A 57,671-nucleotide genomic window follows, 5' to 3' on the forward strand; every position below is an offset into this window, starting at 1 on the left:
TTAGAGAAAAGTCGAAGCAACGTTACAAGATAGAAGCGAAAAATAGTGAATTAAAACATAGGCACGGGTTGGATGTAGCGGCATCCTCGGGTCTAATCGGCATGGAGATACAAGCAGCCATTGCAATATTTGCAGTAAATTTGAAGCGAATATTGAAATTGAATGATTAAAATCCAACAAATAAAGATGTAAGAGATAAGAAAAAGACGGCTCAAGCCCATTGAAAAATGGAAATGAGTCGTCTTTTTGTGTAGAGAATTTAGGGATCCTGAAAAACAGTGAGTTCTTCAGTGGCCTCGGTTGAACCCCTCAATAACCTCGTAGATAGACTGATAAATCTAAACATTGAAGTGAGATTTACCCCAAACTTATATCCACTGAGAAATGCTATTTTAAGCTCATCTGTAAAAGATTTCGGCATACACAGATTTGCTAATGCCAAGTGCATTTAAAAGATTATATCTGTATCATCCTATGACTCGTCTAGTTCGATTTACGAATAGTACTTCTCACTTGCTTAATAACTTTTTCCACCATGAGCCAGAGTGGATGTCCACAGGTGCAACCACACTTCATCAAAGTATTGTCAAACTCTAAGAAACGTGAGTATTTAAGAGGAAAGTGATTATCTTGAGTAAGTTATGCTCAATAATTTAATGTGATGGCAGGTAAAAGACATATAAATATTTAAATTATACAGACATTACAGCGAAATGAGCAAAAGCTAGAGTAACATCCAGCCCAATACGAGAGAGGTGAGTTGACTTATGTACCGACATCATATATTCGAATTATTGCTGCACGACGACGACGAACTAGCAGAAGTCCTTGGCAGCTCTGTGTTGGAGCGAGCCACGATTCACGAGTGGCCCCTATCGTGCGTCCAACGCGTTCGAACCGCCAATGGTAGCAGCTACATCTACAAGGTGCAGGCCCCGCCGACACTTGAGGTTAACTTTTACGCTCGGGCTCGATCGGAGCTCTTGGTGCCTGTGCGCGTACTCGAGGAAAAAGGCAGGACTACTGCGATGATAATGGAGGATGTCGACGCGCCGCGGTTGAACGACATTCGCCTGGAGGAAACAGAGATCCTTGCTATTGCCACAAATCTAGTGGAACAGATCGCGGAGATAGGCGGAGAGTTGCCGGCCATGGTGGACATCTGTACAGAAGACCGTTGGGCCGCTTATATCGAACTTGCCCTCGATGATATACTTGCTTTGATCAGTGAGGGTAGTTTTCACCAGGTGGATCTCGAACTAGTAAACTGCCTCATTCGATGGAGTGAAACCCCATCGTTGATGAACGCGTTCGATTCGCCGACAGGATACGTCCATGCTGATCTTAAAGCTGAAAATGTCTTGGTAACACCCAAGGGTTACCGAGTCCTTGACTGGCAGCGTCCTATTCGGGGCCCTGTATCGCTGGATAGTGCTACTCTACTGATTTCATTGGGAATTGATCCAACGCGGCACGTCTCTATAGGGATCGTTCAATTATACCACTTCCTTCATATCGCTTGGTTCGCGCAGGCAGCCAGGAAGTGGCTCCCCCAAGGCAAGCCGTGGTTCGATGGAATTATTAAAGGCATCAGCGGCGAGCTCGCGCGTTTGCAACAGGAGGTTTAAGCCCGCTCTTGAGGGCGCCATGAGGGACCCGCGGTGCCCGGGTATGATAAACCGAGAAGTAAGCGAAAGCTCCCGGCCTTTATTCCGCTAACGGGTCTGCATTCAAAAAAACCTCCAAGTGATCTTGAAGGCTTACGCGCCATTGCTGGTTATAGGGTGACTCTTTTGAAATTCGGAAACGGCTTGTCCGCTTCAGGTAGCGACGAAAGGCTTACCATCTCGGCAACTTTTATCATGTTTTCCCAAACCGGCCGTATTTTCGGGGATGTATGCGCTTTGTCCTTGGCTTCCTCGGACAACCACTCGAATATTTCAATCAGCGTAAGTATATCAGATTGTTTTCATCGATCCAAAACTGGTGTACTTGTTTGTCTACGAAACTTCGTCAAAACGCAAAAAGGCCCTGGAATGAAGGAGCTGTCGTAGCAGCTCCTTCAAAGGACTTTAATTTATCTAATTATCATTTTCAAAAAATAATAGTCCACCGATACCCAATACAAGTAAGGTAAGAAGGAAACCTATAAATAAGAAGCCTAAGCCTCCAACGAGAACCAATGCCTTCGGAAAAATAACTAAAGTGATCAGTCCAAGTACGATGAAGAAAAGTATAGATTTAAAAGTAATCCTAATTAATTTCCAAATGAAAATTGCAATAACGATTCCAATGATAATATGTGTCAAATGATGCATAAGTGTTACTCCCTTCCTTACTTTCAAGCCCAACAAGCTGCCTCTGTACGAGTAAGTTTAATCATCCTTCGTTTTTTTGAGTACTAATTAGACAGAACTAGGTAGATATTTGAGGGTAGCTCGATGGAATGAAGTTTTTATATTTTTCGGGCTCAAATGACATAATTCCGACGTGAGTTTTTGGTATTATATTAGGCTTTTGACGATGTTTCAATGTAAACCATGTACACAAAATTCGGTCTTTTGTTATGATTTCAAAATACCATTATATTCTATTGAAAAGCAAGCTAGGAAAGAGTGTCTAGATCTTGGTGAACTAAGTGCAGTGAAAAATCGGCTCTTTTGAGTACACAGCTATCATCATCTAAAATATCAAAATCTAAATTATTTGCTGCCTCGATTATTTCCAGGTCTTTGTTGCTAAGCAAAAACTCCATTGTTAATCCCATTAAAACTGAAATTCTGTATTCTAGTGTCATAACCCTTTTTTTTATCTTAAGTGCCTCAAAGTCATAAAGACTCTAACCATTTCTTTTAATATACTCTCATTGAATGGCAAAGGGAAATAAAACATAGGATCGAATTATAGAATAAAGAGTAATGGAAAGGATGACAAAAATGAAAATTACTGTGATTGGTGCAGGTGCAGTTGGTGGATACTTTGGTGCAAGGATGATGGAAGCAGCGATTGATGTAACCTTTTTGGTAAGGGAAAAGCGGGCTGAACAACTTCAAAAAACGGGCTTAAGAATTCACAGCAATTTCGGGGAGACACATTTACAGAATCTTCAGTTAGCTACTCATCCTGATGATATTAAAGCATGCGATCTTGTGATAGTTGCAGTAAAAAACTATCAGTTACCAAACGCTATAGACTCAATTCGCCCTTTGGTCGCAAAAGGAGCCAAAGTATTGCCTTTGTTGAATGGGATCGAGCATTATGCCGTGCTAAAAGAGGCTTTAGGTGTGGATGCAGTGATGGGCGGAATGTGCCAGATTATAGCAACTCTGAATGAGAGCGGTGAAATTGTTCAGACTGGTCCGGTACATGACTTATTCGTTGGTCCTTTGGAGCTGGGACAAGAGAATCTTGGCAAATTATTGAGAGAAGCATGTGCTGGAGCAAACATGAGCGTTACTTATCGAGAAGATATTTTAGCGCAAATTTGGCAAAAGTATGCGTTTATAACTTCGTTTTCTGGGGTTACTACTGCTTCCCGCCTTCCAATTGGGGAATTGCTTGCTTGTGATGCTGCTAAAAGAGTATTCCACAATGCACTTTCTGAGATGTCCGCTTTGGCTGAGTCCAAAGAAGTAACTTTACCCAAGGGATTTGCTGATTACATATTAGCAATGATGAATAAGTTACCGAAAGAATCTACATCCTCTATGCATCAAGACTTGATAAAAGGATTACCCCTTGAAGTCGAGAGTCTACAGGGAGGAGCACTTCGAATGGCAGCACAATCCGAAATAAACTTACCAACAATTTCTACAATATACGGGTTGATCAAACCGTTTGAACACGGGAGTATATTGTAAGAGTGAACTATGATTAAATATCAATTGCTATGCTATTGATCCGCGAACAGGTCGATATAACAATCGTCACAAGGGGGTACACTCCCGATTCGTTTGGCAACTCTGTAAAGCGGCTACAGGCAGATCGTACCGATCAAGTTGCACTACGCGATGTACTAGGCTCCTCGACGTTTGATGTCGTTTATGACAACATTTGCTACACGCCACAAGAGGCAGAGGATGCAGTGCTATTGTTTGAAGGACGCACAGGTAAATACATCGTAACTTCATCGCTTAGTGTCTATCCATTCGGAGAATCTCCCAAAAAAGAAAGCGATTTTGACCCGTACATCTATCCTCTTCGAGAATCTTATCCGCCGAAGGGAGATTACGCGGAAGGAAAACGGATAGTCGAAGCGGTTATGTTTAAAAAATCTCCATTTGCGGTAGCAGCAGTTCGTTTTCCAATCGTTTTAGGGCACGATGATTATACTCGGCGACTTCATTTTCATGTTGAGCATGTACAACAAGGGATACCCCTCGGAATACCGAACCTAAATGCGCGAATGTCGTTCATCAGCTCTGATGAGCGGCCTCTTTTCTCGCCTGGCTCGGTAATTCCAATCTGGAAGGACCGGTAAACGCCTGTTCTCATGGGGAACTATCCCCTGGACAAATCATATCACTTATAATGCAGGCAACAGGCAGGCAAGTGAACATTCTCAACGAGACTGAAGAAGTACATATGTCACCATTCGATATCCCCCAGCCATGGTATATGGATACAACAAAAGTAAAAGTAGCCATTCGTTCCAACAGTTGAACGAATGGCTACCGAATTTAATCAGGGAGATTGTTAAACAAACAATATGACTTTTCTAATATCACCATGAATCACTATAGGTTAGACTTTACATTAGAAGGGAATACACGTGTAATTTTGTGTTGCCAAGTCTCTTTAAAGGAGAGTAAATAGACGATGAACAATAACGGGAATCATTTGTACTCTCATTTGAGTGGGGCCGACGGTATGAGGGCACTGGCATGCTTGGCCGTGATCTTTCACCACATCGCTCAACGCTTGGCGATGCAGCAGCAGCCCGGGTGGGTTCGAGAAATACAGTCTTTGATGCTTGCGGGCAATGCGGGTGTGAGCGTGTTTTTCGTGTTAAGTGGATTTTTATTGTCTTATCCTTTCTGGCGGAACTACTTAGGCCAGAAGGGTCTCCCCGATATAAGACACTATTTATTCCGCCGTGCGGCGCGGATAGTACCCGGTTATTACTTGGTCTTTCTCGTGTGCATGACTCTTGTGCTTCTGCTTGAAATTCCTAGTGAACATTTCTGGCTGCGTGTCACCGCCGGGTTAACCTTCACATCCGCTTTTCACTATGTCACGTTCTTTCCTTCCGATGTCAACGGTCCCCTTTGGTCAATTGGGTTTGAAGTTTTTTGCTATGCCCTGATGCCTCTCTTCATGGCGGGCCTGTTCGTGATGGGCAAGAAACGTTCTTTTCCTAAATCAATGGGATACTGGATCATAGTGCTACTCTTCATTTTCGCGTTAAATCAGTTGGCCCATTATTTACTCACTCCCGGTAATGACCAGCGGGGTTGGCAATATGGGTTGATCGGGGGGGCCAAGTATTGGATGCCAAACTACAACCCGATTGGTTTCTTTGGACACTTCGCGGTAGGGATTCTTGCTGCAGGGGTCACAACAAGATTGCAACTGCCGTCGGTCAAGATCACCAAATTCGAGCGTGCAGGTGGTTTTGATTTCTTGGGAGTTGCCGGTCTGTTGTTCTCGTTCCTCTTGCTTTGGATTTTACGCAAATCGCCGGAGTTTAGTGTGAGCTGGCAGAACCAGCCTTACTTTTTTCCGTACTTTGCCATTCTTATTTCAATTCCATTGGTAACAGCGCCTCATTCGATCTTCTTGCGAAAGTTGCTCGATAATGTGTTCTTCAGATTTACCGCAAAGGTATCTTTTGGCCTGTATCTCTGGCACCATTTGATCATCACGATCACGGCCATGTACTGGGCCAAGGATTATCAATACATGGGTATCGCCAACCTTGAACGATGGGCAACCCTTTCAATGACAATTTTCGGCCTATCTTATATCGTTGCGTTGATATCTTATTACCTAATTGAGAAACCCGTGTTGGACTGGGCCCAGACCCGAGGGAAAAGGCAGTTGATACCTATTCAGCCTGATTAAAGAACAAAGTTTAAAAGGTCGGTGTAATTGCTACTTCTGACTTGTGCGGAGACCCATAGTGGTATTTCAAAGTGCTCGAGTAAGCATTATTGAATTATCTGGGATAAAAAGATCAATAAGTGAGAGCCAGGTGAATTGAGGTATATGATGAGGGGAACAACAACTCACTGCCGGTGGTACGTTCTTGATAAATCGACATCTGTTCGACGTTATGAGTATTGTAGATCTAAAACTAGGAAGTGATTATTTTGATAATTCGTGAAAGAAAAGATGAATTTGTTATGATACAGCAACATGATCATGCTTCTATTTCTGGTGATATAGCAAAGAATTTACGGAAAGAATTCTTTAGGAATAGCAATATCGAAGAAGTAATAATAGCTGCCTATGAGCATGATCGTAGCTGGATTGCATTGGATGATACAGCAATCTGGAATGATCAGACACATGTTCCTTACTCGTTTATGGATTATCCCTTTTTACCTAAACTAGCGCTCTATAAATTAGGGCTAGATGAAATCGAAAAGATAAGTAAGTATGCATGTTTACTATGTAGTTTACATTATTCATCCTTTTTTAAAAATTGGTTACAACCTGAATGTTTAGCCTTTATAGAGAGAGAAAACTTACGGCAGAAGAGCATTTTAGATTTAATAAATGTAAACGAAGAAACAATATCAATACATCTAAAAATATTACAATTTTGTGATCGCTTATCGCTGTATGTTTGTTTGAATGAGCCAGGAGTTGAAAAGAATGGAGAACATTCTTGGTATAGAGAAGGAATTAGTCACTCAGAGTTCTTTAATAATAAAGGAAAAAACCTAATATTTACTAAATGGATTGATGAAGAGCAAATTAATGTTAGTAATTTTCCTTTCGATAAAGAGTTTCAAACAAGGCTGAGATACAAGACTGTTTCTAAAGAATTAATAGAAAATCACGGGATTAATCATGCTTACAAAAAAGTAGATTTCAAGGATCATTCAATAAGATTTTGCAAGTGAATTTCACTAACGAAGAACTATAGGTGCTGGAGCTGAATTGATGCAGCTCCTTTTTTGATTTCATTGAAGCAACAGGCAGAACCCTGCGGGCGACTCCTAATAATTGGCATAGCAGCATCGTGAGATAAACCCTTAAAAACTAGGGATGGGATACGTTAATTCAGGATGTCGGGCGACAAGAACATATACGCTTTATATATCTGGAAGGGAATGAGCAAAATGGACTATGTTGGATATATGTATCCAAATCCATACTACGTTAACATACCAATTTATAACTATGTTAGACAGCCTATGTACTGGGCGTTTCCACAAGAAATAGAGCATACAACCCTATTTGGTCATCGGCAGTCATCAAACATGGAAAGCAGAATTGAGTTAAAAGATTTTGGAAGAGCACCATTTGTTGTGAATATTAACGAGGCTACAAAGCAAAACAGTACATTTCGCACTACCATATGGACAGGAAAAAACTTACAAGTTACTGTGATGAGTATCAATGTTGGAGAAGACATCGGATTAGAAGTTCACCCCACAGTTGATCAGTTCTTGCGTATTGAAGAGGGGCAAGGTATAGTTCGCATGGGTGATACTAAAGATAATTTAAATTTTGAAAAAAGAGTTTATGATGATTATGCAATCATGGTACCTGCTGGTAAATGGCATAATTTAATAAACACGGGCAATAAACCACTTAAACTTTATTCTATTTATGCCCCGCCTGAGCATCCATTTGGTACGGTTCATAAAACGAAAGCAGACGCAATTGCTGCTGAGTAAAACCATATACTTGCAGTCATTCTCAGTAAAGATAATATGGTACTGTTACTAATTGAACTCACTTAGCTAACGAAAAAAGATAGTTAAACATCAGAGACGGGCAGGAATGCGTGGTGGTTGAACTTTAATCGTCAACAGCTGGCTAAAATTACCATATGGCTAAAGGCTTCTCTATGAACAATTTCGTGCATAAGATTCATCATGGGACAGCCGTACAACGGTAAAAGCCCAAATACATGCACATGGAAGGAGTTCTCATGAAGAAAGTTTTGATCTTTTGGATAATGGTGTTGTCACTGTTGATCGGTACAAGCTCGGCTTACGCAGAAACATCCCAATTAACAACCATTGTAGAGAACGTGGAGGTCGGATACACCTATGAAATCGGTGTGAACGTAAACGAAACGGGGATCAATTTTCGTTCAGGCCCGGAAACGCAATTCGATCGTATCCGTTATTTTGCTCCAGGAGAAGAATTCAGAGTCATAGAACGTGTAACCGGAACAACTTGGGCGAAGGTAAAAGATGCAGCTGGCATTGTTGGCTTTGTAACTACCCAACCACAATATACACTCTTTCGAACGGTAAAAGTTGTCCCCGCTTGGGAAGTAAAGGCGGAAGCGATCATTGCTACTGGAAAAGAATACCTCGGCGTTCCTTATAAATTTGGCGCTGAGTACGAGAATGATGGACTTTTTGATTGTTCATCCTTTATGCAATACATTTTTGGTAAACACGGTATTGCTTTACCCCGGACTTCAAAATCGCAAAGCCAAATAGGAATAACAGTTTCCTTTGAAAACGCTCGCAAAGGTGACCTGATTTTCTTTGATGTGGTTTCCAGTCGGGAGGGTATAGACCATGTAGGGCTCTATATGGGCAAGGACGATCAGGGGCAGGAAATCATGATTCATTCAAACCCAAGCGGTAAAGGCGTGAATATCAAGGTTCTTGATCCATTGTGGAAGGGCCGTGTAGTCAAGGTGCAGCGAATAATTCAACCCTAGATGATTGGTTTTTGATGAATTATTCTAACGGGGTGAACTACAGTACACCAATGAAGAGAAGGCAGTCGGGGGGACTTTTAAGAGGGTAGGAAGCCGAAATACGTGGCACATGAACTGCGAAAAAGATGGCTATCGATTCCGGAATTTGGTTGCGAAGTTGTGCCAGGGTCTTCTCCAGCATGGAGGAAACCGATTCTTTTCGGGTCACCGCGTAAATCGCGGTTTTTTTGTTTTATGGATTAAGTTGTTGTCACCGCCAATTGACAAGAACTTTTTCCCATTCCCGATACCCTAGTGGCATGAAATGCTTCGACTAACGTACTACGATTTTAGAATTGTGTTATGATGGAAATTTCATATCTCTGCTCTTGAAATATTTTGATGATCGGCTGCTTCCAGGAAGCTCCTTATTGCTTCATTGAAGAACGGGGCAGAATAACACAATACTGTGTTTAATTTGCCTAAATGGTTCACCGTTTACGATTTTATTTTATTCACAAAAAAACCTTCCGAAAGGAAGGTTTAATAATGGTTTCAATAATTAATATTCAACCTGCATGTCCGATTAATTTTATCCTAATCTTGTTTAGAAATTTCACTATATTTTTTAAAATTGTCTAGAAACGCCTGCCAGCCTGCTATTTGCTGCTCAATGGAATGGGTTGCTTCTGATTCAAAATCTTCAATTACCTTAGTGTCGTTTACTTGATTAATAAAAGTGACCGTAACTTTTCTTCCATCTCCAAGAGTGTAAGAAATAAATTCGTTTATTCTCACTTCATCATAAACTCCACCAAAATCAAATCCAAAGCTTCCATCCTTCGCTTCCATTCTTGTAAGAAATTTTCCGCCAACCCTTAAATCATTTTCAGCATTTGGTGCATGCCAGTCATCAGAAGCAAAAGACCATTTCGTTATATGCTGCGGTTCTGTCCAATATTCCCACACTTTTTCAACTGGTGCATGAACTGTGGTTTCTACCGTTATTGTTACTTTATCACCTGTTTCCATTATGATTACCGCCTCACTATATTAAAATTAGATTTATTGAAAATTATACCACGAAACTAACTCTAAACGATAGCTTCATAGTATTGTATTACCAAGGCTTGACCATATTTTGAACATAAGGCTCTTTCTTTTGATGAGTATCTAAAAGAAAAGAAAAACATAATTAAGGAGGGAAAGTTATAGGAACGGTTAGTTACTACTGGAAACATCAACCTTCAAATTGGCTTGAAATAGGGATTGGTATATATGAACCTCGCTGAAAGTCATATCCCTTAAGAAGTTTCAGCAGTAAGTGCATCTCCTGCATTACATCTATGCAACATTTCATCCAGTCTGCACGTTAAAGCATATAGAAAAAAATGTAATGGAAAATTTTATAGGAGGAATGCGCGTTGAAAAAATGGTTACTACCCGCTTTGCTCATCGCCGTACTGCTGGTCACTTTTCTCCCGCTCACAGCGACAACCGGCACGTCTGCAACGAGTGAGAATGAACCGACTGTAAATATCTCCCTCTTTGGCGAGCCGATGAAAGTAGAACGTCCCCCGATTCTCGTCGACGGCGTCACTCTTGTTCCGCTCCGCAACATCGCAGAGGCGCTTGGCGCCGAACTCAAATGGCATTCAGGTGATCAAACGATTGAGATGAAGAAAGGCTCAACACATCTACAGCTCGCGATTGGTTCGGAGTCCGCCCAGAAGAACGGCCAGCTCATCACCCTTGAGACAGCCCCTCGTCTCGTCGGCAGCTACACGATGGTACCAGCCAGGTTTATCAGCGAATCATTCGACATGCTTGTCACATGGGACAGTGCAACCAACAATGTGAACATCAACCACCTGCAAGAGCTCCCGCTGGTCGGCTCGCTTGACAATCTTCGTACGCTGCTTGAAAAAGCGCAGGGTACACAAGGCAGCATATATCCACAAGCGGTCACAGCCGACACCGCAATAGCAGTAAAAAGCGCGGTACCAAGCGCGTCGACCGGTGCTACAGTGCAGAACGAAGCGAAAGCCACGGCAGACTACTCCACTACCAACACGCAAGTGGCTGGAGTAAACGAATCCGATGTCGTCAAGACCGACGGAACGTACATTTACCAAGTAAACCGAGAGCAGCAGAAGGTGCTCATTTCCAAGGCGTATCCGTCTACAGAAATGAAGTTAGTCAGCATGCTGGATTACAAAGATTTCAGTCCAAACGAACTGTATGTCGATGATAAATATTTGATCGTAATCGGCAATACGTTCCAACGCAGCAACAATCCGCTGACTCCGTCTGTATCGTCATCAACTGCAGCCGTACCCAACACTGACCTAGAGAAAAAAAGGATGATTTATCCCGGCTACTCCCGGCAATCGGTCAAGGCGTATATTTACGACATCGCAGATAAAGCGAATCCGAAGCAAGTACGCGATCTGGAGCTAGACGGATCTTACGTTTCATCGCGTAAAATCGGCTCCTCGTTGTACTTGATTGCGAATGAATACGTCGGCATGTACCATATTATGAAGCAGAACGCTTTGGAATCGGGAACGGCCGGTCAAGGCCAACAAGGACAAGGCGTAACTCCGAACGTCCCGGGTTACAAAGATTCCGCGGTGTCTCAGGACTTCCAAACGATCGATTACAAAGACATTCGCTATTTCCCGAATTCCGCCCAAAGCAACTATATGCTGGTCGCCGGGCTTGATTTAAACAAGATCGGTCAAGGCATGAATGTCTCTGCCTATCTAGTCTCCGGACATAATGTGTATGCTTCCGACCAAAACTTGTTCGTAGCTGTTACCAAATACACGCCTGTCCAAATCGATCCGTTGGCGGCTCAAGACGGAAGTGCTTCGGCCGACCGTATGCTCATTTATCCGACATATGAGCCGAACACGTCGGTGTATAAATTTAAGCTCGATCAGGGCGCTGCCAAATTTGTCGCACAGGGCGAAGTGCCCGGAACGGTGCTGAATCAGTTCTCGATGGATGAGCATAACGGACATTTCCGGATTGCCACGACCAAGGGCCATATGTGGGCAACCAGTGAAAAAGATATACCCAAGAACAACGTCTACATTCTCAACGAGGCGATGCAGCAGACCGGCAAGCTGGAAGACATCGCCCCTGGAGAGCGCATTTACTCGGCACGCTTCTTGGGTAACCGCGCATACATGGTCACTTTCAAGAATGTCGATCCGCTGTTCGCACTGGACTTGAGCAACCCGTCCGCTCCGAAAATATTGGGCGCTTTGAAAATTCCGGGCTACAGCGACTACTTGCACCCGTATGATGAGAACCATCTAATCGGCTTCGGCAAAGATACGATCGAGACTGCACTCAAAGGCGGACAGGGTATCCCCGACCGGACAACCGCTTTCTATCTCGGCATGAAGGTGTCCCTATTCGACGTCACCGACGTTTCGCATCCGGTGGAAAAGTTCAAGGAAGTGATCGGCGATCGTGGCACCGAGTCCGACTTGCTGCACAATCAGAAGGCGCTGCTATTCTCCAGGGAGAACAATTTGCTAGCCTTCCCGGTGCGGGTCATGGAAGTAAAGGGCAACAAGACCGACCTGAATGGAATGCCGGCTTACGGCCAATTCAGCTTCCAAGGTGCCTACGTGTACAATCTCGATCTGCAAAACGGATTCAAGCTGAAAGGGAAAATCACGCATATGACCGAAGATGAGCGGCTCAAAGCCGGCAATAACTGGTTCGATAGCAAACGTAGCGTAGAGCGGATTTTGTACATCAAGGACACCTTGTACACACTGTCTCCCAGCATGATTAAGACGAACGAGATGCTTACGCTTAAAGAAAAAGACAGCTTGCTGCTGCCGTAATAGGTACTCACTGGGGAGAAACAAGAGAAATTAAAATATGTAAGTTCGTTTTAGGTTGCGTCAAAAGTGAGATTGCTCACTTTCGGGGCAGCTTTTTTATTTGTTAAAGATCCAAAACGTAGAAGTTTGTCTTTGTCATCTTGAACGATAAATTCATATGCTTTAGAAGGACGAAAAATGGCATTTTAACAGGTTAAAGCGGATGTGCGTCGATACGTGTATACTTTGTCGTATGTTTTTGCAGGATTTTTTGAATCGCACTATACTCAAAGTAAAGAAAAAGGATATTATTCCCAAGGAGGCTGTAATAAATTATGAAAAAGGAAGTTTTGAACAAAAACAATGAGCAGCAGGACTTCTTCCCGATTCATGACTTTGATTATGTCGAATTTTATGTAGGGAATGCCAAGCAAACAAGTTACTTTTTGAGCAGAGCTTTTGGATTCAAGATTGTTGCTTATGCAGGGTTGGAAACCGGACAGCGGGACAGAGTTTCTTATGTGCTGGAACAAAAGAAAACCCGGTTTGTCGTGTCCGGTTCGTTGAAAGATGATCATCCGATCAGCAATTTTGTGAAAAAGCATGGCGAAGGAGTAAAAGACATTGCACTTCGTGTAGAAGACGTTGAAAAGGCTTACATGGAGGCTATCTCCAGAGGGGCTATACCGATTCAGGAGCCGCAAGTTTTAACAGATGAAAACGGTATAGTTATAAAAGCAATTATAGGAACTTACGGCGATACGGTTCATACGCTTGTTGAAAGAAAGAATTACAAAGGGATTTTTATGCCTGGTTATCATCAGGTTGATCATGTGATTCCTTATGAGGAAGCGGGCCTGATTGGCGTCGATCATGTTGTTGGAAATGTGGAACAGATGGAAGAGTGGGTTTCCTATTACGAGAACGTCATGGGATTTACACAGATGATCCACTTTGATGAAAAAGATATCAGTACGGAATACTCAGCGCTCATGTCGAAAGTCATGCATAACGGGGGCCGAATTAAATTTCCTCTGAACGAACCGGCAACCGGAAAGCGCAAATCACAGATTGAAGAGTTTCTTGAATTTTATAATGGCGCGGGCGTTCAGCATGTAGCGATCTTAACAAACGATATTTTGCATACAGTGCAAAAGCTTCGCTCTAACGGCGTAGAATTTCTTGACACTCCGGATGCTTACTATGAAATGCTCGCCGGTCGGGTAGGTAAGATCGATGAAGATATTCAAAAGCTTCACGAAAATAAGATTCTGGTTGATCGTGATGAAGAAGGCTATTTATTGCAAATTTTTACAAAGCCTGTTGTAGACCGTCCTACTTTATTCTTTGAGATCATTCAACGCAAAGGATCGAGAGGCTTTGGCGAAGGTAATTTCAAAGCATTGTTTGAATCGATTGAAAGAGAGCAGGCCCGTCGTGGGAATCTATAGTCTTGATATTTAGTTGCAGATGGAAGGAGGCGCGAAGAGTGTATCCGAGCGTTCGGCATTTCATGGAGAAGCTAATTGATTATGCAGGACTTTTTCCTCCGGCAAAGCTGCCGATTGAAGCAGCAATCCGGAATTATCAGGCTTATAGTCTCGATCAAGATAGTTGGATGTTAGGCAAATTTATCATCCCTGTCTCCCGGTTGCACGAGCTAGTCCCTTATTTGTCATTGTTTTCGAAAGATCATCCGCTCATGCTTTCGGTCATTGGAGATCGAAGCCACGAAGCCGATGAATGTATGGAGCTGTTGACAGGGAGTTTCGAGAAGATTCAAGCGTTTAAGGATCAATATCAAGCAGCAGCCCGGATTGATGTGCTCGAATTGCCGCTGCCACCGATTCCCTTAAAAGCTCATCTTCTGAATGCGATCGAAAGAGGGACATCCAAGCTAGGGTTACAGACATTTTGCGAATTGACGTATGCGTTAAACTCGAATTGGGAAACCAGAATGGTTGCTGTTTTGAATGAAATTGCTGCATATAATGAAACATGGGGATCAAGGCTTGGTATAAAACTAAGAACCGGAGGCGTTACGTCCGAAGCATTTCCTTCAGCTAATCAGGTTGCCCTTGTTCTGGCATGGTGCAGAGACAGAGATATCCCTCTTAAATTTACAGCAGGGCTGCATCATCCTGTTCGCATGTACCGCAATGAAGTAAATACGAAGATGCATGGATTTCTTAATGTGTTTTTTGCGGGATTACTGGCTAACTCGCACAAGTTGGAGATTCAGAAAATCGCGGAAATTATTGAAGACGAGCACCCGGAAAGTTTCAAATTTTCAAGTGACGGCTTGCATTGGAGGCATCTCTCTATGACTTCTTGTGAAATCCAGGCCTATCGCAATGAGGGATTAAGCTCTTATGGGAGCTGCAGCTTCGACGAACCGCGTGACGAGATGCGAGAATTTCAATTACTGGAGCAGAGGAGTTAATCGCATGGTCCGTTCTTTTATTGAAGTAGAGCCGGATTCGCATTTTCCTATACAAAACCTGCCATATGGAGTATTCCGTCCCCATAAAGGCGGACAACCGCGAATCGGCGTTGCGATCGGGAATTATGTGCTGGATCTGGCCGTGTTAGACACCGCCGGCTGTTTTGAGAAGACGGCAGTGTCTGGTAGAAACATTTTTAGTCAACCGTCGTTGAATGCGTTAATGTCTTTTAGCCGTCCAGTTTGGAAGGAGCTTCGTTCAACCATTGGGCGGCTGCTGGATGTGGAAGAACCGGCATTACGTGATAATGAAGAACTACGAGCCACAGCCATGTATCTTCAAAACGATGTAGAGTTGCTGCTGCCTGTAGAGATTGGCGATTATACGGACTTCTACGCTTCAAAAGATCATGCAACTAATGTTGGCAGCATGTTCCGTGGCAAGGAGAATGCACTTATGCCGAATTGGCTGCATCTGCCAGTAGGTTATCATGGGAGGGCCAGCTCCGTAGTTATAAGCGGATCGGATATTCGTCGCCCGCAAGGACAGATGAAGCCGCCGGACTCGGCTGCGCCTATCTTCGGATCAAGCCGTCAGCTGGACTTCGAATTGGAAGTGGGCTGTCTGATAGGAACAGGAAATGAACAAGGGCTGCCGGTCTCGATTGAAAAAGCCGAAGATTATATTTTTGGGCTTGTACTTGTGAACGATTGGAGTGCGCGGGATATCCAATCTTGGGAATACCAGCCGTTAGGACCATTCCTGGCTAAAAATTTCGCTACCTCCATATCGCCATGGGTCGTGCCTCTTGAAGCATTGGAACCATTCCGCGTTCCTGCTCCGAAACAGGATCCAGAACCGCTTCCCTATTTGCGGCAAAGCACTCCGGGTTCTTTCAATATCCAGTTAGAGGTTTATTTGCAAAGCGAATCCATGAAGCGACCGGACCGTATCTCAGCCAGCAACTTCAGCTATTTGTATTGGACGATGGCACAGCAGATCGCTCATCATACGATAGGAGGCTGCAATTTACGACCCGGCGATTTGTTGGCTTCCGGAACGATTAGCGGCCCTGAGAAGGAATCGCGAGGCAGCATGTTGGAATTGACTTGGCGCGGTAGTGAGCCGCTGCAATTGATCAATGGCGATGAACGTGTTTGGTTGGAGGATGGCGACTGTTTAACGATGACCGGTTGGTGTCAAGGAGATGGCTACAGAGTCGGCTTCGGAGAGGTGATCGGTCGTGTGCTGCCGGCCATTCTAAGCTGATGCTTACGAAGCAAGTTTTCTTACGAAAACTCTTAGGAGGAAGGTAACATGCCTTTTTATCACCGTATGGGTGAAGTTCCCAAGAAAAGACATACGCAGTTCAGGAAACAAGACGGTTCTTTGTACCGGGAGCAAGTCATGGGTACGAAAGGTTTTTCGGGCATACAGTCTATTCTTTATCATCATTCCGCTCCGACGGACATCGTTAAGTCCGATATCTACGCTCCCTTCATGCTAGAGTTCGAAGAGCAAGGAGCGTTAACATGCAGACACTTCCTGGCCGGACAGTACGTAGATACGGGAGATGCGATAAACGGCAGGCATTATATGCTTGGAAATGAAGATATTTTAATATCCGTTTCCAATCCGACGCAAACCATGGATTATTATTATCGCAACGGGGAAGGGGATGAATTGCTGTTTGTTCATAGGGGGACGGGGAAAGTTGAGTCTATGTTTGGCACACTAAGCTACCGTCCAGGAGATTACATCGTCATTCCTGTGGGCACGATTTATCGAATCGTTCCGGACCCGGGTGAATCTAAATTTTTGAACGTAGAAACAAATAGTTGGATAAGCACGCCAAAGCGTTACAGGAACGAGCATGGGCAGCTCCTAGAGCATAGCCCTTTCTGTGAGAGAGATATTCGGCTCCCTGAAACATTGGAAATCCATACCGATGCTGGCGAACATGAGGTTAGAACCAAAACCAGAGGGCATTTGCACTCCCATATCTACAACAATCATCCATTTAATGTAGTAGGTTGGGATGGCTATTTATACCCTTATATTTTCAACATTGAAGATTTTGAACCGATTACAGGTCGAATTCACATGCCGCCGCCGATTCACCAAACGTTTGAAGGGAATAACTTTGTCGTCTGCTCGTTTGTTCCGAGATTGTTTGATTACCATCCGGAATCCATTCCGTCTCCGTATTATCATAGCAATGTGGATAGTGATGAAGTGCTCTACTATGTTGAAGGCAATTTTATGAGCCGCAAAGGCGTTAAGGAAGGCTCGATTACCTTGCATCCGTCAGGGATTCCTCATGGACCTCATCCTGGGAAAATTGAAGCGAGCATCGGTAAAAAAGAGACTTTAGAGTTAGCGGTTATGATTGATACCTTCCGTCCTTTACGTGTGGTGAAAAGAGCTGCACAATTAGAGGATCAAAATTATCCTTACAGCTGGGTTCAAAAATAGCCAGGAAGCCGCAGGAAATTGGACACTGTCTAGAAGAGGGGTTGATGAAATGAAAATGATTCCGACTCATTTAAAACCATTTGTAACAGAGCAACATTATGATAGGTACACACCCATTGATCATGCCGTTTGGCGTTATGTCATGCGTCAAAATCATCATGTCTTACATGATAAAGCTCACTCTGCATTTGTAGACGGACTATTACAGTCAGGTATTGAAACGGAGAAAATACCTCGTGTGTCAGCGATGAATGAGTGTCTTTCGAAAATTGGATGGGGCGCGGTTATTGTAAATGGACTTATCCCAGGCTCAGTTTTTTATGAACTGCTGGCCAACGGAATTTTACCTATCGCAACAGAAATCAGAAAATTAACTAACATTGAATACACGCCTGCCCCGGACATTATACATGAAGCGGCAGGGCATGCGCCAATTTTGTTTGATCCGGAATATAGGTCGTATGTGCAAGAAATCGGCTCGATTGGCGCAAAAGCTTTTTCCATGAAGGAAAGACGAGAAGTATTCGAGGCGCTTCGGCAATTAACGATCGTCATGGAGGATCCAAAATCAACGGCTGAAGAAAAAGCGGTTGCCCAAAAATTACTTGAGGAAAAACAAAATGCGATCATCGGATTGTCGGAAGCAGAGAAAGTATCCCGTTTATTCTGGGCTACGGTTGAATATGGACTAATAGGGGACATGAATAATCCGAAAATTTACGGCGCCGGTTTATTGTCTTCCGTTGGAGAAAGCAAGCATTGCTTTACAGATGCGGTAGAGAAATTGCCGTACTCCGTTGAAGCGTGTATTGAGAGCCCAAAACCTGTGACAGAGATGCAATCTCAATTATTTGTGTGTAAAAGCTTTGAAGAATTAATGGAAGGCGCCCAATCTTTAACGAATACAATGGCATTCCGAGTTGGCGGAACAGAAAGTTTAGAGAAAGCGCTGCGCTCGAGAAATGTTGCCACCTTCGAATTCAATTCCGGCATCAGCGTAACGGGTATCGTCCATGCTCTTGTAAAGGATAAGAACGGTGAAGCGATCTATGTGAACACAACAGGTGAAACAGCTCTTACGGTTAATAGCCAACAATTGAAAGGACATGGAAAAGACTATCATGCCAAAGGATTTGGTACTCCAATTGGTATGCTGCAAGGCAATATTGCATTAGAAGCGTGCTGTGATCAAGATCTTAAAAATTTGGGTATGGTTGAAGGGAACTTCGTTGATATCTTGTTCGTTAGCGGTATAAGCGTGTCTGGACGAATTATAAGTATCATCAAAAATAATCAAAACGTAATCTTAATTTCATTCGAGGATTGTACGGTAACGTTGGATGGAAATGAGCTATTTAAGAAGGAATGGGGCACTTATGATATGGCAGTTGGATCGCGAATTGTTTCAGCATATCCTGGTGCAGCTGACCCTGCTTCCTACTTTAGTGCAACCATTCAGCAAGCTGAATCTATGAAAGAGCCGCCTTCTACTCTAACCGAATTAGAAATTCTATATCAGAAAGTTGCAACAATAAGAGAGAAAAACACCTTCCCTGATGAATGTATTCAAGAGCTTTGTGACATCAATAATGAACTTAATCGTTCTTATCCCAATGATTGGCTATTACGTTTAGAGTTACTTGAATTAGCTGCGTCTAAACTTGAATTGAAACAATTGGAATTACCGATTAAAGAAGAATTGAATGAGTTAAGTAAGGCGGCAGCTTTTACTAACCTAATAAAAAATGGTTTCTCAATAATTTATGTGTAAGCAAAAATGAGACGATGAACTATAGCTCAATAAACATGCTAACGGGCAGGAAAGTAGGACACATTGGATAATAGTGAAATTTTAGCAACGTATCTTTATCGGCATATTGAATAAAAGGCTGTCCCTTAGGAGCATCGTAATTAATCATCAAAATTTATGATCAAAAAAGCGATCTGTGGTTATTATTAATCACCTGATCGCTTTTTCAATAATGGGGGTTGTCTATCGACTGAAGCCTGGTGATTTGTTCGTCCTGGCGCCAGGGATGGTGACCATGTAAAGAGAGCAGTCCACAGTCGTGGACTGCTCTTTACAACGCACTTCTCCCCAATCCGGACTGCTTAATAGCCATCTACAAAGAGTGTCGGAGCAACCATTCGTACAATTTCGGATTCTCATACGTTTCCGTCCAAGAGTCATGATCCGCATCCGGATAAACGCTCAATTTCACGTTGCCTCCAATGGCTTGTAATGCTTCGACTATATTCTCTGACTCAGAGAGCGGCAGCTCCACAGTTTCAGTTTAATTTGCTTAGACGAATATTTGGACTCCTTTTTGGACTTTTTTATCAGGAAGGCCGTATATTGGGCATATGGATGCTGTGTTTTATCCGTTAATTAGGAGGTGCTATTATGGCAAAAATGATTATAATGTACGAGGAGCCAAGGGACAAAGAGGGATTTGATAAACATCAGGAGAAGGCTGCCGACAGCAATGAAACGGCAGCCTTCTCAGCTATTGATAGAGGTTAAATGCTTTCTTTAGAATGGGGAATATTACCTTCTAGTGGAGGTTGATTATTGTTTACAACGTTAGATCGCATCTTATTCTTTGTGGCTGCATTTAGTCTCCTCTTGCTCAAACAGTTGGGGCATAAGATGGAGCAGAAGAGGCTACCGCTAATTCCATGTGGTGACAGTCTATGAAGATTCTCATGCGAGAAGTTGTGAAAAATAGCAAAATATGCAAATCAAGCCAAAAGGTATTATCCTCGCTTCAACTAATGGATTTACCAATAAAGCCGAATAACATTAGTATGGGTTGGCTATTTATTTATGGCTGGTATTTATAGTGGGGTTACAGAGAGCGGAAAATGGACAATGTAGAATTATAGCTTCTTTACATTTTTTTAAAATTGGAGGTTGGCACGTGATCAAACCAATGAAAATAGCTCTAGCCGCAGTATTCGTACTGCTGATGTCCGTCGCTTGCTCCCATAAGAGCGTTTCCACAGATGTAGCTAAGCCGGTCGGTAACAGCGAAATCAACACGAACGTGACAAGAGCTTACGCCGTACTGGCCGAGCGACTGCGGGCGCCTTGGTCGATCCAGTTCGACGGAGACACGATCTATGTCAGCGAACGCGAGGGAAGTATCGTTAAGGTCAACGGCAACAGCATGACGCGCCAGAAAATGCACCTTGCCAAGCCGCTGAAGGTCGAAGGGGAAGGCGGCTTCCTCGGAATCCAGCTGGCACCAGATTTTCACGAGTCACGTCAAGCTTATGCTTACCATACCTATCAGGAGGGTAGCAAGGTGATGAACCGTGTCGTAGTGCTTCGGGAGGAGGCTGACGGCTGGAACGAAATCAAACCGCTGCTCGAAGGTATACCTGGGGGCGTCATTCATAACGGAGGAAGACTTGCGATCGGTCCCGACAACATGCTTTACATCACGACAGGAGATTCGGGCAATGACAAGCTCGCCCAGGATTTAAGGAGCACTGCTGGCAAAATATTGCGTATAACGTTAGATGGCAAGGTGCCGGCCGACAACCCGTTCCCCGGCTCCTACGTCTATTCGTACGGTCATCGCAACTCGCAGGGTATCGCTTGGGACAAGCAGGGCCGCATGTTTAGCTCCGAGCACGGCCCCTCGGGAGACCCCAGCGGGCACGATGAGATCAATCTCATCGAGAAGGGGTACAATTACGGCTGGCCAGTCATCATCGGTGACGCCAAGAAGGCGGGCATGGTGAGTCCCCTGTACCATACCGGAGTTACTGCGATCGCTCCTTCGGGCATTGCGGTCGACCTGGAAGGCCAGGTCCTGATCGCAACGCTTCGAGGAGAGAAGTTGTACCGCTATAATCCTTCGACGAATCGTTTATCGGTGGTGCTGGAGGGAGAAGGGCGGCTGCGAGATGTCAAGCTTCACAACGGTGGTATTTACGTGATCACGAACAACACCGACGGAAGAGGCAAGCCGGCACCGAATGACGACCGTCTGCTGCTGCTGAAATAGGCTTCTATAAATATGATTTGTTAGGAGTTGCTGGCGGCAGCTCCTAAGTATATAGTATGATACGATATGTATCAAACACAACGAGATTGAATCCCATTAGATACTTTACTTGTCCGACGACACAAACATATGCGTATAATCGCTGTTGGGGGGTGGAGGAATGACTCTTCACCAATTATTACAGATTGTTCGAAAAATCGACGGCTGCCAATAAACTGAAAAGCCCGCCACGCTAGCTTCATAAGACAATCCGAGCAGGCTGCCGCGGCGCTTGCTTTTGTCATTGAGGGAAAGGCAGTGTAACAAAGGACACTAATTGCAAAAACCATCAACTTACCTAGGAGGTACGGTGTGGAACGTGAACGAAACTGACTGTGATGCCAAAAGACGAACTCATCGCTATCGCAGCTGGAGTAGATATTGGTATTGTAGCGGTAGATCATGCGGTTGCTTAAACGGGTTCACTTGTTGTTACTTCAGCCTCGACGAGGGGAGAAGTGTCAGCTTGCTGCCAACATCACTTATTGCCATCATTCCTGTGAAGCGATTAAAGACAAGATTAGGTGAAGTACTTCGGCCTTTCGATGAATTGGAAAGGAAGGACAGCAGGTATTCATTTCATCTAAAGTCCTAGCCGTTCCCATGATATTGAGATTGATTTAACCATTGGCGTACATGACTTGTTGGACAGCCCATGTTTATCGGTCGATTAATCAGTAAATAACACCTGTACTTGTAATGTGGACTTGAAAACTAGGCTTCAGGTTCACTTCCTTATATTTGCTCTTCCAGTCGATGCTTTTCCACAGCTCAGAGTGATTTACTCTCAGCTTTCTGCCGATTCCAAGAGCATCACAATTCGCTTCTAGCAATTTATTGGCGACACCTGCTGCTTGCGTGTTTAGCGATGCAGATAATTCTTGATTTAGCTGCTCGCGATCGATTTTTTGGCCCATATTGCTTGGGAAGCTGTTAATGGCTCCGTAGAGGTCAACCTTAATTGAACATTCAATTTCTTGCGTATTTTTATCAACAGAAACTTCGAATGATCTCTTTAATTTCCGCACTTCAAATGAAATCAAATTAGTCTCCAGCTTTTTAGGCTTGCTCTGTCCAGAGCTCTGATGAATTGGAATATCCATGAATGCATGTTTGTTTAGCTTGTCTTTTAGAAGCAATAAGATTGTACTGTCTTCCCGCGACAATGTCACTCCGGTATATTTGTCTCCATCAAATAATCCGATACTGTCAACGATTAGAGCTTTATCCTTAATTCTACGAATCATAGGCAGCACCGTATCTTCACCAGGGTCAGAGATTTGACTCCATAAGGAGTACAGAGTTTGCTCTGGAACAATCGTCGAACGCTCTGCTCCATTAACCATTTGCTTAATGCCAAAAGCGACAGGACTCTTCTCTATTTTTTTAAATGATAGTATTTCAGAAGCTAATCCCGTACTTATTAAAATATGCATTTTCAGATACCCTTTAGGATTCCGGTAAAAGGTCTCCAAAGGGGAAATAATCCCTCGTTTCGCTAGATCTTCCCCGATGATCAAAACATGAGTCTTGCTTGCTTCAATGGTACCTGGAAGCATACTGTCAATTGTAGAACCAAGATTGAAAACGGAATCCCCGGTTGCTTGCATCAATTCATCCTTCACTTCGAATTGTCCGCCCCCTTTACTCTCCAAAATGATGGCTCTAACAGTCCCGCTAATTTGGTTACCTTTAGCAGTATCAAGGCTTATCCCATTTATCATCTTTTTATTAGTTAAATATTGAATGTCCCAGCACCCTGTAAGGACCATTGAAAGAATTCCTAAACAAACCGTAAGAAAAAGTTTTACTCTCATGTTGACCCGACCTTATTATTATTTTTTATCAGGAAGGACATCATCCACAACAAAATTGGAATTGCTGCAATCATAATCAGGTATCCGTATTCAAACCATTTACTGAATGAATCCAAATTTCCCAATTTGGATAGATACCAAGCTATTAGATAGATAAGCACCCCGCTGATCCATATCATCTTTCGATAAGAACTTTGACTTGCAGTTAGACTTTTTCCAGCTAAGCATAGATAAGAAACGATGGTGGAGGTCATTGGAATAATCCAAATCGTCAAAAAGATCAGATCCAAGCGGTCAAACAGTTGATAAGTTAATCCTTTAAAAATAAACAAAACGGGTTCTTTCACCTGTTGTAACGCTTTAGGACTAAATCCGATCAGGCAAATGAATACAAAATAAGTATAAAATAAGGTAACAAAGCAATTTGCTAAGGAGATGACACTAAGCAAACCTCGGGGACTTTTTTGTACTTGGGCGGAGAAATAGAGGATCACCTCAAAACCGAGCATTGAAAAAAAAGTGCTCTCACTTCCCTTGAAAATTTGTGCAACACCTGATTGACCTATCGGCAAAATGTTAGAAAAGTGCATTTCATTCGAAAAGTTTAAAAAACTGATCAGTAGCAACAAAACGAATAGTACGGAAGTTAATACAAAAAATCTTGCAATGACTCGCAAATTTTCAGTAGCCAGATAAACACTGGTCCCTATGATGAGCAAAAGTAAAACCCAACCAGGAGTAAGTGAGAGCATCCAATTATTAACTAATTGAATATAGAGTGTACTCGCATATCCAGCTATAACAATAAAAAAAGCATAATAAAGGAGGTTTAGAGCTTTACCCATATAAGGTCCAAGGATTCGAACCGTAATTTCGCTTAAGGTGTGATTTGGAAATTTTTTAAGCAGATGCCAGTACACGAAAAGCAATAGTTGAATGACGACCCCAGAGATAAGAACCGAGATCCAAGCATCCCCTTTAGCTGTGCTCTGAAATTTTGAAGGCAAGGATAAGAGGCCTATTCCAATTTGTGTCTTGATGATCAAAAAAAACAATTGGAATCTGCTTATCGTAGGATTCAAGAGCGTTTCCACCTCCCGAAGAATGATTTTGTAATGGTGCTGGGTTCCGCATTTCGTGAGACGTTATGTCCCCTCCAAATAGGAAGTCTTAGAAAAATATCTTTTGAACTCTCCTTACCATAAAAAGGACCAAAAGGTTCGAAATAAGGTACCCCTAATGTCTCTATCTTGCAAAGGTGAATAAAGATAAGCATCATCATGATGGAGATTCCGAAAAAGCCAAACAAAGATGCAGCAAGCATGGTCGGAAACCCCAGAATCCTCAAGCTGGTCCCAAACTCGTTTAGTGGAGTTGCAAAAGATGCAATCGCCGTCAATCCGATGACGACAATCATTGTATGAGAAACCAAATGGGCTTCCACGACGGCCGTGCCTATGACTAATCCCCCGACAATACCAATCGTTTGGGCAATGGGTGAGGGCAGCCGGATTGCAGCCTCTTTCAGCAATTCAAGAATGATTTGCATGACGATCGCTTCCAAGATAGGTGGTAATGGAACGTATGTTAATGAAACCTTGACGGAATATAGAATGCCCATCGGAAGCACTTCGGAATTGTACGACACGGTAGCAATATAGATCGCGGGTAAAGAAATGGCCAAAATGAAGCTAATTAAACGGATCACCCGAAAAAATGATCCCGTGATCCATCGGTTGTTGTAATCATCAGGGGATTGATAAAATGCAAAAAAAGTGATGGGAAGAACCAAAACACTCGGGCTGCCGTTAACCAGAATATTAATTTTTCCCTCCATTAAATAAGAAACAGCTCGATCCGGCCTTTCGGTCTGAATGGATTGAGGAAAAGGCGAAAATGGGTGCTCTTCGATCATTTCGTCAATATTGCCAACGGAATACAAATAATCAAGATCGATAGTCTGTATCCTTTTCTCGCATTCTTCAACGATAGCTGGGTCAGCCATGTTATCCATATAAATCATAGCAACTTTCGTATTCGTAACACTGCCTAATGTAAAGTACTTCACCTTCAATTTAGGACTTTTGATTCGATTACGGAGCAAATAAATATTCGTGTTTAAACTTTCTATAAAGCCCTCATGCGATCCCTGAATGATTTGTTCGGCTTTGGGCTCTTCGATAGTTCGGCCTTGTGATTGTGCGACAGACATCATGCTCGCGGCGGAATCATTCTCCATGACCATCATGCAAAATCCATGAAGTAAATATTTTCCTATTTGAAAAACATCTGAAGTTTTAGTGACTTCGATTGAAGTCACGATTTGTTCAACAACGCCTGAATTTGATTCCAACAGAGGCTTAATAATACTAGATTGAATTAACTCGGTCTTTACAAGGGATTCTAAATATACCAATGCGCACAATTGATTGTTAAATAAGAGCTCATGAATCTTTAGGTCCTCCGTATGTGATAAATGTTCCTGAATTTGAGCAATTTCAAATTCGATATCTCCAGGCTCCAACTGGGCTGCATAGTTCACTGTTTCCGTGGGTGTTTGGTTTCTATTTTTTAAGTGTTTCAAGTCATCATCACCCCGCCGCTAATTATCATTACCTATTATTAACATTTTCCTCCGTAATTATTTTTCGCATTTACGGAAGTACATGAATCGAGCCTTCATCATTTCACAATGGTTAATAAGCCTTCGAAACGAAGAACGATAGAAGGGGAGCATACCTCGTGCAACTCCTCTTTTTGTTCATTCAAGTAACAGGCAGTTTAATGCAAGAAAGATTAGTGAATTTTTTAATGATAATTCGAATTATGTTAGGGATTATACCTTTTTGCATTAGGTAAGAGAATATAAATTGATCGAAAGCTTCAAAATCTTCCGAGGCCAATGGGATGCCGAGTCAGGAACTCATTAACGCGATGATGAAGTACAAAGAGGAATTGGTGAAGGCCGGCGTACTGGTTGCTGCCGAAGGACTTCATCCGGGCTCGAACGCAATTCGCATTTCCTATCCCGTTCCCGGGGGGAAACCCAAAATAGTGGACGGGCCCTTCACGGAGGCGAAGGAAATGATTGCGGGCTTTACTCTTATTGAGGTCAAATCGAGGGAAGAGGCAATCCAATGGGCATTACGCATTTATAGAAGAAAATAAATATTGCGAACTTGAAGTATATAATTTTGATGAAATAATCGAGTACATAAACATATCGAAATCTAAGGCTATTGCTGTCATTGAAGAAATTAAACTTTCGATACACACACATGAATGAACTACCCTGAAAATGATTGCGTGTGCAAGAGCAACAGCCGCTTTACGACCACCTTTATGTGCTGCGATTCGCCTGTATAGGGCTCCGAGATAATTGTCAGATCTGCATACGGATTGTGAAAGCTTCAAGAAGGGCCGATCGGAGATATTTGTTTCCTTTGCGAGTTTTCGAGGGATCCATCGATTTAAGTGCAGTATAAATAGAAAGAGCATCAAAAGAGGTAGTATCTTTCGGGGTCAAAATAAACTTTGGGAAGCAGCTGTTTTATGTACATGTCTGGAACAAAAGCCTGCTCTCAAGTGTCAATAGATCTGAAAGGGTTATTTAGTAAACGATGTTAGGAATCCGTATCCCTACCTAATTTGGCCGGGAAGGAGGTGAGAACAGCATGTTTGCAAAGCATTCAGGAGCAAAAGGAACGATCTGGTTTGGGAGTTTGTGCATCGTATTCGTTCTGGCGTTCATCCAGCAGAATGCGTTTCCCCACATAGCGGAGGCCGCTCTATTGGAGTCGCTGAAGAACTTAACAGGGGACCCAGTCTACTCAGCCAAGCAAGCTAGTGAAGACTCTGGGGCTGAGAATTTATTGAAAGCGGTTTCCGGACAAAAAAATTTGACGTCATTGGTATCGGACCTTCCCGTTTTATCCAACCTTCTGCCTGACAACGGAAAGACGGCTCCACCTTCCACCAATCAGGCAAAAGATTCGCGCGCGTCTTTGCCATCTGTTTCGACTCCGTCTGCGGAGAAAACTTCCGGACTCGGTCTGCTTCCCGATCTGAAGGTGAAAACGCCTTCCATTTCAGTTCATACGCCTTTGGTTAATGTGGACGTTCCATCAGCGAAGGTGGAAGTATCCACTGATCGGATAACGTTGGTGTCGGTAAACTTGCCTGCCGCAAAAGTGGACACGCCAATCGTGAAAGTAAAGACGCCTTCGGTTCAGGCTGAAGTGCCGATCACGAGCCAGTCGAATTTCTCTCTGATCGAGGGAGGAAAGGCTGACGTAGGAAAGAAAGAACCCTTTACTGGAACAGACGAAGCCCAGAATCTGCCTATCAATAAGAGTGTGAATGAAAGTCCAACCGCAAGACCGTTTCCAGTGAACGGTAACGTATCCGATGCTCCGGTCAAGTTAGCTCTGGCAGCCGATCAGTGGAAAGACGGCACGGTAAGCAAATTATCTTCGAGTTCCACGACCAGAGCTCCTGATCCTCTCGCGGCCGTGCCGAGGCTGAAGCGCGGATTATCATTGCCCGTTCCGACGGAATCTAATGCTCTGATCGAGCCACAGAAGGCCGTGAAGAACCAGACAGGAACGTCAGAAGCAACGCCGATTAATACGGATCCCGCGAGTGCTTGGTTTTCTGCACCGTTGACTCTTTATTCAGGAAACGGTTCAAGGGGCGGGAGCGCATCATTTATTACTGGAAGCAGTGCGTTCTTTGGAAGTCTGGGTTTTCTTTTTCCTGATATTCTTCTGCCTTCGCCTAAAATAAAGAACCAAAACTATGAACACTCCCGGCCTTTTGGTGCGAATCAATGGTCGAAGCCGCCACCGGCTCAACCGCCTCGGTATACCTTCTTCTCAATCGTCGTTAAACAAGATGAGAAGGAGTGCATATTATATGAAAAATACAAAGCCATGGGAAAGATTCCTTTGAAGCGGCAGCGATCAAAGGCGCTGCATGAACAAACTGCGGACAGCCTTTCAGCAATCGATCAGGCCATTTACGAGAAAAGGCAACAATTAAATAAATACGCTAGAACATATGGTCTTTCAGACCCTAGATGTCTTCATTGTTCGATGGAACTTGATGAATTAATCAATGCTTTCAATAAGATGAATAAAAATGGTTAACGACTCTGAAACTCTATTCATGTCAAAAAGGAGCTGCGTGGCAGCTCCTTCGTTGCTTTCAGCAATCAAAAAGGAGGTACTTAATTATAAAACAATCTGAGAATAAAAATTCTTGGTAACAGAACCAAAGTAATCATTAATGATAGTCGAGGTAATAGTGCGATTTGGGATTAAAGGAACGTTGCTTAAAAAGGATCTCCGGCTGTCGTGCAGTCAGACGATCCTTTTTCTTTGCAGAAGTAACGGACAGTAATACGCAATAAACGTTTGCACAGCCCTAAATTGTTCTAGCCAAATCTGTATTCTACATATAATGGTTACGTAGAATGGTCAGTAAAATTAGCAGCGGACATTCTGGAGGAACAACCACTTAGCATATTATTCTTTTCATGGAAATAATAACAAGGAAACACAACTAGAGGGTTGCTGAATGACAGTCCTTTGTTCAGCTAACGTAAACGAGTTGAAGAATGTAAAACCTGGTTATAAAATTGTATGGTAAAAGATTGGGGATGAAAACTATAGCGACATTGCACCTAATGGTTGGTCTCCCATGTAGCGGAAAAACTACTCTAGCTCGGCAACTTGAACAAAAATATTCGGCTCTTCGCCTCACTCCTGATGAATGGCATACTAGATTATTCGGACAGGTTGTTGATGAAAAGGACCATGGGGATATACACGATAAAGTAGAATCCTTACTTTGGAATGTTGCCGCTCGTGTCTTAGTTCTTGGCGTAGATGTTATTTTAGACTTTGGATTTTGGGTGCGTATACAGCGAGACGATATGCGTGCTCAAGCGGCGAAATTAGGAGCTGACTTTAAAATCCACTTTTCTGATGCGTCTGAAGAGGTGCTTCTAGCACGTCTCATGGCGAGAAATGATGAACTTCCTCAGGGGGCATTTTACATTCCCGAAACTATGCTGAAAGAATGGATATTGATTTATGAGCCACCTTCTCAAGAAGAGCTGGGGTAGCAGAACTTGTGCTTCATTGATTGAACTAACGAGAAACGATAGCTCCATAACAGAGATCAAGCAGGCTGCCGGTGATAAACTCGGTGGCTTTCTGTGCTTGTTATGGGCGAATTGAATACTCCTCAAGAGGAACATCTTATGGAAACTACGACAAGGGAGCATATACTAACAGCGCTTTCAAACAATGAATATATATCCTATATGGCAAAATGGGGACTGTATATATAATTGGAGACTTTTTCTTAAAAGAATTTCTATGTTCTCCCTTTGAGCTGACGTCATCACATTTGACGTTTCTTTCCTTTAATGAATTAATTTTAACGCTCGCCTGACTTTTCTTGCGAACACGAGTGGTCGATCAACCGATTCAATATTGATATAAATTAAACGTGGTTGCTCGAAAAGCCATTCGTTTCGAACAGACGAAACTTTTATTCCTTGATTACGAATGGCCGAAATGAATTTATTAACTTCTTTTTGTAAGAAAGCCCCTCTACCTAAACAAAGTGCTCTGCCAGTTCTATTATTTAATGATTCAAAAGAAAAAGAAGACGTTACACTAAATTTTTTCCCCAAAATTGTTGCTCTTATTTGATCTCGATTTATTGTCGATACACATTTTCCGCCAGCGAAGCCGGGTTGGCCACCGATAATCTTTGAGAATTGCTCACAAAGCGATCCGTTAGTTGCCATAGTTCTTTCCTCCCCTGTTTTCTATATATGGTATGAGCATATGAACAGGGTTGAAACGGATTATCACCTAATACAACGATGAATATGTAAACACAAGCCCCGTAGGATTTTACAAATTGCAAAGTGGTCAAACTATAGGACAGAAAATTATTTCAATAGGTAGCGATAGTTTGGTTGAATTAGCTATCGGATGGGATAATATGTAACCTGTTTGCTGCTAAACTAATCAGTTTGATGAGAGAGTGAGAGAATGGATAGAGTCAAACCTCAGAGGCAATTCATCCATTTTTATGGCAGGAAGCTGGCTCCTATTATCTGAATTAAATTTTAAGGTTAAAACAGCATTCTTGTTCAGCCAACCCCTTCAGCCAACCCCTATAGTGGATCGTGCGCAATCAAATCATGACATGGATCATTTCCACCCAACGGATAACCCCAGCTTGCCAGGCGTGCCGGGGTTGTGGTGTTCGCTTATTCCAGAGCACTTTCGAGATTTTTAAATTGATTGGAAAACATACGGGAATACGTGCCTTTTTGGCTCATCAACGAGCTGTGGTTGCCTTGCTCGGCGATCTCGCCGCGGTCAATGACCATAATCGTATCCGCATCCCGAATCGTATTCAGCCGATGCGCAATGATGAAGCTTGTGCGTCCCTTCATGATGGAGAGAAGGGCTTCCTGAATATGAAGTTCCGTTCGCGTATCAATGCTGCTCGTCGCTTCATCCAGAATGAGAATGGAAGGATCTGCCAAAATGACGCGCGCAATCGCAAGCAATTGGCGCTGCCCTTGACTTAAATTCCCGCCGTTCTCGGAGAGCTGCGTATCGTAATGCTTGGGCAGCCGGCTGATGAAGGCGTCTGCATTCGCGAGCTTAGCCGCTGCAACCAATTCAGCATCCGTCGCATCAGGCTTGCCGTACTTGATGTTCTCTTTAATCGTGCCGGAGAACAAATACGTATCCTGCAGCACGATTCCAAAGCTGCGGCGCAGACTGTCGCGGGTATAGGATTTGATATCCCGTCCGTCAATCAAAATCGTGCCGCTTGTCGCATCATAGAACCGGGTAACCAGATTGACGATCGTCGTCTTGCCTGCGCCTGTGGGTCCGACGAGCGCGAGGCTGCTGCCTGCCGGCGCCTCAAAGCTGACTTGCTTGATAATCGGCATATCAGGCCGATAACCGAAGGTTACGTCCTGGAAGGTGACGTGTCCGATTGGTTTCTGCAGCTCGACAGCTCCAGGTTCATCCTCCACTTCCTCCGCTTCATCCAACACCTCAAAGGCACGCTCTGCCCCTGCTACGCCAGACTGCAGCACGTTATATGTGTTCGCGATATCATTAAGTGGCCTCACAAATTGGCGCGAATAGCTCAGGAAGCTCGCAATGACGCCGACCGTGATGTGGCCTTTGACGGCCAGAACGCCACCGACAATCGCAACGGAGGTAAAGCCGATATTATTGATGACGCTAAGGAGCGGCATCAGAAAACCGGACCAGACTTGCGCCTTCAAGCCAACCTCGTACAATCGACCGTTCACGCTATTGAACTCATCGATAGCTTTCCTCTCGCGATTGAATGCCTTGACAACGAGAAGTCCGGAAATTGTTTCCTCAATATGACCATTCAGCTTGCCGAGCTGTGCCTGTTGGTCTTTAAATAGCACGCTGGTACGCTTGGTAATAGTTCTTGCCAGCAAGAACACGAGCGGAACAGTAATGAGGCTCGCCAGTGTCAGGGTGGGGCTTAGAATCAGCATCATTACTAAGGAACCGACGATGGCAATTGAGCCTGTCATCAGCTGCGTTGTCGATTGCGAGATCGAGTTGCTCACGTTGTCAATATCGTTCGACAGCCGGCTCATGATATCACCATGCGAGCGTCCGTCGAAAAAAGCAAGCGGCAGCTTTTGCAGCTTCGCGAACATCGTTTGCCGAAGTCTCTTCACTACGCGCTGTGCAAGCCCGGCCATGACCCAGCTCTGCAGTAAGGTAAGGCCACCATCAGCGATGTACGTGGAAATCAGAACGATCATCGCCACATCGAGGACGCTATAATCAACCTGGCCTCCCGCCATCGCGTCAACGGCTACACCAATGAGATAAGGGCCAGCCAGCGTCAAAGCAGAGTCCGCTACAATGAACAGAAAGACGATTGTCAGCCATTTTCGTTCTGTACCTATATAGGACCAGAGACGGCGTAGGGTGCCTTTGAAATTTTTGGGCTTTACGGCCGAAGCGCGCCCACCCCGAGCAAGTGGTCCCGTAATCATCGGGACGTCAAGGGTTTGTTGACGCGATCCTTCATTCGGCTTTGACATGATGAGGCAGCTCCTTTCCGAATTGGGATTGAAATATTTCCACATAGACGCGGCAGCTCTTCATTAACGTCTCATGGGTGCCGATGCCGACAATTTCACCATCGTCCATGACAACGATTTTATCCGCATCCATGACGGAGGTAATGCGCTGCGCAATGATCAAACAGGTGACAACAGATGCGAATTCCTTGAGCGATTTTTTAATTTTCGTCTCAGTCGCAGTGTCCAGTGCGCTTGTACAATCATCGAGAATCAGAATGTCCGGCTTCCGAACGAGTGCACTGGCGATCGACAGTCGCTGCTTCTGACCGCCGGACAAGTTCACGCCCCGCTGACCAAGCCTGGTTTCATAGCCTTCGGGGAACGCAGCAATGAAACTATGCGCTTCTGCCATGTTCGCGGCGTGCACAATTTCATCGTGCGTTGCTTGCTCATGGCCCCAACGTAAATTCTCTTCAATCGTGCCGCTGAATAGAATCGTTTTCTGCGGCACGATGGCAATGCGATCTCGCAGCTTGACAGGGTCCAACTGACGGATGTCCACACCATCCACGCTGATCGAGCCGGAGCTCGAATCATAGAAACGGGGGACGAGACTCACGAGGCTGCTTTTACCGGAGCCGGTGGAACCGATAATGCCTATCGTTTCACCGGGAAGGCACGTCAAGTTGATATTTTTTAGCACAGGTTCTCCTGCAGCCCCTTTATAGGCAAACGAAACGTGCACAAATTCAATTCGGCCTCCCGGACGATGAGCAGGCAGTGTAGCAGCGTCCTCCCACGTCATCTCATTCACCTGACTGAAAACTTCACCTATCCGATTGGCGGATGCTTTAGCTCGAACGAACATGTTGAACACCATTGAAATGGTCATCAATGCAAACAAAATTTGAGTCATGTAGTTGACGAATGCGACGATATGCCCGACTTGCATCTGATGGTGATTAACCCGCCAGGCGCCAAGCCAAAGCACTGCTACAATTCCGAAATTGACGGTCAACAGGATAGAGGGGTTAAAGATAGCCAGCAGCCTCGTCACCTGAATCGATTTGTTCTGGTAATCTGTATTGGCCATCTGGAACTTACCCGCTTCGTGGTCGAAGCGATTGAACGCTTTGACGACACGAACGCCGGACAAATATTCCCGCATGACTCGATTGACGCCGTCCAGCGCCTTCTGCACGCCCACGAACCGGGCAAAACCCACTTTCAAGTTCAATGCCACGAGTATGCCGACGATCGGGACCACGATGAGAAGCACGACAGCCAAATGCGGATTGAGCCGCACAGCCATAATCAGACTCCCGATACAGAGGAGTGGCGCTTTTACAAAAATGCGCATAAGACCATTTACAAAATTTTGCACCTGTGTCACATCATTCGTTAAACGCGTAATTAACGATGCGCGTTCGAATCGCTCGATATTCGTGAACGAGAGCGATTGGATTTTTTCAAATAAATCCCCTCTAAGCTCCGTGCCGAATTTCTGCGAAACACGGCTGGCCACAATATTTCGAAGCGATGCTGCGACAGCCCCGAACGCGGTGATGATCAGCATCACGCCGCCCATGCGAAACACATAATCAAGCCGTTTTTCCGCAACGCCTACGTCCAAAATGTGGGACATGATCGTCGGTTGAAGCAAATCCGCAAGCGCTTCCAACGTGACGAAAAAGACAGCAACCAGAAATAGCTTCCAGTGCTTGCCGACATACTTCTTCATAAAACCCATCGTGCACACTCCTCTTTCCGTGGTCAACCTCTCACTTGAACGATACTCCCATTTTGGCAAATTGTCATCCTTTGATAGCAATAATTTTATAACCGATGGACTTAGCAATTTAGCGACGGAATCATCCTACGGAAAACGAGAGCACATTAACAACTACAGTCTGCCGGCATAATTGGCAGCCTGTTGAAGTAACGGGCAGGATAGTTCAATTATAAGTATTTTTTACAACCTAATATCGTGGTGTTTCAGGTAGACTGAGGATATTAAAGGGGATGTTGAAGATACAACTTTCCCGTAAAGAGGATGATTAATGAATTTTAGTGACATTAATGGAAGTGCCATTTATTCACTTATTGTAAGCAAGCTTAGAGGTGCCGGTTGTGTATTCGCAGAAGATGAGGCTTTATTACTTATTTCCTCAGCTCAGACAACTACTGACCTCGCCATCTTAGTTGATCGGCGAACTACTGGTTTTCCACTCGAACACATCCTCGGATGGGTAGAGTTCTGCGGCCTGCGGATAGAGTTAGATCAAGGAGTCTTTGTACCCCGACACCGTACCGAATTTCTTGTCCAACAGGCTGCCACTCTCACTCAGCCAGGAGCTGTAGTGGTTGACCTGTGTTGTGGCTCTGGCGCTGTGGGAGCTGCATTAGTCGCAATGTTGGAGCGAATTGAATTGTACTCAGTCGATATTGACCCTGTCGCAGTACGATGTGCCCGTCGTAATATCAATTCAGCTGGTGGTCAGGTGTATGAAGGCGATCTTTACGATCCGCTCCCCACTCTACTTCACGGTCGTGTCCACGTTATCGTTGCCAATGCCCCCTACGTACCTACTGAGGCAATGAAGTTGCTCCCATTGGAAGCCCGTATCCATGAGGCACGGGTAGCGCTCGACGGCGGTTCAGATGGATTAAACGTCCAACGAAGAATAGTAGCTGCAGTGTCTCTCTGGCTGGTAGAGAGTGGATACCTTTTGGTCGAAACTAGCGAGGCCCAGGCGCCGATGACCGCAAAGATATTTGCTCAATACGGATTGCTCCCGAAATTGACTAGATCCGACGAAAAGGACGCTACAGTTGTCATTGGAACAAAGACAGCCCTAGTAAACTAGTGGGTAATGATGAAAGTTTCTTAACTAACGGACAAGAACTAAGTTTATGCAGGATAATGTAATTATTAATAAGCAGTGGGGTTAATAAAAATAATCTTTTAGCTAGGCCTTAGAACTACGCTTTTTGTGTTCTAATAATATTTCTACCCCGTATTGTCATAGGCAGTGGACTAAAATCCTGCAACTCGAAGACCGACTAAAAATCGGTTACCGATAAATGCAACAAAAATGAAATAAGAACGTTTTTGTCCTGCCGATTTCCGACTCTTTGCTGAAGCCATGACCGGGACATTAAGGTATAATAAAACTATGGAAAAGAACGCAGATGGTTCTGACCGGATATGATTGTTGTAGTTTGGAGTGCAGCTTGAAAAAATAAGGAGGCTGTATCGATGAGTGTCAGTTTAAACTGGATTTCAGCAGGAAATTTGGAAGCGCTTAAACAAGAGGGCGCGAAGGTTATACGAGGCGGTATCGCTGTTTTTTATCATGAAGACCAAGTATACGCGGTAGACAACCGCTGCCCGCATTTAGGCTTTCCGCTCCATATGGGGAGCTTGTGCGACGGGATTTTGACGTGCCATTGGCATCATGCCCGGTTTGACGTCTGCAGCGGCGGTACGCTTGATCCGTGGGCGGATGATGTTCCATCGTATGAAGTGCGGGTCGACGGCGGCGAAGTGTGGGTAAATCCGGTTTCCAGAAGAGCAGAAGGCGCGGATAAATATAAGAATAGACTGAAAGAAGGACTCGAGCAAAATATCGGCATCGTCATCGCGAAAGCGGTCGTCGGACTGATCGAAGAGGGAGTGCCGGAGCAGGACATCGCCCGCATTGGCATCGAATTCGGCACGACATATGGAACGGGCTGGAACTCCGGACTTACGATTCTTACCGCGATGGCGCAAAGCGTCGATAAGCTGGACAAGAACGGCAAAATACTCGCCTTGTACCAAGGCCTTGTCCATGTCGCTCGAGGCAGCTCGGGCAGAGGAACCCGCCACTTGCTGTCGGCGCTGCCGTCGGCGGACGTGCCGTTCGAACGCTTGACCGAGTGGTATCGCAGCTGCATAGAGGTGCGGGATACGCAGGGCGCTGAGAAAGTGCTGATCACCGCCATTTTGAAAGGAATTGATACGAAGCGGCTGTCAGAAATGATGCTTGTCGCCGCAACAGATCACATTTATTTGGACGGCGGCCATGTGTTCGATTTCCACAGCAAGGCTTTTGAGGCGCTGGAGTGGGCGGAGGTGTCGCAAAAGGAGCGGATTTTAACTTCGCTCGTGCCGATGATGGCTCGTCCGACACGGAGCGAGGAGCTGCACCAGTGGCAGGCGCCGCTGAACCTCGTAGAGCCGATCAAGCAAGCGGTCAACGAGCTGGAGCAGAATGCGGCGCAGGCGAAGCTCGCCGGTGGGTCAACGGATACGCGGCAGCAGACAGCTCTGTCTGCTGATACGAAAGAGCAATTGCTGCTGCAGCTGCTGAGCGATACGCCGGAGCAGACGATCGCTTTGCTGCGCGACCTGCTCATCGCGGGAATGGCTCCAGCGCAATTGGCGCAGCTCGTTGCTTTGGCCGCCGCGGAACGGATCGTTCGTTTCCATACGCAGAACGATTTCGGCGATTGGATTGCAGTGCTCCATACGTTCACTTATGCTCACGCTGTTCATGAAAGGCTGCTGCAATCGGATGAGCCGATGCTGCAGCGGGCGATTTTTCACGGAGCCGTCAGCGTATATCTTGACCGTTTCTTGAACGTGCCGACAGCCGCGCGTCCTAAGCCGTCCGGCTCCGCCGCGCCGGCCGACCATCAAGAGCTGCTCGATTTGCTCGATCTGCGCCAGCAGGTCGGACCGGCCGCGCAATGGGTGATGGACTACATTCATGGCGGTGGTGAGCCGGGAGCGCTGCTTAACACGCTTGGCCATGCACTGTTGCGGGAGGATGCGGAATTCCATTCTTTCCAAATTTATGAGGCCGCAGTGGCCGAATACGACCGCTGGCAAGCGGCGGCAGGCTCTTTTGCGGAGAAGGCCAAAGAAACGATGCTGCTCGCCTGCACCCGATATTTGGCGGCACACGCGCCAACCGCACGCGAGCTCCCGCATACGGCAAAAATTGCCTTGAGGCTGCATAAAGGCGAACGGTTGTTTGAAGAAGAGTAACAGATGGATGCGCCAGCTGGAGCGTAGAAGCGCTTCGGCTGGTCCCTTTTTTTATCGTGAGAGCATTATGATATAAAGGAGACGAGAAAATGCTGTTTTCACGGTCAACTTCAAAGCCGCTCATCAAATACCCCAATGGAAGAAACACTTCGTGCACTTGATGACCTTCAGGCTCAAGGCAAGATTCTCTTTCCGGCGGTTAGCAATTGGGCAGCCTGGTAAATTGGGGTTATTTCCTATAGTCCTCTGGGAGCTGGGCTTCTTACATGGAAATATAATCTCAATAAACACCCAGAGCAAGGAAGATTAGTTGAAGAGGGGATGAACCCCTCAACACTTGAAGTCGCCTGGGTGATGTCCAATCCAGCAATAACGGCACCTAATATCGGAGCAAGAAAATGTAAGAGCAGCTTGAATTTACGCTTGCTGCAAGCGAAGTGGACATAAATCCAAACATATAACTATTCATATGCTGGCAACGGCGATCCTTAAAAAACTTTCTTATTGACTTGGAGTTCACTCCAAGGAGTAAACTTATTTATATCATCAAAAAAGGAGTGTGCTGACACATGGATTATGTGAAACTTGGAAATACCGGTTTGGATGTATCCCGTATTTGTCTTGGTTGTATGGGCTTTGGTGACGCAAAGCTGGGGCATCATCAATGGGTACTTGATGAAGAGAAAGCTCGCCCAGTAATAAAAAAAGCTTTGGAGCTTGGTATCAATTTTTTTGATACGGCGAATGTCTATGCAGCCGGAACAAGCGAGGAAATTATTGGCCCGGCTCTAAAGGACTATGCTAATCGAGATGAAATTGTGCTCGCAACGAAGGTTAATGGCCGCATGCATGAAGGGCCAAACGGTGCCGGACTTTCCCGAAAGGCAATCATGAGTGAGATTGATAAGAGCCTAAAGAGGCTCGGAACAGATTATGTGGATCTGTACCAAATTCACCGCTGGGATTACAATACGCCCATCGAAGAGACAATGGAAGCCATGCATGATGTGGTAAAGGCTGGGAAGGCCCGATACATAGGTGCTTCTGCCATGTACGCATGGCAGTTTCTGAAGGCCCTGCATGTAGCCGAAAAAAATGGATGGACCCGGTTTGTGTCGATGCAGAATCATTACAACCTCATCTACCGTGAAGAAGAGAGAGAGATGTTGCCGCTCTGCAAGACTGAGAAAATCGGTGTGATTCCTTATAGCCCGCTTGCAGGAGGAAGATTGACAAGAGACCCGCAGGAAAAAACACATCGTTCCGAAACTGATCAAATTGCGAAACAGAAATACGATGCGACCGCAGATGCCGATCGACTGATCGTGGATCAAGTTGCAGCAATCGCAGAAAAACACGGTGTTCCCCGCGTTCGAATCGCACTTGCCTGGTTGCTGCAGAAAGAACCGGTAACAGCTCCCATTGTCGGTGCGACGAAAATATCACATCTCGAAGAAGCAGTAGCTGCTCTTTCGATTACCTTAACACCAGAAGAAATCGCGTCGTTGGAAGAACCGTATGTACCTCATCGGATCGTTGGTCATCAGTAATGAGCAAGTGAGCCGGACTACAGTGGTCCGTTTTCTTTCGAAGAGCCCACTTATGAAAGGAATTACTCACACCAAGGTAATAGGAGATGCCCCTCATGATGACAATCGCAGAAGTAAGCGAAAAATTTAATCTTTCACAGGATACTCTCCGCTATTATGAGCGCATCGGACTACTTCCGCGTGTTAACCGAAATAAAACGGAATAATGGAAGAGATGAAGTAAGTATTGAGCTAACGAAGAACGATAGTGCAGGAGCTGCTTTGGCGTGGCTCCTTTTTGGTTTCCTCAACCAACGAAGAATGTAGATTTAGCCATATGACTAAAGGATTAATTTACTATTGAGGATAAGCAACAAAAATGGCCCTTGGCGTCTAGTAAGTAACGAAAAACAAGGGGGAACCTCATTAATGAAAATAAAACATGGAATAAAGGTGGGCGACCAACAACAAAGTAAATTGTTTACCAAAGATGACATCAAAAAAGCCATAGAAAAAGAAGGCATGGTGTTCAAGGAACTGCCTGTTCCGATGGAACCTAAGAAAGACATGGTTTTAAACATGCATGCTCCCACCGCTAATTTAGAAATGAATGATGGGAATATTGTTTCGGTGTATATTTATTCGTCATTGAAACAGCAGCAGTTTAGTATTAAAAGATACGAAGCGGCGGACCTGCAATAAGGATAGTTCGCCGTACTCCAATCAGTTGCATTGCCAATTCTTTTGTCATTAGTATAATCGCAGCCCTCTTTTCACAGATACGCTGACGTGCAGAATAGTTTAGTTACATCACGAATATTAACCAACAACTTGAACAAGAGCACGAAGTATTTCTGCTGACGCTCACGAAAGGAGGAGCTACCGTTCAACGACTTCCGCTTGGCTTACCTATCGAGGAAATGGGGGAAGTTAGATGTAAGCAATTACAGCAAGCGGCAGAAATACTCGGAGTAAACGGCCTTAAGGTGCTGGACTTCCCAGATAGCGGGCTTGACCAAATGGATCCGCGCGTCATTGAACAAGCCATTGCTGAGTATATAAACGAAATCAAACCAGCTGTATTAGTAACACTGCCTGTGCACGGAATCAGCGGTCATCCTGATCATCTCAAGACTCATGCAGTCGTTAAAAGGGTCTATTTTGATATGAAGGACAATGGTTCACATTTTTTGAAAAGATTGGCTTTTATTACATTATCGGAGGAAATCGACACTAAAGGAGGACCTCGTATTTTTTACTCACAAAAGGAGCAGATCGATTGCGTTTTACCTGTCCGTCCTCAGGATTTGGATGCAATGACTCGAGCTCTGAGCTGTTATACTACCTCACCGATTCCTGTTGCCCTTGTGGTTGAATCAGTAAAGAGTAGTATTGCTTTTGAATTGTTCGGAGAAGATTTCAAGCCAGTTCTTCATGATTTGACCCATGGTTTAAATGCCAAGTCTTAAGCCTTTACCGACGAAAATGACTTTAGAACAAGGTTATCTGTGTGGTAGAAATAATTAATACATTTTGTTCATCTAACGAGGAACGTTTGTTCAATAATTCCATTTAAAGGATTAAAAAAACCGTTAATGTCTGACTACAAAAACATAGGTACTTTTGGATCGCCGTAAAATGGGGATTTTTTTATTTCAAAGCACATATTTTTGTTTTGCGGTGCCAGGACACAAACATATGTGAATAATCATCACGAGACACAAACATGGGCGTATAATCTTAGTCGAAAGATAAAAAAAGAGGGGGGAACAAAAGAAGCGTTTAAACGAACGTTTCAGCGTTTAATTGCAAGCGTAAAGCCGGTAGTGAATTAGGTGGAATGCCGCAAACTCTGAGATTTTAGTAAAAAATCTTCTACAAAAAGTTGCTTTTGCAGCTTCAATTATTATTAAAAAGGAACCTTCTATTCCTTCTATTTATAAAGATAGACAAATAAACTAATACCCTCTTTTTTGATATTGTAGTTCTTAAAAGGAGTCTCTTTTAAAAGTGACTCAAAATCTTTTTTTGTGTAAGCACCTTGTTTTAGGAAAGTTTTAAATGCAAATTTCACGAAATGCTTGTCAAATCCTTTCATTCCTGTCTGTCTAATCTCATTGTTAATATCTTCAGCTGTTGCCTCATAATTCATGTCGATGATTAGGGATGTTCCACCTTCTTTCAGCACTCGATACATTTCACACAGCGCCTTTAATGGATCCTTAAAGTTCTTGAATGCTGCACTGCAAATAATAAAATCAAAAAAGCTATCTTCGCATGGTAGATTAGATGCGTTACCTTCTTTAAAATCAACTGACACATTTGCTTCTTTTGCATTATTTTTTTCAATTTTCACAAAGTCTGGGCTTATCTCGACTCCTGTAACCTTAAACCCTTTCTTGGCGAGTTCAATCGACAAATAACCCGGACCAGGTGCAACTTCCAAAATGTTTGCACTTTTGCTGACTAAAGATGCAACTTCATTCGCATATTCTTGCATTTGAGTCATTCGGCTTTTGCGAGAATTCTTATCATACCACTTTGCAGTTAAGCCATAAATGCCGACATCCTTGTTTTTTCGTATGTTTTTCATCATAAAAATATCTCCTTTAAAATTAGATCGATTCCTTCTGCATCTTGTCTATTTCATTATATGGGATCGATCAGCGCGTCTGAACCATCCAACGGATGAAATGCAGCTCCGTCTTCAGACGGAGCCGTCGTAATAGAGTAACAAAGAGTAGGGATCAGCTTGGGAACTTTGACGGAGACGACTTCTAGCAAATCTCCGATCTCTGATCTCTGGGCAGACTGTAAAATGAACGCAACCCCACTGGCCTACTCGACCGGTGGGGTATTTTTATGTCTTCGCATATACTCTTTCACGGCCTCTACCACAACATCAACCATCTTCTTATTCTGTTTCGCGGCGAATATCTTTAACTCAGTATGGAATTGATCATCGAAATCAAATGTTGCTTTTTTCTTATTTAAAGGTTTCTGTATACCTGTATTTACAGTTTCCTGTATTTCTTGATTCCGCCGTTTTCCTAATAACTGCTCAATCGCATCACGCTTGGACACGCTGCTCCAGCTCCTCGACAAAATTTCTATAATTGCTTAGTGCTGATGTATCCGTATTACTGTATTCCTGTATTCCTGTAATAGAAAACTCCTTGATTCTATTTCTTCGCTTTATTTCCGTTCGAAACACAACTTCCTCGTATTCTCTCCTTACCCTATCAATGATTGTTTTATCAATGATTGTTCTAGAATCGATCATTGTTGGCAATATGCCGCATAAAACAAGGTCCAGCTTTTTAACCTCTTTGATGTGAATCATTGTTGCGATGTATCTGTCCAGCGCGTCATAACACATTGGTTCGCATTGCAGCATGACGATTGCATAGTCTGAAGCCACTAAACCATTAATAGTGTGCTCTCCGAGATTTGGAGGTAAGTCAATAAGTATGTAGTCATATCTGGCCTTTACTTTATGTAATGTATCTCTCAAAATGGTCGAACTCATTGAAGGATTTTGATGGATAAGCATGGGTAGAGTTGCTAGCATTTCATCAGCTGGAATGAAGTGAAGGTTGTAGGTTAACTTGCGGATGTAGGGGGTGGGATTCATGTTTTTACAAGCCTCAAAAATAGTCATTTTGGAGTAATCGTGTATATCTCGTTGAGTAAGAAACTGTGTCAAATTGCCTTGGCTATCGAAGTCCACACAGAGAACTTTGTACTTTTTAGAGAGAAGATACCCCGTGATGGCTGTGGTTGTCGTTTTACCAACGCCGCCTTTTTGATTACCGATTGAAATAATGGCTCCCATAACCCATTCCTCCTTATTTCTGTAAACCTTTATTCCTGTATATAGTTCTATAATAGATCTATTTAAAAGGGGGTCATGCACGGACAAGTCGAGAGTGAATTCTGCAACAAACCCTCATTTTCGCAGCGGGGTACTTTAAATTCTAATCAATTTTGGAACAACAAAAACGGAGCCACGCGGGATTGCGGATTGCGGGCTCCTTTTTCTAAGTAATTATGGAATATCACTCCTGGTGCATTTTAATATAATTTGTCATAGGATTGAAGATATTTTGTCATGAAATTTGAGTTTAAAAATGTCATAGTATTCGAGAGTCCATAGTGGCATTTTGACATAACTTGTTGAAAATAGAAATGATCCTCTAGAATTTCAAGATCCGGTCGTATCTTATAAATCCGGAAAGAAAATACGCCATCTTTTAGGGAGGGTTGGAAATGCAAATGTTGTCACAGGCTATCGGACTGTTCTATATGTTTAGCGATAATTGTATGGATAATAACGAGCTTAATGATAATTTTGCATTAACAGAAAGCATAAACATATTAACGAGAAACGATAGCACAATTACAAATAGGCTGCCAGCATCCGCTGCAGCCTATTAAAGTAACGGGCAGTTTGCAGGATTGATTTATTTAGGAATGCGGGGATGATAATTTTGAAAACGAGTTGATAGGATTGTCCATAGAGAGTGATTTCAATGTTCTTGCCCCGTAGGGGCAGTCTGGTCTCGGTATTCATTATTTCATCGTTTTCATCAAGTTCAAAACCTTTGAAGTATCCGAATATACCTCTAACTAAAAAACAATAGACAAGTTTGGAAGTAGATCGAAATGTTAGCTTCTGCTGGAATTTAAAGGCAAAACTAAAGCCCTAAAGGAAAGCATCCCCCGGGCTTTTTTTGTGCTTTTGTTAACCACCTGAAACAGGTTTACATCATCAATTCCATTATTTCTACTTCTTCTTTTTTCTGCTTTTACCATGATTTGGTTTGTTATCTTTTTGGTCTTTAGCGTGATTTTCTTGTTGTTGGTCGTGTGTTGTCATGACATTAGCCCACCCATCTGAGGAATTGGAAACATAAATAGTGTACTCATTTAAGGAGTAATATAAGCAGCCACTTTGTGCCAATTACTATGCTTCCATCGCCTTATCATAATGTGTGGCCAGTAGTCGGTTTATGTTACAAACGGTGCAGTCCCTTGGATAAAGTAAAGTTGGTTAATAAAATAATCAGTGGGTACACATAAATTTTTATTAGATAAATATTTCTGAGAGCTCAACTAGAAGATATGCGATTGTATATAAAGAATTTATTGTTAGTAAACAATTTGTTGTTTTCACCAAGGAACGTATACGCATCAAATTAAAGAGATATTAACAAGGCAACTGAATGATGAAGAACATAGGAAACTTCAAAACCTGAAACTTAGTGAGCAACAGAAAATTGAATTAAGAACAGCAATTATTTCCCAGTCGAAAAGGGAAATACCAGCTTATGTACATGAATTTAAAGATTTTGAGAAAACTGAATTTAAAAAAGCTAATTGCCGCAAAGTTTGTAGGTCCGTAGACGAATGTAGTGACCATAATCATGATACATTATAAGAACTAGGAAAGGTAGCCAAATCAGATTCGGGTACCTTTTCTAAACTAGCTGGTTGAAAACTACAAAAATCAACGGAAAACAATTGTGCAGAAGTTGCCTTGTAGCGGCTCCTTTTTCGTTTGTTGAAATAACGGGCAGCTTAACGCAATAACTTTGACTTTCACTCGAAGAAGAAAAAAGTCTTCAATCCCGTGCTTAAACACTATACTATGGAAGCTTCGAAGGAATAAATAATAAGTGATGGTTAAAAAATGAAAGAACAGGCACTTGAATTGGCGACCTTTGCGGACAAGGTTGTTCGCATTAACATCAGCAGACTTTGCCGCTGAACAGATTATTTGTGAAGCAATTGCTACTATTTACACTAACCATGGTATTCTCTCGGAAGAATCCACTGATGGAGTCTGGACTAAAGATATCTTCGAAGGTCCTCTTTGGATTATTGATCCGTTGGACGGTACAGTAAACTATGTACGTTGTCTTCCTCATTTTGCTATCTCTATGGCTATTGCAGTAGATGGCGTTGTTTGGGTAGGAAATGTGCATGCTCCAGATTTAGGTGTTACATATGTAGGTGTTCGAGGAGGGGGAGCTCGTTGTAATAATGAACAGATTCATGTTCATCGTTTCGAAACCTTATCGGAAGCGGTAATCGGTACTGGATTCTCCCACGATAAAGAAAAAGTGCACCCAGCACTTGCAAGAGTGAATCTTTTAACCACCCACTGCAGAGACCTCCGCCGTTTGGTTGCTCCGACAATAGATATGTGTTATGTAGCATCCGGTCGTCTGGACGCCCATACAGAGAGTTTAGCACCGTGGGATGTAGCAGCTTCAGGTCTCATCGCTCGTGAAGCTGGAGCAATTACAGGCCACGTTGGATCAGTCCCTGCGAATATTCCACTTGAATTATGCGGAGAAGAAATAGTTTGTGCTAATCCTGGTATATTCGATGAACTTCTCTCTTTACTACGTTCAAGAAATTGATTGCTGCTGACAGCTAGTGGATATTTAGTTAAGTTTCTTCATTTTATGGTAGGAAAGGGGCTACCTTAGATAAAGTAACGGGCAGCATAGTTCAATTGGTAGAAGGAAAATATTTTAAAGCGTGGAGCGCCGAAATAAAGTGGCATTGGTTTCTTTAAAGAATTAGGAGACTTCTGAAATGGTCACAGAATAACCTAAGTTTTCTAGACTTCGAAGTGCGCACTTTACATGTTTATGTAAAGTTTGTGTCGCGGCAAAACGCACAAAAGTTCCATTTTACCATTTCAGGATCGTTATGTGAAAAGAACAGGCTCTGTTTCGTATCTATCGTAGTATTCGACTCCAAATCCTCTTGGCTTAATTCAAAATCAAAAATATTGAAGTTTTCGATAATCCTCTCTTTACGGACAGACTTTGGAATCAAAACGACTTCTCTTTGTGTCAAACAACGTAAAACCACCCGAGCAACGGATTTATTATACTTTTCAGCTAGGGATACCAATACCTCATTCTGGAACAAGTTATTCTGCGCAAATGCGACTTAAATAGATTGCCTGAACCTATGATCAAGATAAAAGATTGTATACAAGCTTATATTGTGAAGTATTTAATTCCTCAATTTAACTAACAGATATTAAGAGTCAAGTGTGCGCTGCCGACATGGATTGGAAGCCGCGTTGCGATTGGGCAGGATAAAATATCTGGGAGAATTTAGACAGATTAATAGCATAAGTCCAAGCCAATATATTAACCAATTCATACACTATTACTATCTTATGATTAGGAGGGTGATAGGGATGGGAATAATATTTAATCGAAATGTTAGAGTTACTTTTTTCTCGGGTTTTAACTTTACTGGAAGAAGTCTAACATTTAGACGAGGCGTGGCAGTTTCAAATCTGGGATTATTCGGTTTTAACAACATCATCTCCAGTTTCCGGCTAAGAAATGTTGTAATTCCTAGTCAAGTTACGTTAGTACTGTTTTCAGGGCGCAACTTTACAGGGAATTTTCGAATTTTCCGTGGCAGCCAGAACATTCGAGACTTACGAGCTTTCAACTTTAACAATGTAACCTCATCGTTTATTATGGTTGGATTCCGGATATCAACTTCTCAGATTCGTACCATTCAACGCACAGGCAGAATGCCAAGCGACATATCCAAATTATAGGCTAAAGGGACGCTGAAAAGCGTCCTTTTTTCTTGAAATTTTTCTTGAATGAAGGGAAGGATTGAGGCCTGTAGAACTTAATTGAATACATAGGAGCTGTTATTTTACGGTGATGTAAATACGATGGAAGGTAAGTGTGTTGAAATATATGTTCCCCCTAGGGAGGTTGACACGACACCAAATGGTGACATATAATTAAATCGTCACTAAATGGTGTCCAATTAGGAGGGGATTAACGGCTGTCCCCTTGTAATAATATTTAGGAGATGGTGTAGTGAGCGAGAACAACCAGTTGCGGGATGCGTTTGACCGATTGCAGATCCAACTAGGCGCCGACTGATTCGTCTGTTAGCAGAGGCAGAGGAGATACCGCTTCATAAGTTAACGGCACAGTTTCAAATGGGCCGTACAGCCGGACTGGTACTTGAACGAAAAGTCAGCAGAGAAACGCGATTTAGGCTAAACGCCTATCCACTCAGGGAAATTCAAGATTGGGTGGTTTTCTACAGCAAGTTCTGGAGTACGAATATGTTGCGCTTGAACCAACTATTAGAGGAGGAAGAAGAATGAGTTTAACATTATCCTTGGATTTTCAGTTCACGGCATCGATCGAGATTGTTTGGTCCGCTTTAACCGATTCAAACATGCTTGCCAAGTAGGTTATGGAAAATGATTTTAAGCCCGTCGTAGGACATCGTTTTCAGTTTCGCACTCAGCCGACCGAATGGTGGAATGGAATTATTGAAGGCGAAGTGCTTATCGTGGACGCACCAAACCGGTTGTCCTATACTTTTGCCAGCGGAGAGAAGCACACGGTCACCTGGACGCTGCAGGTTTTAGGGAACGGAAAGGTTAACCTTCATCTCGAACAAACCGGATTCTCAAATGCTCAAGGACTCGAAGGTGCTAAGTATGGCTGGACTACTTGGTGCGGCGAGCTTGAAAAGGTGTTGGAACAATAACCGCATTGGGTACTAAACATCTCATTCCCAATGCTAAATTAATGGGTACGATAGTTGAACCCTGCTTGACCCGAATCAACATAAACCGGCTGCTTGTTGTAGCAGCCGGTTTATGTCTACTTCGGACACTGACAAGTTCTTGTCGTTCGGTCAATTTCGCACTAAGTACGTATGAATAAAGCTAGTATGTGATCGCCTTGGAAAGCATGAGGGGGTAGCCATCTCTAATCATCAAATTGTAATTTACGGACACGCCCTGAATATTCGAGAAAAGCTATCACATCACCTCCCTGGTTAGAACAATAACAGGTGCAAGTTCGGGCTGTCCGACTTTCTATGCACGATGAATGGTACAATGTGAATATAAGTAAAAATTAACACTATCGAAAGGATGTCAAGCATGAGCGAATCTAATCAGGAGTATATCGTAATCTCGGGTGCGAGGGAAAACAATCTCAAGAACGTATCCTTGCGCATTCCCAAGCGGAAGATCACGATCTTCACCGGGGTATCCGGATCCGGCAAGTCATCGATCGTCTTCGATACGATCGCCGCAGAATCCACGCGATTGCTGAATGAGAATTTCAGCTTGTTCGTGCGCAATTTCCTGCCCCGCTATCCACAGCCGGATACGGACGCGATCGAGAACCTGAGCATGGCTGTTATTGTGGATCAGAAGCGGCTGGGCGGCGGTTCCCATTCCACGATGGGCACGATTACCGATATCTCTCCCATTCTCCGTCTTCTCTTCTCCCGAGTGGGTCAGCCCTATGTTGGACAAGCAAACATGTTCTCGTTTAACGATCCGCAAGGCATGTGTCCCGAGTGCAACGGGATCGGTCGCAGGCTGGGCGTCAACATGAGCAAGGCGCTAGACAAGTCAAAGTCGTTGAATGAAGGGGCAATTATGCTGCCGGACTATAAGGTGAACAGCTGGGATTGGAACATGATCCTGGAGACGGGGTTCTTCGATCCCGACAAGAAGCTGAGCGATTATTCGTATGAGGAGCTGGAGCAACTGCTGTACAGCAAGGCGAGAAAAGTGGAGATGCAGTTCGCCGGGAAGGCAATGAATATTACAGTGGAAGGCATCATCGAGAAGTTCACCAACAAGTACATCAAGCAGGATGTGAAGACGAAGTCCGAGCGCACACAACAAGCTGTTGCGCCGTACATCTCCGAGGGTCCCTGCTCCAGCTGCCGCGGCGCGAGACTCAGTCAGGCCGCGCTCAGCTGCAGGATCAATGGACTCAACATTGCGGAGCTGTCCTCCATGGAGGTCGGACAGCTCATCCGTGTCATTCGGGAGATTAACGATCCTATCGCCGCTCCGGTCGTCAAGTCGCTGACGGAGCGGTTACAGCATTTGGTGGATATCGGACTTGACTACTTGATGCTGGACCGTGAGACTGATACATTGTCCGGCGGCGAGTCGCAGCGCGTCAAGATGGTGAAGCACCTGAGCGGCAGTTTGGTGGATGTCACTTACATCTTCGATGAGCCCAGCGTTGGCTTGCACCCCCGTGATGTACACCGGTTAAATGGATTGCTTCAGAAGCTGCGCGACAAAGGCAATACCGTGATTGTCGTCGAGCATGATCCCGATGTGATCAAGTTGGCGGATCATATCGTCGACGTCGGGCCTCACGCCGGCAGTCGCGGCGGTACCATCGTGTATGAAGGAAGCTTCCAAGGCCTGCTGGAGGCAGGTACACTGACAGGCACCCATATGAAGCGGCCGCTCCAGCTGAAGCACGATTGCAGGCAGCAATCCGGCCAGCTGTCCATTAAGGATGCCCTACTTCACAACCTGCGGAACGTGAGTGTAGATATTCCAACCGGAGTGCTGACAGTAGTTACGGGTGTCGCCGGCTCAGGCAAGAGTACGCTGATTAACGAAGTATTCCTCAGCCAACATCCGGATGCGATCGTCATCGACCAATCGGCGGTAGGAGTGTCAACACGCTCGAATCCCGCGACCTACACGGGCATTATGGATGATGTGCGCAAGGCGTTTGCTTCCGCGAACAAGGTCAACCAAGGCTTGTTCAGCTTTAACTCCAAGGGGGCTTGCGAGAACTGCCAAGGGCTTGGTGTTGTGTATACAGACCTTGCATTCCTCGACAGCGTGAAGCTGCCATGCGAAGTATGCGGAGGTAGACGGTTCAAGGAAGAGGTGCTCACGTACAAGCTGAACGGCAAGTCAATTGCAGAAGTGCTGGAGATGACTGTGGAGCAGGCATTGGATTTTTTTCAGCTAAAAGAGGTTGTGCGCAAGCTCCAGGCGATGAGTGATGTGGGGCTGAACTATATTACACTCGGCCAGCCGCTCAGCACGCTCTCGGGCGGGGAATGCCAGCGCATCAAGCTGGCAAGCGAGCTGCATAAGAAGGGCAGCATTTACGTGATGGACGAGCCGACGACCGGCCTACATATGTCAGATATCGGTCACCTTCTGGGGATCATGAACCGCCTCGTGGATGCCGGCAATACGGTGATAGTCATCGAGCACAACCTCGATGTGATCAGCCAAGCGGATTGGATCATCGATATGGGACCGGATGGAGGCAGTAAGGGCGGCCAGGTGGTGTTCGAGGGCACACCTCCGCAGATCATCCATGCAGAGCAGTCGATCACGGGGAGATACTTGATGTAATCATCAAATCCACTTTAGTAATTATAGGATTCGTAATTTCTTAGCATGACAAGGAGAACTTATGTATGCTCAACCAGGGCTGCCATCAGAATCGGCAGCCTTTCGCTTAAGTAACGGGCAGCATAGTATGGTTGAAACAGTTAATTTCTGGCATCGGCGACTTATTAACAGCGTTTGATGGAGGAGAAGAATATGTGTTTTATAATTTTTTGGACCTCCTGTGATTAACCGAATTGGGTTCTCAACGAATATTACTCCCGATATGGTACGTCAAGCGGCTGGAGAAAAAGGTCGATCTAATCATTACGCATCATGATGCTTGGGATTTCGTATTCGGGATGAAGAAAGAATGTCACAATCCAATGAAGCAATTTAAAATCAGTCATTATTTCGTTCAGAAAATGATCTTGTCAATTGACGATGATAAGAACCTTATCCCATTCCCGACAGAGATTCGGAGAAGTGCAGAAGGCGTGGGCACGAGAAAAAATCGCTACTTTTGTCTAGAGATTTGTCTCATTTACACTCTGTATGAACTGCTCAGCAGTAAAAAACATTAGGAATATTTGCATTATAATGAAAAGAAAGCTCTTTTAAGCAAACTTTATTCTCGTCCAGCGATAGACAAGACTAGTGAGTTAAAATGACATTATGATATGACAAAGAGTAGAATGAATCCCAAGGTTGATGAATATTCAAGTAAGCCAAAAAGTGACAGAAAGAATTGGAGAAATTGAGAATGATCATTCTTGACTGTCAGCTGATCGAAAAATTGAAGAGGAGTGTTCCTTGATGACAAATAGTAGTATGAATCCTAAGGTTGATGTATTTTTAAGTAAGGCTAAAAAGTGGAAGGAAGAATATGAGAAGTTGAGAAATATCATTCTTGACTGTGAGCTGACCGAAGAATTTAAGTGGATGCATCCTTGTTACACCTTTCAGAATAAAAACATAGTTTTAATACACGGATTTAAAGAATACTGTGCGCTTCTGTTTCACAAAGGTGCCTTGTTACAAGATGCCCATGGTATTCTAATCCAACAAACGGAGAATGTACAGGCGGCGCGCCAGATTCGGTTCACCAATGTTCAAGAAATAGTTGCAATGGAATCCATCTTGAAAGCCTATATTTATGAAGCCATTGAAGTTGAAAAAGCCGGTTTGGAAGTGAATTTTAAAAAGAATACAGAATTCAAAATTCCTGAAGAATTTCAAAATAAATGCGATGAAATCCCTGCTTTGAAAACAGCTTTTGAAGCATTGACGCCGGGACGGCAAAGAGCATACATTCTTTATTTTTCTGAACCCAAACAATCCAAAACTCGAGAGTCAAGGGTTGAAAAATGTATGCAGCAAATTCTCAATGGAAAGGGATTAAATGATTAATATATTCGATGAGAAAATAAATGAATCAAACTTTAAGATATTACCTCACTTTGCGTTCATTCGAAAGATTACTGAGCAAACGGGAAACGATAGCTCCATAATATTGAACTAATGTAACATTTAGAAAAGCTAAAGAATATGAAAAATTTTAAAACACTAATTAAGGATTACAAAATTTAACTCCTAAGCCACCAATAAAATTTTGATTGAAGGCCTTTGTTCACCAAACGGGTAGTATAGTTTAAAAACCTATCTTGTTTTTTAACCAAAATATGTTTTATTCAGCTTGAATTAGTGGTAAAATTTGTATGGATTTTCAACTAATTCTCTGAGGGAGGATTTATTAATGGACTCATTCATTTCTTTACCGGACGGAAGGAAAATTGGTTTTGCACAATATGGCAATCCAGTGGGATTTCCCCTTTTTTTCTTTCACGGCACCCCTTCTTCTAGAATCAATTCTACCGTAAAAACATTACATACTTTGATCAGTCATCCGAATACCCCACAATTTCGAGTAATAGCACTGGAGCGACCCGGTTATGGAATATCCGACCCACAACCTGATCGGACACTTAACGACTGGGTTCAAGACACCCTGATTACCGCGGACCTGCTTGGAATTGAGAAGTTTGCGATAATGGGTGTATCCGGGGGAGGACCTTATGCCATTGCCGTAAGTCATGGAGCACCGGAACGTGTTACCCGAACTGCGATCCTATCCGGAATTGGACCTTTAGATGTTCCTGAATTACGATCCTCGGTATCCGCTGCAGAAGATATGATGCTGAAAGCCGCCGAACATGCACCAGAAAAGCTAGTTGCCTGGATCAACCGGGTAAAGGACGATCCGGCTGCTTTCGTGAACCAAATCTATTCACTTTTATCGGAAGAGCAGAAGAATCAACTCCCGAGGGATATTTTGGAAATATACATAGAGTCGTTGCGAGAAGGATGCCGTCAACCAGACGGGCTCATTTCCGACTATTTAATTTTCGGCAGATCGTGGAATATGGAATTTTCTAGGATCCGGATACCGATCCGGTTCTGGCATAGCGATTCTGATGAGGATGTGGCAATCCGTAATGCTGAATATTTATCTAGTGTCATACCTGGGGCGGAACTCATTCGCTTGAATGGTCTTAACCACTACGCTTCAGCGATTACACCATTGCGAGAGGTTATTTTATATATGTCTGAGGGTACTAATTGAATTCATTGTAACCATGCGAGAGAAGAAAAAGGTTATCCTCTAGACTCCTCCATTACGCAATAACAGGAAAGTGTTATGAAATTGCAGAGTATTTAATTTGTAATAAAATAAAGTATAAATTTATTAAATAGCGAAGGACAGACTGTTCTTCACCTAATACCTATCCATCCAAATTACAAGATTGCCGAGCTAGCCCTTAAAAACAATGGTGACATTAATATCAGAGACAAATTTACAACAATGCATTTTGAAGTGCTGTATTTAATTGCAAAGGCAAGCATTATGAAATCGTAGAATTATATAAACGATACAATCCTGAATATTTTACCAAGAACAATGCTGGAAGATCACCACTTGATTTTGCAAAACAAATAAACGACGATAGATTAATTAGGTTAATTGAAAAAGGAATTTAGTTTGTCACTACTTAAGGAATTACATCTAATTATTTGCGTCGTTCAACTACCGGGGAACGTTAGTTGAACAAGAGGTTTCAACGGCATTTATGGGGAATTGAATTGACCCGCTTTCTAGAGAGCGAGGTCCCTCACCTCCATACACAGCGAAAAGTCCTGACCGTGTTAGTCAGGACTTTTCGCTTGTGTAGAGGCTGGAGGAACTCAAAGGGTTCAGTTCGCGCGCAGGAAGTGTGCAGGCGTGCCGCTTGGGGTACGGGAACAAACGAGCACGGAATTGAAATCTATTGCTAAGGTTGGCTTCGTCGAATAGGTTTCGGTAGCAAGTCCAAAGAGGATTTCAATTCTTCACTTGCCTCCGCCATGAAAAGGAGATATCGAAATAATTCTATTTTGCGTTCTCATCTGGCTGATGAATACCAAAAATATTACCTTCCGTATCCATATAGTACCCTTGCCACGCCATTCCAGGCAGAGCATACTTTGGTAATGCTACCTTACCACCATGATTAAGAATTTTTGATTCTGTAGAATCGTAGTCTTCCACTCCCATTGTACATGCATAGCCATTCAAAGCCTGTCCTGGTTCTGAGGAGGAAGCCCCTTGACGTTGCATCAAAGCGCCGTTAATTCCAGGTTCATTTGCATCGCCCGTCACAGCCCCCAAATAGGGCATTCCCGCATAATTGCTCCAATCCTCAAATGTCCATCCAAATACCTCTCCATAAAACTTCTTAGCACGCTCCATGTCATCGACATGAATTTCGAAATGAACTAATCTGCCCATGATTTCCTCCTAAGGTTTGACTTCCTTATGTCTTATATTAGGTTTACTTTTTGAGTCTCCTTCTTTATTATTGGAATTATTTAGAAGGTTATTCATTTTCGAGCTGAAATCAGGACTAAGCTAACGGAGAACTAGTTCAATAAAAACATTTCTACAAGACTAACTTTGATGAATTCATAAATACGACGAAGGAGCTGCGTTGGCAGCTCCTTTTTTGCTTCTTCGCAGCAACAACAGTGATTTTCTCAAAAATAAATCATCCTCTCGAATTGTTGTTGAAAAATGGTTGACAACATTTCTGATGATGTATAATATATTAATGGAAATGATAATCATTATCAATAAATAAAACTTATGGTTTGAAGAATAGTGGATCATGATTCAATGGGAGTGGTCATCACGGCGCTTAGAAGAGTTTTATTAATTGGCTTAATATTTAGCTTAACTCTAATTGGATTGCTGTTATCCATGTTTTTGGCGATATCTTTTGGAGCGAAAGAGATTACGCTAAAAACGGTATGGATGGCAGTCATTCATTACGATCCAACACTTACTTCGCACCAGATTATTCACACGCTAAGACTGCCGCGGGTGATTGGAGCCGCCGTGATCGGGGCTGCATTCGCAGTTGCTGGAGCCTTGATGCAGGGGGTCACGCGTAATCCGCTGGCCGATACAGGTATTTTAGGAATTAACGGGGGGGCAATGTTAGTAGTTGCGGTTAGCTTTGCATTTTTTCCGAATATTCCTTATTCGGTATTAATGCTGCTTTCGTTCGCAGGCTCCGTGATGAGTACGCTCTTTATTTTCCTTCTAGTCACATCAATGCCTGATGGCTTAACACCTATTCGGCTCACTGTGGCAGGAGCTGTTGTAGCGGCGCTGCTCGGCTCACTCAGCTCGGGCATCGCAATCTATTTTGAATTAAGCCAAGATCTGGCCTTCTGGTATGCTGGCGGTGTTGCAGGTATCAAATGGGAGTATCTGAAGCTCTTGGTGCCGATTATTTCGTTAACAATCGCCTGTTCCATGGTGTTGGCGCGTTCGGTCTCTGTAGTATCTTTGGGGGATGATGTCGCTGTCAATTTAGGTGTAAACACTAAGCGTGTTCGTACGTTAGGGATGGCAGCAGCGGTTATTCTGGCTGGAGTTTCGGTCTCGGCTGCGGGCTCAATTGGATTTATTGGACTCGTCATTCCGCACATTTCGCGAAAGCTGGTAGGGGTCAATTATCAGCTGATCGTTCCGATGTCCGCTTTACTTGGTGCGGTGCTGCTGGTGATAGCCGATTTGGGGGCGCGAATGGTAAATCCCCCCAAAGAGCTTGCAATTGGTGCGATGGTTGCACTTGTAGGGGTTCCTTTTTTTCTTTATCTCGCCCGTAAAGAAAGGAGGAGCTTATAAATGGTCCGTCTCGCTTCCGCGAAAGGTAAGAAAGCTTTATATGTCGGTATTTGGCTCGTGCTCGTTTGTATAGGCGTCATATTAATTGGATTGAATACAGGCACGATGCGACTTTCACCAGTAAACGTTCTTCAAACCCTTCTAGGTTATGGAAGCGCCAGTGATGCGACAGTTTTATTTGAATACCGGTTGCCGCGTATTCTGGTATCTGCGTTAGCGGGGATTGGGTTAGGGATTTCTGGAGCGATATTACAAGGGGTGTCGCGAAATGCGCTAGCCGACCCGGGCATTCTCGGTCTTCATTCGGGCGCTGCCTTTGGCCTAATCATTTACGTTACTATGTTTCATTCGTTGGCTGGGGAGTTCTCGCTGATGATTCCATTGTTCACGTTTGCGGGAGGCGTGGCTGCTGCTGTCTTGATCGTATTCCTATCCTTTGATCGGTATGCTGGGGTGCTTCCGATCCGATTGATATTAGTCGGTATTGGAATCGCCGCCGGGTTCAGCGCGATTGCACTGTTTTTGTCGCTTCGATTGGATGATAAAACATATGCTTTTACCGCTAAATGGCTGGCTGGAAGCGTATGGGGCAGGGATTGGGTAAACGTGTGGGTGTTGCTTCCATGGGTTACAGTCCCTGTTCTATATGTCCTCTCTCAGATAAAAACGCTAAATGCAATTTCCCTTGGCGATGATGTTGCGACAGGTCTCGGTGCTAACGTGCGCAGTGCGCGCTTGCTGCTGCTGGCGGCGGCAATCGCTTTATCGAGCGCCAGTGTGTCTATGGCGGGGGGGATCGGTTTTATCGGTTTAATTGCGCCGCACCTTGCGCGCCGCCTTGCGGGTCCCATGACCCAGCATTTTCTGCCGATTTCAGGACTCATCGGTCTTGTTATTTTAGTGACGGCTGATACAATTGGTCGTTCCATGTTCGTACCGAATGCAATCCCTGCCGGTGTGGTGGTGGCTTCGGTAGGAGCACCTTATTTTCTGTACTTACTAACAAGAACAAAATAAACTAATGATAAAGGTGACATGAATGAAGAAGTTTTCTGTCTTATTGATTATTATTTTACTAATTGTCTTATCCGCCTGTGGCCAAGCAGTTCCGACCCCACAGCAAAGTTCCGCGGGAACCAATGAGAAAGAATCGAGTAAAGAGCCTAAAATCGCTTCGTTGTCGATCCATTTAACTAATCACCTGCTTGCACTCGGCATTACTCCTGTCGGTTCTGTAATTGGCGGAGATGTAAAAGATTTCTTGCCCCATGTGGGGGACCGACTGAAAAACACAAAAAAACTCGGAGTTGTTACGGACCCCGATATGGAAGCACTGTTGGAATTAAAGCCCGACGTTATTTTAGTTGACAAACAGTACGCTGGAAAAGACCTTTCCAAATTCGAAAAAATTGCGCCTACACATTCATTCAATCTTGACGAAGGGACATGGCGTGATACTTTGAAAGCTGTCGCCAAGCTAGTTAATCGAGAACAACAGGCGGACGATTTTATAAAAAGCTATCAGGCGCAGGCTGACCGTGTGAAAAGCTTGATACTTAACAAAATTGGTGACGGTACGGTAATGGCTATCCGTGTTACCGCGAAAGAGGTTCGTGTCATGGGGATGAAACGTCCGATAGGCCCTGTCCTATTTAATGACCTGGGCTTGAAGCCAGCAAAAGGTGTTGAAAAAATTAACGCCGCCTTTGCGACGATTTCACAGGAAGTGCTACCGGATTATGATGCTGACGCCATTTTTGTGATCGTGAACAAAGACAACGACGCCGAAAAAATATTCAAACAGCTGCAGGACAACCCCATCTGGAATGGGTTAAAAGCAGTTAAAAATAATCATGTCTATACACTTGACGGACAGCCGTGGCTCGATTATTCGTCGCTCGGTCAAAAAATTGCATTGGAGAACGCAGAAAAGATTTTTGCCAAATGACAAGTGGAGTAACCGCACATGCTTCCGTTATAGGCGAGTCAAGCTGGAAGTAAACGGGTAGTTATGCGGAATAAAGAGGAAATCATATAGCTATAAAGAATTAAGTGGTATTGTTGCCTATGGGGGGAGTAAATCCATG

The 57,671-nt window shown here is 43.9% G+C and carries 44 protein-coding genes and 7 pseudogenes (1 of these 51 running past the window's edge); 38 read left to right on the top strand and 13 right to left on the bottom strand.

Annotated elements, in window-relative coordinates:
* From BLT91_RS30905 to BLT91_RS31880, 4 genes and pseudogenes are all read left to right on the top strand, one after another.
* Positions 1-170, top strand: a pseudogene (locus tag BLT91_RS30905) (IS5/IS1182 family transposase); the annotation flags it as partial.
* A gap of 120 nt (positions 171-290) precedes the next feature.
* Positions 291-452: a DUF6886 family protein gene (locus BLT91_RS33985; RefSeq protein ID WP_368086849.1), complete on the top strand. Its 162-nt coding sequence runs from the start codon at positions 291-293 to the stop codon at positions 450-452.
* A 315-nt stretch (positions 453-767) separates the two neighbouring features.
* A complete protein-coding gene (locus tag BLT91_RS23500; protein WP_090825483.1) occupies positions 768-1,628 on the top strand; it encodes a phosphotransferase in 861 nt (286 codons plus the stop codon).
* Positions 1,629-1,661: 33 nt separating this feature from the next.
* The gene (locus tag BLT91_RS31880) at positions 1,662-2,054 is read left to right on the top strand and encodes a hypothetical protein (protein WP_090825485.1); all 393 of its coding nucleotides are present in this window, start codon (positions 1,662-1,664) and stop codon (positions 2,052-2,054) included.
* Between the two features lie 27 nt (positions 2,055-2,081).
* Here BLT91_RS31880 and BLT91_RS23510 read toward each other — a convergent pair whose 3' ends face one another.
* On the bottom strand, positions 2,082-2,318 hold the full coding sequence (locus tag BLT91_RS23510; RefSeq protein ID WP_090825487.1) for a hypothetical protein: 237 nt from the start codon (positions 2,316-2,318) through the stop codon (positions 2,082-2,084).
* Between the two features lie 618 nt (positions 2,319-2,936).
* On the opposite strand from BLT91_RS23510, the gene BLT91_RS23515 reads away from it, so the two are divergent.
* The 6 genes from BLT91_RS23515 (at position 2,937) to BLT91_RS23540 (ending at position 8,857) form a co-directional block, all read left to right on the top strand.
* Positions 2,937-3,860 (top strand): ketopantoate reductase family protein, encoded by a 924-nt coding sequence (locus tag BLT91_RS23515; protein WP_090825489.1) that lies wholly within the window; start codon positions 2,937-2,939, stop codon positions 3,858-3,860.
* A 29-nt stretch (positions 3,861-3,889) separates the two neighbouring features.
* Positions 3,890-4,480: a Rossmann-fold NAD(P)-binding domain-containing protein gene (locus BLT91_RS23520; protein ID WP_254777099.1), complete on the top strand. Its 591-nt coding sequence runs from the start codon at positions 3,890-3,892 to the stop codon at positions 4,478-4,480.
* Between the two features lie 338 nt (positions 4,481-4,818).
* Complete coding sequence (locus BLT91_RS23525; RefSeq protein ID WP_090825491.1) at positions 4,819-6,063, top strand: acyltransferase family protein; 1,245 nt, start codon at positions 4,819-4,821, stop codon at positions 6,061-6,063.
* 248 nt (positions 6,064-6,311) lie between these two features.
* The gene (locus BLT91_RS23530; RefSeq protein WP_090825493.1) at positions 6,312-7,070 is read left to right on the top strand and encodes a DUF3891 family protein; all 759 of its coding nucleotides are present in this window, start codon (positions 6,312-6,314) and stop codon (positions 7,068-7,070) included.
* A 219-nt stretch (positions 7,071-7,289) separates the two neighbouring features.
* On the top strand, positions 7,290-7,850 hold the full coding sequence (locus tag BLT91_RS23535) for a cupin domain-containing protein (RefSeq protein ID WP_090825620.1): 561 nt from the start codon (positions 7,290-7,292) through the stop codon (positions 7,848-7,850).
* Positions 7,851-8,107: 257 nt separating this feature from the next.
* Positions 8,108-8,857, top strand: a complete 750-nt coding sequence (locus tag BLT91_RS23540) for a C40 family peptidase (RefSeq protein WP_254777100.1) — start codon at positions 8,108-8,110, stop codon at positions 8,855-8,857.
* 576 nt (positions 8,858-9,433) lie between these two features.
* On the opposite strand, the gene BLT91_RS23545 is transcribed toward BLT91_RS23540, so the two are convergent.
* Positions 9,434-9,868 (bottom strand): SRPBCC family protein, encoded by a 435-nt coding sequence (locus BLT91_RS23545; protein WP_090825497.1) that lies wholly within the window; start codon positions 9,866-9,868, stop codon positions 9,434-9,436.
* Between the two features lie 167 nt (positions 9,869-10,035).
* Between BLT91_RS23545 and BLT91_RS33090 the strand changes: the two are divergent.
* The 8 genes and pseudogenes from BLT91_RS33090 to BLT91_RS23585 all read left to right on the top strand — a co-directional run.
* Positions 10,036-10,125 (top strand): annotated as a pseudogene (locus BLT91_RS33090) (GNAT family N-acetyltransferase); the annotation flags it as partial.
* 135 nt (positions 10,126-10,260) lie between these two features.
* Positions 10,261-12,702 carry a beta-propeller domain-containing protein gene (locus BLT91_RS23555; protein WP_090825499.1) on the top strand — a complete coding sequence of 814 codons (2,442 nt, stop codon included), beginning with the start codon at positions 10,261-10,263 and terminating at the stop codon, positions 12,700-12,702.
* Positions 12,703-13,016: 314 nt separating this feature from the next.
* Positions 13,017-14,132: a 4-hydroxyphenylpyruvate dioxygenase gene (gene hppD, locus BLT91_RS23560; protein WP_090825501.1), complete on the top strand. Its 1,116-nt coding sequence runs from the start codon at positions 13,017-13,019 to the stop codon at positions 14,130-14,132.
* A 38-nt stretch (positions 14,133-14,170) separates the two neighbouring features.
* Positions 14,171-15,124, top strand: a complete 954-nt coding sequence (locus BLT91_RS23565) for a hypothetical protein (protein WP_254777101.1) — start codon at positions 14,171-14,173, stop codon at positions 15,122-15,124.
* Between the two features lie 4 nt (positions 15,125-15,128).
* Positions 15,129-16,394 carry a fumarylacetoacetase gene (fahA, locus tag BLT91_RS23570; RefSeq protein ID WP_090825503.1) on the top strand — a complete coding sequence of 422 codons (1,266 nt, stop codon included), beginning with the start codon at positions 15,129-15,131 and terminating at the stop codon, positions 16,392-16,394.
* 48 nt (positions 16,395-16,442) lie between these two features.
* Positions 16,443-17,600 carry a homogentisate 1,2-dioxygenase gene (locus BLT91_RS23575; RefSeq protein ID WP_090825505.1) on the top strand — a complete coding sequence of 386 codons (1,158 nt, stop codon included), beginning with the start codon at positions 16,443-16,445 and terminating at the stop codon, positions 17,598-17,600.
* Positions 17,601-17,649: 49 nt separating this feature from the next.
* Positions 17,650-19,371 carry an aromatic amino acid hydroxylase gene (locus BLT91_RS23580; RefSeq protein WP_090825507.1) on the top strand — a complete coding sequence of 574 codons (1,722 nt, stop codon included), beginning with the start codon at positions 17,650-17,652 and terminating at the stop codon, positions 19,369-19,371.
* A gap of 1,150 nt (positions 19,372-20,521) precedes the next feature.
* Positions 20,522-21,616 carry a PQQ-dependent sugar dehydrogenase gene (locus tag BLT91_RS23585; protein WP_254777102.1) on the top strand — a complete coding sequence of 365 codons (1,095 nt, stop codon included), beginning with the start codon at positions 20,522-20,524 and terminating at the stop codon, positions 21,614-21,616.
* A gap of 713 nt (positions 21,617-22,329) precedes the next feature.
* Here the strand turns inward: BLT91_RS23585 and BLT91_RS23595 are convergent.
* Genes BLT91_RS23595 through BLT91_RS23605 form a run of 3 tightly spaced genes read right to left on the bottom strand, consistent with a single transcriptional unit; the run spans position 22,330 to position 26,056 of the window.
* Positions 22,330-23,472 (bottom strand): Ger(x)C family spore germination protein, encoded by a 1,143-nt coding sequence (locus BLT91_RS23595; protein WP_090825508.1) that lies wholly within the window; start codon positions 23,470-23,472, stop codon positions 22,330-22,332.
* Positions 23,469-24,554: a GerAB/ArcD/ProY family transporter gene (locus BLT91_RS23600; RefSeq protein ID WP_175532485.1), complete on the bottom strand. Its 1,086-nt coding sequence runs from the start codon at positions 24,552-24,554 to the stop codon at positions 23,469-23,471. Before BLT91_RS23600 ends, BLT91_RS23595 begins: the two co-directional genes overlap by 4 nt.
* A complete protein-coding gene (locus tag BLT91_RS23605) occupies positions 24,551-26,056 on the bottom strand; it encodes a spore germination protein (RefSeq protein WP_254777103.1) in 1,506 nt (501 codons plus the stop codon). Before BLT91_RS23605 ends, BLT91_RS23600 begins: the two co-directional genes overlap by 4 nt.
* Before the next feature lie 323 nt (positions 26,057-26,379).
* On the opposite strand from BLT91_RS23605, the pseudogene BLT91_RS23610 reads away from it, so the two are divergent.
* From BLT91_RS23610 to BLT91_RS23620, 3 genes and pseudogenes are all read left to right on the top strand, one after another.
* Positions 26,380-26,625, top strand: a pseudogene (locus tag BLT91_RS23610) (YciI family protein); the annotation flags it as partial.
* Positions 26,626-27,146: 521 nt separating this feature from the next.
* Positions 27,147-28,619 carry a Spo0E family sporulation regulatory protein-aspartic acid phosphatase gene (locus BLT91_RS33100; RefSeq protein ID WP_090825514.1) on the top strand — a complete coding sequence of 491 codons (1,473 nt, stop codon included), beginning with the start codon at positions 27,147-27,149 and terminating at the stop codon, positions 28,617-28,619.
* A gap of 539 nt (positions 28,620-29,158) precedes the next feature.
* Positions 29,159-29,599 carry a P-loop nucleotide/nucleoside kinase family protein gene (locus BLT91_RS23620; RefSeq protein WP_090825632.1) on the top strand — a complete coding sequence of 147 codons (441 nt, stop codon included), beginning with the start codon at positions 29,159-29,161 and terminating at the stop codon, positions 29,597-29,599.
* Positions 29,600-29,902: 303 nt separating this feature from the next.
* Here BLT91_RS23620 and BLT91_RS23625 read toward each other — a convergent pair whose 3' ends face one another.
* The 3 genes from BLT91_RS23625 to BLT91_RS23635 all read right to left on the bottom strand — a co-directional run bounded on the left by BLT91_RS23625 (position 29,903) and on the right by BLT91_RS23635 (position 34,346).
* Positions 29,903-30,292 (bottom strand): DUF1259 domain-containing protein, encoded by a 390-nt coding sequence (locus BLT91_RS23625; protein WP_090825516.1) that lies wholly within the window; start codon positions 30,290-30,292, stop codon positions 29,903-29,905.
* 471 nt (positions 30,293-30,763) lie between these two features.
* Entirely contained in the window at positions 30,764-32,566 is a 1,803-nt protein-coding gene (locus tag BLT91_RS23630; RefSeq protein ID WP_254777111.1) for an ABC transporter ATP-binding protein, read from the bottom strand.
* Between the two features lie 31 nt (positions 32,567-32,597).
* Complete coding sequence (locus BLT91_RS23635; RefSeq protein WP_090825521.1) at positions 32,598-34,346, bottom strand: ABC transporter ATP-binding protein; 1,749 nt, start codon at positions 34,344-34,346, stop codon at positions 32,598-32,600.
* A 310-nt stretch (positions 34,347-34,656) separates the two neighbouring features.
* Between BLT91_RS23635 and BLT91_RS23640 the strand changes: the two genes are divergently transcribed.
* The 6 genes and pseudogenes from BLT91_RS23640 (at position 34,657) to BLT91_RS23670 (ending at position 40,629) form a co-directional block, all read left to right on the top strand.
* Positions 34,657-35,463, top strand: a complete 807-nt coding sequence (locus BLT91_RS23640; RefSeq protein ID WP_090825524.1) for a putative protein N(5)-glutamine methyltransferase — start codon at positions 34,657-34,659, stop codon at positions 35,461-35,463.
* Positions 35,464-35,855: 392 nt separating this feature from the next.
* Positions 35,856-37,631: a Rieske (2Fe-2S) protein gene (locus tag BLT91_RS23645; RefSeq protein ID WP_090825527.1), complete on the top strand. Its 1,776-nt coding sequence runs from the start codon at positions 35,856-35,858 to the stop codon at positions 37,629-37,631.
* A 569-nt stretch (positions 37,632-38,200) separates the two neighbouring features.
* On the top strand, positions 38,201-39,181 hold the full coding sequence (locus BLT91_RS23655) for an aldo/keto reductase (RefSeq protein ID WP_090825531.1): 981 nt from the start codon (positions 38,201-38,203) through the stop codon (positions 39,179-39,181).
* Positions 39,182-39,279: 98 nt separating this feature from the next.
* A pseudogene (locus BLT91_RS23660) lies at positions 39,280-39,378 on the top strand (MerR family DNA-binding transcriptional regulator); the annotation flags it as partial.
* Positions 39,379-39,589: 211 nt separating this feature from the next.
* Entirely contained in the window at positions 39,590-39,862 is a 273-nt protein-coding gene (locus BLT91_RS23665; protein ID WP_090825536.1) for a hypothetical protein, read from the top strand.
* A gap of 116 nt (positions 39,863-39,978) precedes the next feature.
* Entirely contained in the window at positions 39,979-40,629 is a 651-nt protein-coding gene (locus BLT91_RS23670) for a PIG-L family deacetylase (RefSeq protein WP_302847541.1), read from the top strand.
* Between the two features lie 464 nt (positions 40,630-41,093).
* Here the strand turns inward: BLT91_RS23670 and BLT91_RS23675 are convergent, their stop codons facing one another.
* The 3 genes from BLT91_RS23675 to BLT91_RS23685 all read right to left on the bottom strand — a co-directional run bounded on the left by BLT91_RS23675 (position 41,094) and on the right by BLT91_RS23685 (position 42,995).
* Positions 41,094-41,756, bottom strand: a complete 663-nt coding sequence (locus BLT91_RS23675; protein WP_090825541.1) for a class I SAM-dependent methyltransferase — start codon at positions 41,754-41,756, stop codon at positions 41,094-41,096.
* Positions 41,757-41,998: 242 nt separating this feature from the next.
* Positions 41,999-42,244: a hypothetical protein gene (locus BLT91_RS23680; protein ID WP_090825544.1), complete on the bottom strand. Its 246-nt coding sequence runs from the start codon at positions 42,242-42,244 to the stop codon at positions 41,999-42,001.
* Positions 42,231-42,995: a ParA family protein gene (locus BLT91_RS23685; protein ID WP_090825547.1), complete on the bottom strand. Its 765-nt coding sequence runs from the start codon at positions 42,993-42,995 to the stop codon at positions 42,231-42,233. The genes BLT91_RS23680 and BLT91_RS23685 overlap by 14 nt, the downstream gene beginning before the upstream one ends.
* Before the next feature lie 1,900 nt (positions 42,996-44,895).
* Between BLT91_RS23685 and BLT91_RS23690 the strand changes: the two genes are divergently transcribed.
* Complete coding sequence (locus tag BLT91_RS23690; protein ID WP_175532488.1) at positions 44,896-45,588, top strand: inositol monophosphatase family protein; 693 nt, start codon at positions 44,896-44,898, stop codon at positions 45,586-45,588.
* A 232-nt stretch (positions 45,589-45,820) separates the two neighbouring features.
* Here BLT91_RS23690 and BLT91_RS23695 read toward each other — a convergent pair.
* Positions 45,821-46,123: pseudogene (locus tag BLT91_RS23695) on the bottom strand (aldo/keto reductase); the annotation flags it as partial.
* A gap of 911 nt (positions 46,124-47,034) precedes the next feature.
* Here BLT91_RS23695 and BLT91_RS33105 point away from each other — a divergent pair.
* From BLT91_RS33105 to BLT91_RS23730, 6 genes and pseudogenes are all read left to right on the top strand, one after another.
* A pseudogene (locus BLT91_RS33105) lies at positions 47,035-47,330 on the top strand (ArsR/SmtB family transcription factor).
* A pseudogene (locus BLT91_RS23710) lies at positions 47,327-47,722 on the top strand (SRPBCC domain-containing protein). Before BLT91_RS33105 ends, BLT91_RS23710 begins: the two co-directional pseudogenes overlap by 4 nt.
* Positions 47,723-48,122: 400 nt before the next feature.
* Positions 48,123-50,378 carry an ATP-binding cassette domain-containing protein gene (locus BLT91_RS23715; RefSeq protein WP_090825553.1) on the top strand — a complete coding sequence of 752 codons (2,256 nt, stop codon included), beginning with the start codon at positions 48,123-48,125 and terminating at the stop codon, positions 50,376-50,378.
* Positions 50,379-50,611: 233 nt separating this feature from the next.
* Positions 50,612-50,938 (top strand): hypothetical protein, encoded by a 327-nt coding sequence (locus tag BLT91_RS23720; RefSeq protein ID WP_090825556.1) that lies wholly within the window; start codon positions 50,612-50,614, stop codon positions 50,936-50,938.
* A 232-nt stretch (positions 50,939-51,170) separates the two neighbouring features.
* Positions 51,171-51,764, top strand: a complete 594-nt coding sequence (locus BLT91_RS23725) for a YdeI/OmpD-associated family protein (protein ID WP_090825559.1) — start codon at positions 51,171-51,173, stop codon at positions 51,762-51,764.
* A 346-nt stretch (positions 51,765-52,110) separates the two neighbouring features.
* Positions 52,111-52,977: an alpha/beta fold hydrolase gene (locus BLT91_RS23730; RefSeq protein ID WP_090825562.1), complete on the top strand. Its 867-nt coding sequence runs from the start codon at positions 52,111-52,113 to the stop codon at positions 52,975-52,977.
* Positions 52,978-53,781: 804 nt separating this feature from the next.
* Here BLT91_RS23730 and BLT91_RS23735 read toward each other — a convergent pair.
* Complete coding sequence (locus BLT91_RS23735) at positions 53,782-54,180, bottom strand: VOC family protein (RefSeq protein WP_090825565.1); 399 nt, start codon at positions 54,178-54,180, stop codon at positions 53,782-53,784.
* A 384-nt stretch (positions 54,181-54,564) separates the two neighbouring features.
* Between BLT91_RS23735 and BLT91_RS23740 the strand changes: the two genes are divergently transcribed.
* The 4 genes from BLT91_RS23740 to BLT91_RS23755 form a co-directional block, all read left to right on the top strand.
* Entirely contained in the window at positions 54,565-55,584 is a 1,020-nt protein-coding gene (locus BLT91_RS23740; protein WP_090825568.1) for a FecCD family ABC transporter permease, read from the top strand.
* On the top strand, positions 55,585-56,601 hold the full coding sequence (locus BLT91_RS23745) for a FecCD family ABC transporter permease (protein WP_090825571.1): 1,017 nt from the start codon (positions 55,585-55,587) through the stop codon (positions 56,599-56,601).
* A 22-nt stretch (positions 56,602-56,623) separates the two neighbouring features.
* Positions 56,624-57,532: an ABC transporter substrate-binding protein gene (locus BLT91_RS23750; RefSeq protein WP_090825574.1), complete on the top strand. Its 909-nt coding sequence runs from the start codon at positions 56,624-56,626 to the stop codon at positions 57,530-57,532.
* Positions 57,533-57,668: 136 nt separating this feature from the next.
* A protein-coding gene (locus BLT91_RS23755) for a hypothetical protein (protein ID WP_090825577.1) crosses the window boundary here: on the top strand, positions 57,669-57,671 show its 5' portion. It continues 267 nt past the right edge of the window; only the first 3 of its 270 coding nucleotides appear in the window; it begins with the start codon at positions 57,669-57,671; the stop codon falls past the right edge of the window.

The sequence above is a fragment of the Paenibacillus sp. yr247 genome (assembly GCF_900103825.1).
GTDB lineage: Bacteria > Bacillota > Bacilli > Paenibacillales > NBRC-103111 > Paenibacillus_E.

Coding starts and splice junctions, on each gene's coding strand:
- BLT91_RS23675 (WP_090825541.1), bottom strand. CDS start 41,756: ATGATGAAAAACATACGAAAAAACAAGGATGTCGGCATTTATGGCTTA.
- BLT91_RS23740 (WP_090825568.1), top strand. CDS start 54,565: ATGGGAGTGGTCATCACGGCGCTTAGAAGAGTTTTATTAATTGGCTTA.
- BLT91_RS23545 (WP_090825497.1), bottom strand. CDS start 9,868: ATGGAAACAGGTGATAAAGTAACAATAACGGTAGAAACCACAGTTCAT.
- BLT91_RS23520 (WP_254777099.1), top strand. CDS start 3,890: ATGCTATTGATCCGCGAACAGGTCGATATAACAATCGTCACAAGGGGG.
- BLT91_RS23515 (WP_090825489.1), top strand. CDS start 2,937: ATGAAAATTACTGTGATTGGTGCAGGTGCAGTTGGTGGATACTTTGGT.
- BLT91_RS23625 (WP_090825516.1), bottom strand. CDS start 30,292: ATGGCAACTAACGGATCGCTTTGTGAGCAATTCTCAAAGATTATCGGT.
- BLT91_RS23750 (WP_090825574.1), top strand. CDS start 56,624: ATGAAGAAGTTTTCTGTCTTATTGATTATTATTTTACTAATTGTCTTA.
- BLT91_RS23535 (WP_090825620.1), top strand. CDS start 7,290: ATGGACTATGTTGGATATATGTATCCAAATCCATACTACGTTAACATA.
- BLT91_RS23685 (WP_090825547.1), bottom strand. CDS start 42,995: ATGGGAGCCATTATTTCAATCGGTAATCAAAAAGGCGGCGTTGGTAAA.
- BLT91_RS33100 (WP_090825514.1), top strand. CDS start 27,147: ATGTTTGCAAAGCATTCAGGAGCAAAAGGAACGATCTGGTTTGGGAGT.
- BLT91_RS23525 (WP_090825491.1), top strand. CDS start 4,819: ATGAACAATAACGGGAATCATTTGTACTCTCATTTGAGTGGGGCCGAC.
- BLT91_RS23715 (WP_090825553.1), top strand. CDS start 48,123: ATGAGCGAATCTAATCAGGAGTATATCGTAATCTCGGGTGCGAGGGAA.
- BLT91_RS23540 (WP_254777100.1), top strand. CDS start 8,108: ATGAAGAAAGTTTTGATCTTTTGGATAATGGTGTTGTCACTGTTGATC.
- BLT91_RS23635 (WP_090825521.1), bottom strand. CDS start 34,346: ATGGGTTTTATGAAGAAGTATGTCGGCAAGCACTGGAAGCTATTTCTG.
- BLT91_RS23735 (WP_090825565.1), bottom strand. CDS start 54,180: ATGGGCAGATTAGTTCATTTCGAAATTCATGTCGATGACATGGAGCGT.
- BLT91_RS23575 (WP_090825505.1), top strand. CDS start 16,443: ATGCCTTTTTATCACCGTATGGGTGAAGTTCCCAAGAAAAGACATACG.
- fahA (WP_090825503.1), top strand. CDS start 15,129: ATGGTCCGTTCTTTTATTGAAGTAGAGCCGGATTCGCATTTTCCTATA.
- BLT91_RS23725 (WP_090825559.1), top strand. CDS start 51,171: ATGACAAATAGTAGTATGAATCCTAAGGTTGATGTATTTTTAAGTAAG.
- BLT91_RS23645 (WP_090825527.1), top strand. CDS start 35,856: ATGAGTGTCAGTTTAAACTGGATTTCAGCAGGAAATTTGGAAGCGCTT.
- BLT91_RS23665 (WP_090825536.1), top strand. CDS start 39,590: ATGAAAATAAAACATGGAATAAAGGTGGGCGACCAACAACAAAGTAAA.
- BLT91_RS23640 (WP_090825524.1), top strand. CDS start 34,657: ATGAATTTTAGTGACATTAATGGAAGTGCCATTTATTCACTTATTGTA.
- BLT91_RS23630 (WP_254777111.1), bottom strand. CDS start 32,566: ATGATTACGGGACCACTTGCTCGGGGTGGGCGCGCTTCGGCCGTAAAG.
- BLT91_RS23580 (WP_090825507.1), top strand. CDS start 17,650: ATGAAAATGATTCCGACTCATTTAAAACCATTTGTAACAGAGCAACAT.
- hppD (WP_090825501.1), top strand. CDS start 13,017: ATGAAAAAGGAAGTTTTGAACAAAAACAATGAGCAGCAGGACTTCTTC.
- BLT91_RS23620 (WP_090825632.1), top strand. CDS start 29,159: ATGGTTGGTCTCCCATGTAGCGGAAAAACTACTCTAGCTCGGCAACTT.
- BLT91_RS23510 (WP_090825487.1), bottom strand. CDS start 2,318: ATGCATCATTTGACACATATTATCATTGGAATCGTTATTGCAATTTTC.
- BLT91_RS23655 (WP_090825531.1), top strand. CDS start 38,201: ATGGATTATGTGAAACTTGGAAATACCGGTTTGGATGTATCCCGTATT.
- BLT91_RS23730 (WP_090825562.1), top strand. CDS start 52,111: ATGGACTCATTCATTTCTTTACCGGACGGAAGGAAAATTGGTTTTGCA.
- BLT91_RS23745 (WP_090825571.1), top strand. CDS start 55,585: ATGGTCCGTCTCGCTTCCGCGAAAGGTAAGAAAGCTTTATATGTCGGT.
- BLT91_RS23500 (WP_090825483.1), top strand. CDS start 768: ATGTACCGACATCATATATTCGAATTATTGCTGCACGACGACGACGAA.
- BLT91_RS23595 (WP_090825508.1), bottom strand. CDS start 23,472: ATGAGAGTAAAACTTTTTCTTACGGTTTGTTTAGGAATTCTTTCAATG.